General features: G+C 70.2%; 57 protein-coding genes (1 of these 57 running past the window's edge). 14 read left to right on the forward strand and 43 right to left on the reverse strand.

All coding sequences use genetic code 11. The features are described 5' to 3' along the window. Nucleotides 1–90: 90 nt before the first annotated feature. From cysE to AQY21_RS09665, 26 genes are all read right to left on the reverse strand, one after another. On the reverse strand, nt 91–930 hold the full coding sequence (gene cysE / locus AQY21_RS09540; RefSeq protein WP_058097445.1) for a serine O-acetyltransferase: 840 nt from the start codon (nt 928–930) through the stop codon (nt 91–93). 64 nt (nt 931–994) lie between these two features. Further along, nucleotides 995–1,717: a DUF2793 domain-containing protein gene (locus AQY21_RS09545; protein WP_058097446.1), complete on the reverse strand. Its 723-nt coding sequence runs from the start codon at nt 1,715–1,717 to the stop codon at nt 995–997. Continuing rightward, complete coding sequence (locus AQY21_RS09550; protein WP_058097447.1) at nt 1,710–5,600, reverse strand: glycoside hydrolase/phage tail family protein; 3,891 nt, start codon at nt 5,598–5,600, stop codon at nt 1,710–1,712. The genes AQY21_RS09545 and AQY21_RS09550 overlap by 8 nt, the downstream gene beginning before the upstream one ends. A gap of 18 nt (nt 5,601–5,618) precedes the next feature. Next, nucleotides 5,619–6,044, reverse strand: a complete 426-nt coding sequence (locus tag AQY21_RS09555; RefSeq protein ID WP_058097448.1) for an NlpC/P60 family protein — start codon at nt 6,042–6,044, stop codon at nt 5,619–5,621. Continuing rightward, complete coding sequence (locus AQY21_RS09560; RefSeq protein ID WP_058097449.1) at nt 6,041–6,859, reverse strand: DUF2163 domain-containing protein; 819 nt, start codon at nt 6,857–6,859, stop codon at nt 6,041–6,043. The genes AQY21_RS09555 and AQY21_RS09560 overlap by 4 nt, the downstream gene beginning before the upstream one ends. Continuing rightward, on the reverse strand, nt 6,856–7,488 hold the full coding sequence (locus tag AQY21_RS09565; RefSeq protein WP_058097450.1) for a DUF2460 domain-containing protein: 633 nt from the start codon (nt 7,486–7,488) through the stop codon (nt 6,856–6,858). The genes AQY21_RS09560 and AQY21_RS09565 overlap by 4 nt, the downstream gene beginning before the upstream one ends. A gap of 3 nt (nt 7,489–7,491) precedes the next feature. Then, nucleotides 7,492–8,160 carry a phage tail tape measure protein gene (locus AQY21_RS09570; RefSeq protein WP_058097451.1) on the reverse strand — a complete coding sequence of 223 codons (669 nt, stop codon included), beginning with the start codon at nt 8,158–8,160 and terminating at the stop codon, nt 7,492–7,494. Between the two features lie 23 nt (nt 8,161–8,183). Beyond that, nucleotides 8,184–8,393, reverse strand: coding sequence for a phage tail assembly chaperone (locus AQY21_RS09575; protein ID WP_058097452.1), 210 nt, complete (start codon nt 8,391–8,393; stop codon nt 8,184–8,186). Continuing rightward, on the reverse strand, nt 8,390–8,707 hold the full coding sequence (locus AQY21_RS09580) for a gene transfer agent family protein (protein ID WP_058097453.1): 318 nt from the start codon (nt 8,705–8,707) through the stop codon (nt 8,390–8,392). Before AQY21_RS09580 ends, AQY21_RS09575 begins: the two co-directional genes overlap by 4 nt. 1 nt (nt 8,708) lies before the next feature. Then, entirely contained in the window at nt 8,709–9,122 is a 414-nt protein-coding gene (locus tag AQY21_RS09585; protein WP_058097454.1) for a phage major tail protein, TP901-1 family, read from the reverse strand. 12 nt (nt 9,123–9,134) lie between these two features. Continuing rightward, a complete protein-coding gene (locus tag AQY21_RS09590; protein WP_058097455.1) occupies nt 9,135–9,554 on the reverse strand; it encodes a DUF3168 domain-containing protein in 420 nt (139 codons plus the stop codon). Further along, the gene (locus AQY21_RS09595; RefSeq protein ID WP_058097456.1) at nt 9,551–9,901 is read right to left on the reverse strand and encodes a head-tail adaptor protein; all 351 of its coding nucleotides are present in this window, start codon (nt 9,899–9,901) and stop codon (nt 9,551–9,553) included. Before AQY21_RS09595 ends, AQY21_RS09590 begins: the two co-directional genes overlap by 4 nt. Next, nucleotides 9,898–10,515, reverse strand: coding sequence for a hypothetical protein (locus tag AQY21_RS09600; protein ID WP_058097457.1), 618 nt, complete (start codon nt 10,513–10,515; stop codon nt 9,898–9,900). Before AQY21_RS09600 ends, AQY21_RS09595 begins: the two co-directional genes overlap by 4 nt. A 136-nt stretch (nt 10,516–10,651) precedes the next feature. Beyond that, on the reverse strand, nt 10,652–11,818 hold the full coding sequence (locus AQY21_RS09605) for a phage major capsid protein (RefSeq protein ID WP_058097458.1): 1,167 nt from the start codon (nt 11,816–11,818) through the stop codon (nt 10,652–10,654). Nucleotides 11,819–11,841: 23 nt separating this feature from the next. Beyond that, nucleotides 11,842–12,399 (reverse strand): HK97 family phage prohead protease, encoded by a 558-nt coding sequence (locus AQY21_RS09610; protein ID WP_058097459.1) that lies wholly within the window; start codon nt 12,397–12,399, stop codon nt 11,842–11,844. After that, a complete protein-coding gene (locus AQY21_RS09615; RefSeq protein WP_058097460.1) occupies nt 12,380–12,613 on the reverse strand; it encodes a hypothetical protein in 234 nt (77 codons plus the stop codon). Before AQY21_RS09615 ends, AQY21_RS09610 begins: the two co-directional genes overlap by 20 nt. A gap of 1 nt (nt 12,614) precedes the next feature. Beyond that, nucleotides 12,615–13,811, reverse strand: coding sequence for a phage portal protein (locus AQY21_RS09620; protein WP_058097461.1), 1,197 nt, complete (start codon nt 13,809–13,811; stop codon nt 12,615–12,617). A 149-nt stretch (nt 13,812–13,960) separates the two neighbouring features. Continuing rightward, entirely contained in the window at nt 13,961–15,352 is a 1,392-nt protein-coding gene (locus AQY21_RS09625; RefSeq protein WP_203416476.1) for a DNA-packaging protein, read from the reverse strand. Then, nucleotides 15,252–15,614 carry a hypothetical protein gene (locus tag AQY21_RS09630; protein ID WP_058097462.1) on the reverse strand — a complete coding sequence of 121 codons (363 nt, stop codon included), beginning with the start codon at nt 15,612–15,614 and terminating at the stop codon, nt 15,252–15,254. The genes AQY21_RS09625 and AQY21_RS09630 overlap by 101 nt, the downstream gene beginning before the upstream one ends. Nucleotides 15,615–15,951: 337 nt before the next feature. After that, nucleotides 15,952–17,130 carry an endolytic transglycosylase MltG gene (gene mltG, locus AQY21_RS09635; RefSeq protein ID WP_058097463.1) on the reverse strand — a complete coding sequence of 393 codons (1,179 nt, stop codon included), beginning with the start codon at nt 17,128–17,130 and terminating at the stop codon, nt 15,952–15,954. Beyond that, the gene (fabF, locus tag AQY21_RS09640) at nt 17,127–18,389 is read right to left on the reverse strand and encodes a beta-ketoacyl-ACP synthase II (protein WP_058097464.1); all 1,263 of its coding nucleotides are present in this window, start codon (nt 18,387–18,389) and stop codon (nt 17,127–17,129) included. Before fabF ends, mltG begins: the two co-directional genes overlap by 4 nt. 107 nt (nt 18,390–18,496) lie before the next feature. Next, on the reverse strand, nt 18,497–19,267 hold the full coding sequence (locus tag AQY21_RS09645; RefSeq protein ID WP_058097465.1) for an enoyl-CoA hydratase-related protein: 771 nt from the start codon (nt 19,265–19,267) through the stop codon (nt 18,497–18,499). 9 nt (nt 19,268–19,276) lie between these two features. Continuing rightward, nucleotides 19,277–20,404, reverse strand: coding sequence for an acyl-CoA dehydrogenase family protein (locus tag AQY21_RS09650; RefSeq protein WP_058097466.1), 1,128 nt, complete (start codon nt 20,402–20,404; stop codon nt 19,277–19,279). Continuing rightward, nucleotides 20,401–21,582: an acetyl-CoA C-acyltransferase gene (locus tag AQY21_RS09655; RefSeq protein WP_058097467.1), complete on the reverse strand. Its 1,182-nt coding sequence runs from the start codon at nt 21,580–21,582 to the stop codon at nt 20,401–20,403. Before AQY21_RS09655 ends, AQY21_RS09650 begins: the two co-directional genes overlap by 4 nt. A gap of 12 nt (nt 21,583–21,594) precedes the next feature. Beyond that, complete coding sequence (locus tag AQY21_RS09660) at nt 21,595–22,362, reverse strand: SDR family NAD(P)-dependent oxidoreductase (protein WP_058097468.1); 768 nt, start codon at nt 22,360–22,362, stop codon at nt 21,595–21,597. Between the two features lie 7 nt (nt 22,363–22,369). Beyond that, nucleotides 22,370–24,028, reverse strand: coding sequence for an acyl-CoA synthetase (locus AQY21_RS09665; protein WP_058097469.1), 1,659 nt, complete (start codon nt 24,026–24,028; stop codon nt 22,370–22,372). Nucleotides 24,029–24,155: 127 nt separating this feature from the next. Here AQY21_RS09665 and AQY21_RS09670 point away from each other — a divergent pair, with 127 nt between their 5' ends. Beyond that, nucleotides 24,156–25,178 (forward strand): AraC family transcriptional regulator, encoded by a 1,023-nt coding sequence (locus AQY21_RS09670; RefSeq protein WP_058097470.1) that lies wholly within the window; start codon nt 24,156–24,158, stop codon nt 25,176–25,178. On the opposite strand, the gene AQY21_RS09675 is transcribed toward AQY21_RS09670, so the two are convergent. From AQY21_RS09675 to AQY21_RS09685, 3 genes are all read right to left on the reverse strand, one after another. Beyond that, entirely contained in the window at nt 25,135–26,118 is a 984-nt protein-coding gene (locus AQY21_RS09675) for a helix-turn-helix domain-containing protein (protein WP_058097471.1), read from the reverse strand. The genes AQY21_RS09670 and AQY21_RS09675 overlap by 44 nt on opposite strands. A gap of 156 nt (nt 26,119–26,274) precedes the next feature. Then, nucleotides 26,275–27,378 (reverse strand): ParB N-terminal domain-containing protein, encoded by a 1,104-nt coding sequence (locus tag AQY21_RS09680; protein ID WP_058097472.1) that lies wholly within the window; start codon nt 27,376–27,378, stop codon nt 26,275–26,277. Continuing rightward, nucleotides 27,375–28,679, reverse strand: a complete 1,305-nt coding sequence (locus AQY21_RS09685) for an AAA family ATPase (RefSeq protein ID WP_058097473.1) — start codon at nt 28,677–28,679, stop codon at nt 27,375–27,377. Before AQY21_RS09685 ends, AQY21_RS09680 begins: the two co-directional genes overlap by 4 nt. Before the next feature lie 483 nt (nt 28,680–29,162). Here AQY21_RS09685 and AQY21_RS09690 point away from each other — a divergent pair, with 483 nt between their 5' ends. The 8 genes from AQY21_RS09690 (at nt 29,163) to AQY21_RS09725 (ending at nt 35,638) form a co-directional block, all read left to right on the forward strand. Continuing rightward, a complete protein-coding gene (locus tag AQY21_RS09690) occupies nt 29,163–29,837 on the forward strand; it encodes a DnaA N-terminal domain-containing protein (protein WP_058097474.1) in 675 nt (224 codons plus the stop codon). A 90-nt stretch (nt 29,838–29,927) separates the two neighbouring features. Further along, on the forward strand, nt 29,928–30,185 hold the full coding sequence (locus AQY21_RS09695; RefSeq protein ID WP_058097475.1) for a PepSY domain-containing protein: 258 nt from the start codon (nt 29,928–29,930) through the stop codon (nt 30,183–30,185). Nucleotides 30,186–30,324: 139 nt separating this feature from the next. After that, complete coding sequence (gene bioB / locus AQY21_RS09700) at nt 30,325–31,287, forward strand: biotin synthase BioB (RefSeq protein WP_203416471.1); 963 nt, start codon at nt 30,325–30,327, stop codon at nt 31,285–31,287. Then, the gene (locus AQY21_RS09705; RefSeq protein ID WP_058097477.1) at nt 31,284–32,399 is read left to right on the forward strand and encodes an aminotransferase class I/II-fold pyridoxal phosphate-dependent enzyme; all 1,116 of its coding nucleotides are present in this window, start codon (nt 31,284–31,286) and stop codon (nt 32,397–32,399) included. Before bioB ends, AQY21_RS09705 begins: the two co-directional genes overlap by 4 nt. Further along, a complete protein-coding gene (gene bioD / locus AQY21_RS09710) occupies nt 32,387–33,007 on the forward strand; it encodes a dethiobiotin synthase (RefSeq protein WP_058097478.1) in 621 nt (206 codons plus the stop codon). The genes AQY21_RS09705 and bioD overlap by 13 nt, the downstream gene beginning before the upstream one ends. Continuing rightward, a complete protein-coding gene (gene bioA, locus AQY21_RS09715) occupies nt 33,007–34,293 on the forward strand; it encodes an adenosylmethionine--8-amino-7-oxononanoate transaminase (protein ID WP_058097479.1) in 1,287 nt (428 codons plus the stop codon). Before bioD ends, bioA begins: the two co-directional genes overlap by 1 nt. Next, entirely contained in the window at nt 34,290–34,898 is a 609-nt protein-coding gene (locus tag AQY21_RS09720) for a pimeloyl-ACP methyl esterase BioG family protein (protein ID WP_058097511.1), read from the forward strand. Before bioA ends, AQY21_RS09720 begins: the two co-directional genes overlap by 4 nt. Continuing rightward, the gene (locus tag AQY21_RS09725) at nt 34,895–35,638 is read left to right on the forward strand and encodes a methyltransferase domain-containing protein (protein WP_058097480.1); all 744 of its coding nucleotides are present in this window, start codon (nt 34,895–34,897) and stop codon (nt 35,636–35,638) included. The genes AQY21_RS09720 and AQY21_RS09725 overlap by 4 nt, the downstream gene beginning before the upstream one ends. Here the strand turns inward: AQY21_RS09725 and AQY21_RS09730 are convergent. From AQY21_RS09730 to dld, 7 genes are all read right to left on the reverse strand, one after another. Further along, complete coding sequence (locus AQY21_RS09730; protein WP_058097481.1) at nt 35,635–36,300, reverse strand: GntR family transcriptional regulator; 666 nt, start codon at nt 36,298–36,300, stop codon at nt 35,635–35,637. The two genes, AQY21_RS09725 and AQY21_RS09730, sit on opposite strands and share 4 nt — an antisense overlap. Before the next feature lie 43 nt (nt 36,301–36,343). Beyond that, the gene (locus AQY21_RS09735; protein ID WP_058097482.1) at nt 36,344–36,913 is read right to left on the reverse strand and encodes a 2'-5' RNA ligase family protein; all 570 of its coding nucleotides are present in this window, start codon (nt 36,911–36,913) and stop codon (nt 36,344–36,346) included. A 48-nt stretch (nt 36,914–36,961) separates the two neighbouring features. Continuing rightward, on the reverse strand, nt 36,962–37,606 hold the full coding sequence (locus AQY21_RS09740; protein ID WP_058097483.1) for a lactate utilization protein: 645 nt from the start codon (nt 37,604–37,606) through the stop codon (nt 36,962–36,964). Beyond that, nucleotides 37,603–39,012 carry a LutB/LldF family L-lactate oxidation iron-sulfur protein gene (locus AQY21_RS09745; RefSeq protein ID WP_058097484.1) on the reverse strand — a complete coding sequence of 470 codons (1,410 nt, stop codon included), beginning with the start codon at nt 39,010–39,012 and terminating at the stop codon, nt 37,603–37,605. Before AQY21_RS09745 ends, AQY21_RS09740 begins: the two co-directional genes overlap by 4 nt. Continuing rightward, nucleotides 39,009–39,779 carry a (Fe-S)-binding protein gene (locus AQY21_RS09750; RefSeq protein ID WP_058097485.1) on the reverse strand — a complete coding sequence of 257 codons (771 nt, stop codon included), beginning with the start codon at nt 39,777–39,779 and terminating at the stop codon, nt 39,009–39,011. The genes AQY21_RS09745 and AQY21_RS09750 overlap by 4 nt, the downstream gene beginning before the upstream one ends. 82 nt (nt 39,780–39,861) lie before the next feature. Beyond that, the gene (locus AQY21_RS09755) at nt 39,862–41,553 is read right to left on the reverse strand and encodes an L-lactate permease (RefSeq protein ID WP_058097486.1); all 1,692 of its coding nucleotides are present in this window, start codon (nt 41,551–41,553) and stop codon (nt 39,862–39,864) included. Nucleotides 41,554–41,734: 181 nt separating this feature from the next. After that, on the reverse strand, nt 41,735–43,444 hold the full coding sequence (dld, locus tag AQY21_RS09760; protein WP_058097487.1) for a D-lactate dehydrogenase: 1,710 nt from the start codon (nt 43,442–43,444) through the stop codon (nt 41,735–41,737). 215 nt (nt 43,445–43,659) lie between these two features. Here dld and AQY21_RS09765 point away from each other — a divergent pair, with 215 nt between their 5' ends. From AQY21_RS09765 to AQY21_RS09785, 5 genes are all read left to right on the forward strand, one after another. Further along, nucleotides 43,660–44,433, forward strand: coding sequence for an FCD domain-containing protein (locus tag AQY21_RS09765; protein WP_058097488.1), 774 nt, complete (start codon nt 43,660–43,662; stop codon nt 44,431–44,433). A gap of 63 nt (nt 44,434–44,496) precedes the next feature. Continuing rightward, a complete protein-coding gene (locus AQY21_RS09770) occupies nt 44,497–44,763 on the forward strand; it encodes a hypothetical protein (RefSeq protein WP_058097489.1) in 267 nt (88 codons plus the stop codon). A gap of 131 nt (nt 44,764–44,894) precedes the next feature. After that, nucleotides 44,895–46,271, forward strand: a complete 1,377-nt coding sequence (locus AQY21_RS09775; protein WP_058097490.1) for a GntP family permease — start codon at nt 44,895–44,897, stop codon at nt 46,269–46,271. Then, nucleotides 46,268–46,783, forward strand: coding sequence for a gluconokinase (locus AQY21_RS09780; protein ID WP_238986735.1), 516 nt, complete (start codon nt 46,268–46,270; stop codon nt 46,781–46,783). Before AQY21_RS09775 ends, AQY21_RS09780 begins: the two co-directional genes overlap by 4 nt. A 27-nt stretch (nt 46,784–46,810) precedes the next feature. Continuing rightward, nucleotides 46,811–47,743, forward strand: a complete 933-nt coding sequence (locus AQY21_RS09785; protein WP_058097491.1) for a pirin family protein — start codon at nt 46,811–46,813, stop codon at nt 47,741–47,743. Here AQY21_RS09785 and AQY21_RS09790 read toward each other — a convergent pair. The 7 genes from AQY21_RS09790 to AQY21_RS09815 all read right to left on the reverse strand — a co-directional run. After that, nucleotides 47,725–49,155 (reverse strand): deoxyribodipyrimidine photo-lyase, encoded by a 1,431-nt coding sequence (locus AQY21_RS09790; protein ID WP_058097492.1) that lies wholly within the window; start codon nt 49,153–49,155, stop codon nt 47,725–47,727. The two genes, AQY21_RS09785 and AQY21_RS09790, sit on opposite strands and share 19 nt — an antisense overlap. A gap of 151 nt (nt 49,156–49,306) precedes the next feature. Next, entirely contained in the window at nt 49,307–51,145 is a 1,839-nt protein-coding gene (ilvD, locus tag AQY21_RS09795) for a dihydroxy-acid dehydratase (RefSeq protein ID WP_058097493.1), read from the reverse strand. Between the two features lie 105 nt (nt 51,146–51,250). Continuing rightward, entirely contained in the window at nt 51,251–51,898 is a 648-nt protein-coding gene (locus AQY21_RS09800; RefSeq protein WP_058097513.1) for a CDP-alcohol phosphatidyltransferase family protein, read from the reverse strand. Then, entirely contained in the window at nt 51,895–52,833 is a 939-nt protein-coding gene (locus AQY21_RS09805; RefSeq protein WP_058097494.1) for a phosphatidate cytidylyltransferase, read from the reverse strand. The genes AQY21_RS09800 and AQY21_RS09805 overlap by 4 nt, the downstream gene beginning before the upstream one ends. A 3-nt stretch (nt 52,834–52,836) precedes the next feature. After that, complete coding sequence (locus tag AQY21_RS09810; protein WP_082658060.1) at nt 52,837–53,469, reverse strand: lysophospholipid acyltransferase family protein; 633 nt, start codon at nt 53,467–53,469, stop codon at nt 52,837–52,839. A 135-nt stretch (nt 53,470–53,604) separates the two neighbouring features. Then, a complete protein-coding gene (locus AQY21_RS29345) occupies nt 53,605–53,781 on the reverse strand; it encodes a hypothetical protein (protein ID WP_203416472.1) in 177 nt (58 codons plus the stop codon). 135 nt (nt 53,782–53,916) lie between these two features. After that, on the reverse strand, nt 53,917–54,533 hold the end of the coding sequence (locus tag AQY21_RS09815; RefSeq protein ID WP_058097495.1) for a MacB family efflux pump subunit. It continues 1,324 nt past the right edge of the window; 617 of the gene's 1,941 nt are visible here — the last part of the coding sequence; its start codon lies off the right edge, out of view — the gene reads right to left on this strand; the stop codon is at nt 53,917–53,919.

Raw genomic sequence — 54,533 nt, forward strand, 5'->3', positions numbered from 1 at the left:
CGCGCGGATCGCCCACGACCTCGACGAACGGCTCGCGCGCGAGAATGTCACGCTGGCCGAACTCACCGGCAGCGGCAACGCGGACTGGCTCTAGAACAGGTCTTCGTGACCCAGAAGCTGGTTCATGGTGTTCGACGGGTCCGCGCAGCCGGCATCGCCCACGATCCGCGCCGGCACCCCGGCCACGGTCTTGCAGGGCGGCACCTCGGCCAAGACGACCGAGCCGGCGGCGATGCGCGAATGATGCCCCACGCGGATATTGCCCAGCACCTTGGCGCCGGCGCCGATCATCACGCCATTGCCGATCTTGGGATGGCGGTCGCCATCCTCCTTGCCGGTGCCGCCCAGCGTTACCGAATGCAGCATCGACACGTCGTTGCCCACCACCGCTGTCTCGCCGATGACGATGGAATGGGCATGGTCGATCATCACGCCCGTGCCGATCTTCGCCGCCGGGTGAATATCGACGCCGAACACTTCCGAGCAGCGCATCTGCACGAAATAGGCCATGTCGCGGCGGCCCTGCCGCCACAGCCAATGCCCGATGCGATAGGCTTGCAGCGCCTGATAGCCCTTGAAGAACAGGATCGGCTGCATCAGCCGATGCGTCGCCGGGTCGCGGTCATAGACCGCCAGCAGGTCGGCCTGCGCCGCCGCCGACAGTTCCGGCGCGCGGGCCAAAGCATCGTCGGCGATCTCGCGCAGGATCTGCTCGCTCATCTCGCGCGAGGCGAGCTTCAGCGAAAAGCGATAGGCCAGCGCCGCCTCGAAGGTGGCATGATGCAGCAGCCCGGCATGGATCAGCGCGCCCAGCAAGGGCTCGTCGCGCACGGCGACCCGCGCCTCGCGCTGGATGCGGCCCCAGACCGAATCGCGCGGGGCGTCCCGAGCGTCGGAAAGCGGCTCGATCATGTCTTTCTGCAAGTTCATTCAGGCGCGCCCGTCAGTTTCATCTTTCAAGTCTAGCGGAAACCGGCGGGCGCGAAAAGTCCGCTCAATCCGGCAGCCGCAATTCCCACCAATGCAACACGACGCGCACCTTGCCGCCGGCGAATTGCCCGCCCGCCGCAGTCAGCCGCAAGGGCACAGGCTCCCAGAATACCATGGGCGGCGACAACACGCCCCGCGCCCAGGAACCCTGCGCCTTGCCCAGCCCCTGCCCAAAGCGCGAAAGGCTGCCGGCATCGCCCGCTGTGCCCAGAGACCACGACGTCGCGCTGCCGGTGATCGCCTCTTGTACCCGCGCCGCAGCCCCGATGACCAAAGCGCCGGGCGGAATGGCCATCGCGGTCTCGAACCAGTCTCCCGCGCCCAGCGTGACATCCTCGGAGAGCTGCCGCGCCAGCAGGCCCGAGCCGTGCTGGCCCAGTGTGACGGCGCCCGCCACCCAGCCCGAACCGTCATGGATGGCCGTCACCCCTTGATCGGCGATGACCGCGCGCCGGCCAAAGCCCGGCTGGACAAAGATCCAGCCACCGTTCGCGCCGATGGCGACCTTGCCGCCCTGCCCCTCCCAGGCATTGACCGCGCCCTGCGGCACACCCCAGCACATGCCATCCACCACGCTCGCGGGCGGAGTGATGCGAGTCAGGCTTTGCAGCACCAAATCGACCTGCCCATCCAGTCGGAGCAGCGCCTCGTTCACCGTGACATGCTTCTGCGCCTGCGCCGGCATCAGCAGCGGCAGGTCGCAATTGGCGGTCGTGTTCTCAGACATGGATCATTCTCCTTGCATAGGGACCTGCGCCGAACGTGTCGGAAAGCTGGGCGACCTCGACGGCAAAGCCGCCACCGGCCGTGGCTTGAGACCAGGTGGTGTCCGGCACCACCCAGCGCGGTTCCGCGACCACGGCCTGCGCCAGCACCTGCCCGTCTCGGACCAGCCGGGCCGAATAACGCTCCTGCGCCTCGCCCAGCGGCACATCCGGCCCGTCCCAGCCGTCGCCCTGCACCCGCGTACGCCGGATCCAGGTCGCGATCCGGCCCTGGACCTCCAAATGACAGGGCGACAGCGGCCGCAGCCCGGCGCCGCGGAATGCGACGGCGACATGGCGATAGCTCGGATCGTCCGGGCTGCGCGTCGCCGGGCCGATGCGCCAATGCCGCAGCTGGTTGCGGGCCGAAGGCGCCAGGTCCACCTGCCGCGCCGCCCCGTCCAGCAGCACCACCACGCTGCCCACGGGCCAGACCGCCGGCATGAAGGCATCCGTCCCCGCCTGCCCGCGCAGCCGGGTCGAGATCTCCCACAGCCCGGTCGAGATCAGCCGCGCCTCGGCGAATTGCAGCAATTCCCAGCCCTCGGCCGAACCGTCGCCGATCGCCAGCAGGTTCGCGCCCGCCATCAGCGCCTCGGGCGTCGCGGATTCCAGGTTACCGCCCTTGACCCGGACCCGCAGCGGCGGGCCGCGATCCCAGACCCCGGGCCGCGCCGCCGAAAGCGGGCCTTCGGTCCGGCCCATGATTGCCGGCTCGGCCAGCGTCATGTTCAACCCATAGCCGCCCGCCCGCGCGGTCGAGGCCCAGACCGCCGCCGCCCCCGGCCAGGGCGTCGCCGTTACTGCCAGATGCGGCGCATGCGCCACTTCGTCGCCGCGCAAGAGCGGCAGGTCCAGGAAGACCGGCCAGACCGGGATCGGCGGCACGAATGGCCGCAGCGCCGCCTCGCCCTCGACCACGCGGGCCGGGCGATAGACCCCCGGCTCGACCCGCACCGCATCCACCGTGATCGCGCCGGCCCGCTCGATGCGGTCGATGCGCCAGCGTTTCGCTTCGACACCCGGCTCGGCCAGCCGCACCACATCCCCCGGTCCCAGGTGCCCCAGCGAGGGCGGCAGGGCAAAGCGCACCGCATCCCGCGCCACCGCCGCTTCCGACAGCCAGCGTTCCGCCAGCGCCCGCCCCTCGCCGCGGGTCAGCGCCATCGCCAGCTCGCTGTCCGAGACCGCCAGGAACTCCGCCCCCGGCATCATCGTCTCGGCCGTGCGCGCGGCATAGTCGCCACCCGCCTCGACATGGGTCAGCCGGATGCGCCCGACCATCTCGGCATCGGCTGCGCGCGAAACCTCGACCGCCTCGACCTCATCGGCCAGCGCCATGTCGTCGGGGCCCAGCTCCGCATCGACCCGCGCGCCGCGCATGACGAAGCGCAAGACGCCGTCGCGCTCGACCGCATCGAAACCATGCGCCAGCATCAGCGGTTGCAAGGCCGCGCGACCGCTCTCGGCCCCCGACAGCACATAGCCGCGCACCAGACCGCGCAGCCCCTCGGCATCAAAGGCGCGCACCCCCGCCTCGCGGCAGATCTCGGCCACCACATCGGCCAGCGGCACGGCGCCCGCCCGGCCGTTCAGCCAATGTCCGCGCTCCCATGCCGGGCCGTCCGACCACAGGTCGGTGCGCGCCGGGAATGCCGGATAGGGCCGCGCATCCCAGCACCAGACATGCGCGCGGCCCATATCGATCATCCGCCCCGCCCCGGTCCTGCCGAACGCGGCACGGGCCGGGTTGTTCGCCGGGTCCGACCAGAACTCGGTCATCGCCCGTACATAGGCAGCCTGGATCACGTCGTCCCGCCGCCCGTCCGAGAACCAGGGCAGCATGGATTCCGAGCTCATCGCGTCCAGGAACTTGTTCGGCTGGTTGGTGCCCTTGTCCAGCGCCGCACAGCCCATCTCGGTGAACCAGACAGGTTTCGAACGCGGCACCCAAGCTGTCGGCTGCCCCTGCCGCACCCCGCCGATGCGGTCGTGATGCCGGTTCTGCCACCAGCCCCGGATATCCTTGTAGCGCCAGATCCAATGCTCGTGATGCGCGCCGTCGCGGATTTCCGTGCGGCGCTGCCCCTGCCGGTCGGCCTCGCTGGCGTAATACCAGTGGTAGCCCTCGCCGCCCGCGACATTGGCCAGCAGATAGGCCGGATCGTCGATCCGCCCCCAAGGCGCGTCCAGATGCTCGTCGCCCTCGCGCCAGTCGGACAGCGGCATGTAGTTGTCGATGCCGATGAAGTCGATGTTCTCGTCCGCCCAAAGCGGGTCGAGATGGAAATGCACGTCGCCATTGCCGGGGTGATAACCGAAATACTCCGACCAGTCGGCAGCATAGCCGATCCTGACCCCCTCACCCAGAATGCCGCGCACATCCGCCGCCAGCCGCCGCAACTGCGCGACCGCCGGGAACGAATGGCCGGCCGCCATGATCGTCGTCAGCCCGACCATCTCCGAGCCGATCAGGAAGGCGTCGATCCCGCCCGCCGCCGCGCAAAGATGCGCATAATGCAGGATGAAGCGGCGATAGGACCACTCGTCCGGCCCGTCATAGCGGATCGTCAGTCCATCGCGCGAGAAATCTCCCGCCTCGGCCGCGCCGAAGAACCGCGCCACCTCCGCCTCGGCCGCAGCGGTGCCCGCAGGACTGCCCTCGCGCCCCGGGGCGATGCTGGTGGTGATGCGCCCGCGCCAGGGCATGACCGGCTGATGCGCCGCGCCGCTCCAGGGATCTGGCCTACCGTTGCCCGCGAGCTGCTCCATCAGGATGAAGGGATAGAACACCGCCTTGCGCCCGCTCTCGGCGATCGCCCGCAGCGCCTCGATCACCGAGCCGTCCGCCGGCGTGCCGCCATAGATCGGCCGCCCGTCCACCCGCGCCACTTCGGCCGCGCCGTCGCGCCCGATGCCGCCCGCGCGCCAAGCCATCCCCTGCCCGTCGCGCGACAGGTCCTCGACCTTGGGCCGCACCGTGCATTCGCCGACCCGCAGGTCGTCGCCGAACCAGGACACCACCAGCGAGACCGAGCCGACATGCGGCAATTCCCGCCCCAGGATCCGCATCGAGGCCTGGAAATCGGTCGGCGCCAGCGCCGTGTTGCGGTTGGCCACCTGCATCTCGCCCAGGCCCAGGTCATAGCTGACCGCCGTGGTCGCCAGCGAATATTCCCCGGTGCCGGGGATCATCGCCACCGCCTGCACCTCGCGCGACAGGCCCCGGCCGTTCCTGGCCGCCCGTGTCACCTCGAAGGACAGCTGCGGCACCCGGTTGCCCCATCTCTCCAGCGCCAGGTCCTCGAAGACGACATAGGCGATGCCGCGATAGGCCGGGGCCGCGTCGCCCTCCTGCGCGGCGATGGCCGGGTCGGGCAGCTGCGCCTCGTCGCCCGGATAGACGCGCATGTTCAGGTCGTCGGGCGCGATCTCCTCTCCATCCGCCCAGATCCGGCCCACGCCCAGGATCGGCCCTTCGCACAGCGCCAGCGCAAAGCTCAACCGATAGCCGATCTCGGTCACGCGCGGCCCCGACCCCTTGCCGCCGCCATGGCTGCGCCGCGTCTCGTCCAGCGGCCCGGCCCAGATCGCATGGCCCGGCACCCGCATCTGCCCCCAGAGCCGCGGGATCGCCGTGCCCTCGCCCGCAGTCTGGATGCGCATCCGGTCCACGCGCCCGGTCTCGACCGCCTTCGAGCCGCCGCCCAGCAGGCGCTGGTCGATGACCCGCCCCAACGTCGCGCCCACGGCCCGGCCGATGACGGCACCCGAAAGCCCCAGAACCGTGCCGCCAAAGCCCGCACCCAGCGATGCCCCGACCGCCGACAGCAGTATCGTCGCCATTGCGCCCTTCCCTTTCCCTCAAACCGGCGGAAACCGGAACCGCCCCGCGATCCGCGCCCGCCATGGCGCCGAAAGCGGGCTTTCCACCACGCCATGCCGGTCATAGGCATGCACGAAGCTGGCCCGCTCGCCGGTTTCCGCCACTATTCCCATATGCTTGGCGATTGCCCCGGCCCGCATGCGAAAGACCAGCACATCGCCCGGCCGCTCGTCCGGCGCGGGCAGCAGCAGCCGCCCCGCCCCGCCCAGCAGCAACTCGGCCCCGCCGACCTCGCCCCAATCCGGGGTATAGGCCGGCATGGCCTCGGGCTCGGCGCCGAAGAGCTCGCGCCAGATGCCGCGCACCAGCCCCAGGCAATCCGTCCCCGCCCCCCGGACCGAGCCCTGATGCACATAGGGCGTGCCGATCCAGGCCCGCGCCGCCCGAACGACGGCCGCGCTCATCGGTTCACCTTGGGCGCGATCAGCCAGTCCTCGGGCGGCAAATGCGGAAAGCCGCGAAAGTTCAGGTGGTTCAGGAACTTCATCCGGCAGGTCTCGGCCCGCTTGTCGCAGCCGGCCAGCAGCCGCACCCGGTCGCCCGGGGCCGGGCGAATACCCAGCGCCGTCCAAAGCTCGACCTCGCGCCGGCCGCCGGGCAGCGCGGCATCCGCCTTGACCAGCCCCGACAGCCCCTCGGCCGCGCCCGACAGCACCACCAGCTGGCCATGCTCGAACCAGCCCGCGTCATGCCCGGCCAGGCCCGACAGCTCCAGCCGATCCCCCTCGTCAAAGACAACCACCCCCTCGGCCGAATAGCCGGCGCGCGCCAGGTCGAACCGGCACTGTCCATCGCCCAGCGCCGCCGAGCAGCGCGGGTGATAGACCCGCCCCTGCGCCTTGTTCAGGGGCTCGGACAGCCCGCGCAGCTCGGCTCGGAAGGCCGCGCCGCTGCGCACCACCTCGCCCAGATGACCGCGAAACACCAGCCGCCGGTTCGCGGTATCAGCCCAGTCCACCTCCCACAGCCGCACATCGGCCGCGTCCCAGCGCCCGGCCATCAGGTCGCGCTCGGTGATCGCCGCATCCGACAGCGCGCCCACCGCCTCGCTGTTGTCCACCGACAGGCCCAGGCCCTGCACCACCGCCCGCGCGCTCAGCCCGCTGTCGGGGCGAAAGGCGATGCCCTCGAAGGACAGCGCCCGGTCGTGATCGGTAAAACCCAGCACCAGCCCGTCGCGCCGCCGGACCGCCCAGGCCCTCGCAATCGTCTCGGTCATAGCCGCACCTCCACCACCGGCACCTGCGGCAGGTCCCCGGCCTGGAACGAGGCGACCGAAACGGCGATGCGATCCGTGTCGAAGCGCACCGGCACGTCGAATTCGAACCCCGCCGTGACCACGGCCCCCGCCTCGGGCGGCGCGGCAAAGCTGACCATGCCCGTGACCGTATCGACCACGAAATCCACGCCCGCGCGCAACTCGACATTGCCGGCCCCGGCCAGCACCGTACCCTCGACCGGCTTCGTCACCGGCCGCCAATAACGCGCCGGCCCCGAGGCATAGGCCTTGCGCAGCGCAAATTCCCGCCGCACCCCGTTGCCCATGCCGATCTCCTGGTCCTGGAAACTCACCGCTGCGCTCGGGGCGCAGGACTTGCAATCCGCCCAGTCCTTCCAGCGAAACCCGTGCATCTGCCCGGCCCGCGCCTCGAAAAAGGCGATCAGCGCCGCCACGTCGTCCAGCGAGCGCAGCCCCAGCCCGGCATCATAGCGCCGCCGCGAATGCGCCCAAGGCGTGCGCCGTTCCTCATGCCCGTTGGTCAGCGCGACGATCTCGGTCCGCCGCTCCGGCCCGCCGACCGAGCCGAAGGACAGGTTCGCCGGAAACCTGATCTCGTGAAATGCCATGGATCACCCGTTCCTTTCCCCGCGCGCCAGCAGCCGCCCCATCTGCGCGGCGATCTGGCTCTGGCTGCGCTGGAACCCCCTCACGTCGGGGGTCGAGACGTTGAAGGTCACGTTCACCGGCCGCGCAGCCCCGCCCGAGGCCGCCACGCCCAGCCGGCCGTCGGCACCGCGGCGCAGCGGCATGATCGCCTCGGCCCCGGCCTCGCCCATCAGTCCCGTCGCGCCGCGCATCGGGAAATAGGTCGGCTGGCTGACCACGCCGCCCTTGGCAAAGGGCATCACCCGCCCCTGCGCGAAAGCCGCGCCATCCGCAAAGGGCAGCGCCGCCGAGACCATGCCGTTCACCCCCTGCGCGATGGCCCCGGCCAGCGCCTGCTCGACCGGCTTCATCGCCACGGCGAAGGCGCTGTCTGCCATGCTGCGGGCGATGCCCTTCAGCGCGTCCGACAGCTTCATGCCGTCGAAGACCAGCCCCGAGAACGCCCGCCGCAGCCCGCTGCCGATCCCCGATGTCAGCGTGCCGACCTCGCGATTGGTATAGATCATCGACGCCCGCAGCCGCGCCAGCTCGGCGTCGAACTCCGCCGCCAGCCGGGCGCTCTGCTCCAGCCCCTTGCCCAGCGCGGCCGGGCCGTCCTCCTCCAGCCGGTCGAATCCGTCCTTGTTCGCCATGACGGCGCCTCCTTTCCCTCATGCTAACCGGCGGGCCGGTCGGGATAGCGCGCGGCCAGCTCCGCCAGTCGCTCGCGGGTCATCGCCGCGCCCCGCGCCTCGACGCCCAGCATCAGCGCCAGCTCAGCCGGGGTCAGCGCCCAGAACTGCGCGGGCGTCAGCCCCAGCCCGCCCAGCCGCACCGGCCCCAGGCCGGCACGCATCAGCCCCGGCCAGTCCAGCCCGCCGCTCATGTGCCCTCGATGCGGAAAGCCCGCGCCAGCAGCGCCGCCGCCGCATGCGCCGCCGCCACCGGCCCGCCGCGCAGCTCGGCCGCGGCCAGCTCCTCCATGCCGCCCGGCCAGCCGCCCGCCCGCAAGCCCGCGACCAGCACCGCCATCACGTCGCGGCTGGAAAACCGCCCGCCCTCGAAGCGTTCGACCAGCGCGACCATGCTCTCGGCGCCCAGTTCCGACTCAAGCCCGGCCAGGGCGCCCAGCGTCAGCCTGGCCACATGCGCCCGGCCATCGAGAAAAATCTCGACCTCGCCCGCCAACGGATTGGTCATCTCAGAACGCGACGAAGCTGATCGCGCCCGCACTCGCCATGGAAATCTCATAGGTCGCCTCGCCATTGTAACTGCCCGCATATTCCAGCGACGTGATCTGGAACGGCCCTTCGACGGTGCCGAAATCCGGGATCACCACCTGGAAGCGCGGCACCTCGCCGTCGAAGAACACCTGCCGCGCGCGTTCGTCCGTCGTCCCGTCCCGAAACACCCCGGACCCCGAGATGCTGGCCGAGCGCACCCCGGCGCCCGCCAGCAGCTCGCGCCAGCGCCCCTCGCTCTCCAGGCTCGTCACGTCCACCGTCTCGGCATTGAAGCCCAGCCGGGTGGCCCGCAGCCCCGCCACGGTCTCGAAATGGCCGTCGCCGGTCATGTCCATCTTGATCAGCAGGTCGCGTCCGTTCTGCACTGCCATCTTCGTCTCTCCTCAACCCAGGTCGATGCGCGCGCGAAAGGTCAGGTCGACCCGCCGCCCCGCGCCGTTTTCCGCGCGCCGCGCCCGGGCGCGCAGGAACCACAGCCCCACCAGATGCCCGCGATCCAGCGCCATGTCGGCCGTCTCCAGCGCCTCGCTGACCGCGACCGCCACCGCCTTGACGGCGCCGAAGCCGTTCGCCGCCTCGGCCCCCGACAACACCGAGACGACGAAGTCATGCACCGCCCCCGCCGCCGTCATGTCGCCGGCGTCGCGCACCTCCTCGGGACCCAGCGCGACATAGGGGCCCGCCGGCGCCGCCACCGGCATCGCGTCATAGATCGCGTCGCCCACCAGCCCCTCCAGCGCCGCATCCTCGCGCAGCACCCGATAGACCGCCGCCTGAAGCGCGGCCGTTCCCCGATAGCTCATGCCGGCACCTCCTCCCTTGCCACGCAGACCAGCCAGCGCCCGCCGGGATCGCTCTCGGCCACCGCCTCGATGCGAAAGCGCCGGGCATGCGCGCCCTCGCCCAGCCGCAGACGCTGCTCGGGGCGCGGGCGGCACGGGTCGCCGACAGGCGCCGCCCTGACGGTGATCCGCCAGGTCACGACGCTCTGCGCCCCCACCTCGGCGATGCGCTCGCCGCCCGCGCCCGACCGCATCTCGGCCCAGATCCGCCCGACCTCCTGCCAGGACAGCTGAAAGCCCCCCATCCCGTCGGGCTCGCGGACCGGAGATTCCACGACCAGCGGCACCGTCAGCCGCGGCACGCTCATGCCCGGCCGCGCGAAGCACCGCGCCCTCCCAGCACCCGCACCGAGCGCCAGCGTTCGATCAGCGCGCTGACGCCGAAAGGCATCGCGCCCCGGGTGCCCTCGAAGCTGCGATCCTCGTGATAGCGCGCGGCCAGCAGCAGCACCGCCTGCGCCAGATCGGCCGGCACCCGCGACCATGCCGTGCCGAACCCGGCCTGAAAGGTGATGCCGACGAACCCGCCCGAGGGCACCGCCGGCAGCAGCGCCCCCATCGGTTTCAGCATCGGCCGCTGCATGTCCGGCACCAGCCGGTAGCGTGCCGGATCGACCAGCACCACCGCGCCCGCCGCATCGATGATCTCGACCCGCTCCACCGCCTCGACCGGCGCCAGCGGCAGCGGCTGGCCCGATGGGTCGCGCCAGTCCTCCAGCCGCAGCCGGAACTGCCGGGCCAGCAGAACCTTGCCGGTGCGCGCCTCGATGGTGGCGATGGCCGCGCGCAGGAACCCCGCCAGCGCCGCGGTCTCGGCCGCGTCCTCCGCCAGGCCGAACCCCGTTCCCAGCCGCAGATGGTCGCGCAACCCCGCGACGGGCAGCGCCTCGGTCGCGGGCGCCGTCACTTCCACAAGCATCATCTTCGTCTCTCCCACTCGCAGGGCTGCCGCATCCTCTGGACGAAAAGGGGGCCGCGCATGTCCGCCCTCGCGCGCGCGGACAGTGGCTTGCCGGTCAGGCGGACATGGCCCGCGCGGCCCCCGCTTCGGCCTTGGATCAGCCGAAGACCATCAGCTTGACGGCGCGGGCATCGGTGACGCCGCCGCCGACGCGCTTGGTGGCATAGAACAGCACATGCGGCTTGGCCGAGAAGGGATCGCGCAGCACCCGCAGGTCCGGCCGCTCGACGATGGTATAGGCCGAGCGGAAATCGCCGAAGGCGATGGAATGCGAGCCCTGCGCGATGTCGGGCATGTCCTCGCAGACCAGCACCGGATAGCCCAGAAGCTGCGCCGGCTGCCCCATGGCCAGGCTGTCTGCCCAGAGAAAGCGGCCATCCGCGTCGCGCATCTTGCGCACCGCCGCGGCGGTCTTGGAATTCATCACGAAGCTCGCATTGGCGCGGTATTGCGCGCCCAGCGCATAGACCAGGTCGATCAGCGCATTCGCGGGGTTGGTGGCGGCGAAATCGCCGTTCCCGCCCGAGGGGATGGTGCCGATCTGCACATTGGTCGCGGTGCCGTTCGGCGCCTTGGCATGGGTCAGGAAGCCCTTGGGCTTGTTCACGCCGTCGCCGTTGACAAAGGCCGTGGCCTCGGCGCGGGCGAATTTCTCGGCGATGCGCCCGGCCAGCCAGGTCTCGACGTCGAAGGCCGCATCGTCCAGCAGGCGCTGGCTGGCCTTGGGCATGGCGGAAAGCTCATGCACCGGGATCACCACCCGCTGCACGGTGGGGGTGCCGGTCTCGGCCTGGGCGGTGGCCTCGCTGGCCCAGCCATGGGCGATGTCGCCCATATCGACCAGCACCTCGTAGCTCGCGGATTCCACCGTCACGACATTGGCGACGCGGCGCAGCGAGGCGGTGACGTTCAGCGCCTCCTGCACCTGCATGGCCACCGTCGGCGCCACCAGGAAGCCGCCGTCCGAGCCGGTGGTCATCGCCTTGCCCTCCAGCGGCAGGCCGCGCAGCGCGCCGTCGTCGCCATGGCGGATATAGGCGTCGAAGGCCTTCTGATGCGGCGCGCCCTGGTCGGCCTCGACCGACAGAGGGGCGCGGGCGCGGGAAATCGTCTTGCGGTCCAGCATGGTCATGCGTTCTTCCTGTGCTTCCAATCGGTTCTGAATCTCGCTGCGGAATGCCTTCAATTCCTGGACAAAGCCCAGCATCTCGGCCCCCAGGTCGCCGGGCACATCCGCCCCGGCCGCGGCTTTCACCTCGGTCATGATCCCCTCCGTTTCGGTGAAACTCACTTGGCGCGCAGCGCCAGCGTCGCGGCCCGGAAGGCCGCCGCCATCTCGTGGCCGGCATCGGATTTCGTGCCGACCTTGGCCTCGGCCAGCATCGGGAAGGTGACCAAGGACACCTCCCACAGTTCGACCTCGGACAGCAGGCGCCGGCCCTTGCCGTCGCGCTCGGCGGCAATGGTGCGATAGCCGATCGACAGCCCGTCGATGGCGCCCGCCGCGACCAGCGCCGCCGCTTCGCGGGCCTGGGCGATCTCGGGCAACAGCCGCCCCTTGACCCACAGCCCCTTCTCGTCCTCGCGGATCTCCTCCCAGACGCCGATGGGCCGGGCGGGATCGTGCTGCCACAGCATCCGCGCCCGATCGCCCCGCGCCGCCAGCCGCTTCAGGCTCGCGGCATAGGCGCCCCGGACCACGACGTCGCCGCCCTGGTCGGCCAGGCCGAACAGGCTGGCATAGCCCTCGATGCGCGTGCCCTCGGCCAGCAGCGACCCGCCGGCGGCATATTTCAGCTCCAGCCCGTAATCTTTCGAACTCACCTCACCCTCCTTTCGGGGCATATTCCAGGATCGACTGCACCGCCTGGGTCAGGATCACCGCCACGACGCCATAGACGGTCATCCACAGCCGCCGCTCCAGCCCCTCGATCAGCGCCTCGATCCGCTCCAGCCGGCGCTCGACCTGGCCGAATTGCAGCGCCATGATGCGCTCCTGCGTCTCAAGGCGCTGGTCGTGCCAGTCGAAGGGCTCCTTGACGAAACGCGAGCCCTCCATCTCATCCCTCCGCCAGCGGCGGCAGCCCCAGCACCGCGCGCTTCTCGGCCTCGGTCAGGAAAACCGCCTCGCCCACGCGCTTCCATTGCTGGTCGCGCTCCTCGGCCAGCGCCGGCACCTGGTCGGGGTCGGCGCGCAGGTCGATCTCGGCCCCCAGATGCTCGCTCAGCCACCAGGCCACGGCACTGGCCACGCGCGAGACCAGCGGCAGCACCGTCAGCCGGTAGAAGGCCCGGTGCGCCTCGGCGTAATTGGCATAGGTCGCCTCGCCGGGAATCCCGATCAGCATCGGCGGCACGCCGAAGGCCTGGGCGATCTCGCGCGCCGCCGCCAGCTTGGTCTGGTGAAACTCCATGTCGGAGGGCGAGAACCCCATCGGCTTCCAGTCGAGCCCGCCCTCCAGCAGCATCGGCCGCCCGGCATTGCGCGCGCCCTGATGATGCATCTCCATCTCGGTCACCAGCCGGTCATACTGGTCCGGCGACAGGCTGCCCTGCCCGTCCGCCCCCTTGTAGACGATGGCGCCCGAGGGCCGCGCCGCGTTGTCCAGCAGCGCCTTGGACCAGCCCGAGGCGCTGTTGTGCACATCCACCGCCACCGCCGCCGCCTGCATCGGCGACAGCCCGTAATGGTCGTCCAGCGGATGAAAGCTGCGGATATGGCAGATCGGATCGGGACTGCCGGCCATGTCGAAGCGCATCTTGCGCCCGCCCACGCCATATTCATAGGCGACCGGCCAGCCGTCCGGCCCCGGCACCACCGCCATCCGGTCCGAGCGCAGGACGTGCAGCTCGGCCGGCAGACCCCTGGCACCCTCGCCCACCGCCTCCAGATAGGCGTCGCCGCTCAGCAGGATCTGCCCGAACAGCGCCTCGAACAGCTCGGCCCGGCCCTGGCCCGGATTGGGCCGGCGCAAGAGGTCCAGCACCGGATGCACCTCATAGCGCCGCTCGCGGTCCCGGCAGATCAGCGGCACGGCCGCCGCCGCCTCGGCAATCAGCCGTACGGCGCGAAACCCCACCGGATTGCCGACGAAACCCGAGCGCGTCAGGCTGACCAAATCGCGCGGCGACCAGACCACGCGCCCCGATCCCGCCGCCAGCGCCACCAGCTTGCCGGCGGCGCTGGCCTTCGTCTCGCCCGGGGCGGCGGACGCGCCCGCCGGCACCCGCTTCCGCCCGAACCAGGAAAATGCCATGGTTTCCTCCTGAAATCCCAAGAAAAAAGGGCCGCCGACGGCGACCCTTCGCTAAGCCCAAGGCCCATTCTTCCGTGTCCAAATATCCCGGGGGGAGCGCCTGCCGCCCCCCGTCGAGGGGGGCGGCAGGCGCGGGGGGCGGAGCCCCCCTAAAGCCCCCGCACCGCCGGACGCAGATGATGCGCCCCCGGCGCGATCATCAGCTCGTGGATCGCCCAGACCAGCGCATCCAGCCGGTCGGGCGAGCCGCGCCCGTCATAGCCCGCCACCGTCATGCGGCACATCTGCTCCTCCAGCGGCCCCAGCCCGCGCAGGTGATGCACCCGCCCCTGCTCGTAAAGCGCCGCCACCGGCTCGGCCCGCAGCCCCTTGCCGCGCCCGGCCCGCAGGGCGCGGAACGGCACCAGCGGGTCGACCTGCCGGATCACGCTCTCGACCAGGTCGCCGCCCTGGTTGACCTCGGCCACCAGCCGCTCGGCGCCATGGCGCTGCATCGCCGCAATGGCGGCCCGCGCCCAATCCAGCGGCCCGCCCCGGACCGAGGCATCCTCCAGAACATAGGCCCGCCAATCCGTCACCGGCCCCTCGCTGACCACGCCCGCCACCACGATGCCGCATTCGTCCGCAGCCGCGCCCGCCGTCACCGCCGGATCGACGGCGACGACGATGCGCGACAGCCGGGGCACCGCCTCGACGCGGCACCGCTCCAGAGCCGCCGCATTCCACAGCGCCCCCTCGACATCCTCCAGAAGCAGCCCCTCCAGCTCCTGCCGGCCCAGCCGCGTGCCGCCATAGCGCGCCTGCACCTCGGCCAGGAAGCTCTCGGCCAGATAGGCGCGGTTGGCATCGGTCGGCGCATGGGTGGTCACGGTCGAGGACTGGCGCAACAGCCGCTTCAGCACCGCCACGTTCTTCGGCGTGGTGGTGACCACCTGCTGCGGATGCGCGCCCAGCCGCAGCGCGAATTGCAGCATGTCCCAGCATTCCTCGGCCTTCTTCCACTTGGCCAGCTCATCGACCCAGGCGGCGTCGAATTGCGGCCCGCGCAGCGCCTCGGGCTCATGGGCCGAGAACAGCTGCGCCGTGGCCCCGTTCGGCCAGACCAGCCGCCGCCGCCCCGCCTCCCAGACCGGGCGCCGGTCGGGCGGCGACGAGGCCAGGATGCCCGATTCCCCGAACACCATCACGTCGCGCGCCTGGTCCAGCGTCTCGCTGACCAGCGCCACCCGATGCGCCCGGCCCGGCGCCTCGGGCGTCGCGCCCTCGACCTGGGCGCGGACCCATTCGGCGCCGGCGCGGGTCTTGCCCGCGCCGCGCCCGCCCATGATGATCCAGGTCTTCCAGTCGCCCTCGGGCGGCAGCTGATGCGGCAGCGCCCAGAACTCGAACAGCCAGGGCAGCGCCGCCAGCGCGTTGTCGCTGAGCCCGCCCAGGAAATCGTCAACCTCCTCCTGCGCGGCGCAGGCAAGCCAGGCGGCGCCCGATCTCGTCTCGCGCCGCGACAAGGTCGAGTGCGCCTGCACCGACCTGTCCGGCAGCATCCTTGCGAAGCTTGTCAACCTTGCTCCTTTCCTCCAGCACCATCTGGGTCGCGGCCCGCAGGTCGCGCACCAGCCGGGCGGATTCCTTCAATTCACCCGTCTCGCCCGCCTCGATCTTCTCCCGCAGCCGGTTCAGCTCCGCCGCATAAGAGCGGAACAGCCCGTCCGCGATCTCCAGCACGTCGATGTCCGGCGCCGCCGCGGCGCCGGACATGAAAGGCCCTTCCGGCGCCAGCGGCCCCGGATCGAAACTCTTGGTCATTCTTGATCGCCCTGCCCTCGTGTGCCTGTCCGCACGAGCGAGACATGAAAAAAGCGGCCTCGGGTCGCCCGACCCGGCCGCTTGCCCATTTCTCCCAGCATGGGTAATTTCTACTTCAGGGCGTTCGCAGAGTCAACGCAAAACCCCAGGTTGACCAGCGCCGCGCCAATTCCATCTGCAATAACAACTCCTTGGCCCACGCAACACCGCAGCGCACGCCCAAGGCAACACCCGCCACCAGCAGGTCCGGGGCGCAAGCATGCGCCTTTCTCCGTTGCCCAAATACCCAAAAAATCGACCACCCCGCCGGCCCGCCAGACCGGGGCCGGCGGCCGATTCAATCGCCCTGCACCGGCGACAGCGGCTGGCCGCGCTGGCGCTCGATCTCGCGCCAGCGGGCGACGTTGCGGTTGTGCTCCTCCAGCGTGCGGGCGAAGGCGTGGCCGCCCGAGCCGTCGGCGACGAAGAACACGTAATCGGTCTCCTCCGGGTCCAGCGCCGCGGCGATGGCGGCCCGGCCGGGATTGGCGATCGGCGTCGGCGGCAGCCCGTCGATCTGATAGGTGTTGTAGGGCGTGCGCCGCCGCAACTCCGAAGCGCGGATGCCGCGATCCAGCACTCCCTTGCCCTCGGTGATGCCATAGATCACCGTCGGGTCGGTCTCCAGCCGCATGCCCAGCCGCATCCGGTTGACGAAGACGCTGGCCACCATGCGGCGCTCGTCGGGAATGCCGGTCTCCTTCTCGACGATCGAGGCCATGATCAGCGCCTCCTCCGGCGTCGCATAGGGCAGGTCGGGCTCGCGCGCCTCCCAGGCCGCGGCCAGGATCGCCGCCTGCCGCCGCTCCATCTCGGCCAGCAGCGCGGCGCGGTCGGCACCCTTCTCGACATCATAGGTGTCGGGCGCGAGACTCCCCTCCTCCGGCACTTTCGCGACCTCGCCGCCCAGGAAGCCGGCCTGTTTCAGCCCCTCGGCCACCTGCCAGCTCGTCACCCCCTCGGCGACCGAGATGCGCAGCCGCGCATCCGGCTTCGCTTCGGCGGCGGCGATGACCTCGGGCGCCGGCTCGCTGGCGGGGTTGTATTTCGCCTGCTCGGCAAACACCCCGGTCTCGGCATCCATGTCGCGCAGGATCACCGTGTTCTCGCGCACGCCGATGCGGAACAGGACTTCGGTGCCGCAGGTGCTGGGACCGCCGGCGGTGATGACCCGGACGATCTCCTCCATGCTGGATTGCGGCGGCATCAGGTAGGAGCCATATTTCAGATCGCGCGATTTCCCGGCATAATCGGCGCCCGCCCGGAAGATATAGGCATTGGACACCACGCCCTGCTCGGCCAGCTGCTGGCTGACCGCGTTCAGGCTGGCGCCCGGGGCGACGCGCACGCAGGCGGCCACGGCGCTGGGGCCGGGCCGGGTGTATTCGTGCTTGCCCCAGGCCACCGCCGCCGCGACCGCGATCAGGATCACGATCAGCAGCGTCAGGAAATTCGACGCGATGTGGCGCCAGATCATTCCTTGACCCGTCCCATCACCAGGCTGGCATTGGTGCCGCCGAAACCGAAGCTGTTCGACAGCACGTGATCCACCTTGCGCCGCACCGCGGCATTGGCGGCCAGGTCGATGGGGGTCTCGCGCGCCTGGTGGTCCAGGTTGATGGTCGGCGGGCAGATCTGGTCGCGGATGGCGAGGATGCAGAAGATCGCCTCGACCGCGCCCGCCGCGCCCAGCAGGTGCCCGATGCTCGACTTGGTCGAGGACATCACCACATTGCCCGCCGCATCGCCCATCAGCCGCTCGACCGCGCCCAGCTCGATCACGTCGGCCATGGTCGAGGTGCCATGCGCGTTGATATAATCCAGCTCGCCCGGCGCCAGGTTCGCACGCTTGAGCGCATTGGTCATGCTGCGGAAACCGCCGTCGCCATCCTCGCTGGGCGCGGTGATGTGATAGGCGTCGCCCGACATGCCGTAACCCAGGATCTCGGCATAGATCTTCGCGCCGCGCGCCTTGGCGTGCTCGTATTCCTCCAGCACCACGACGCCGGCGCCCTCGCCCATGACGAAGCCGTCGCGATCCTCGTCCCAGGGACGGCTGGCGGCCTTGGGATCGTCCTCGCGCTTGGTTGACAGCGCCTTGCAGGCGTTGAAGCCGGCGATGCCGATCTCGCAGATCGGGCTTTCGGTGCCGCCCGCGACCATCACATCCGCGTCGCCCAGCGCGATCAGCCGCGCCGCGTCGCCGATGGCATGCGCCCCGGTCGAGCAGGCGGTGACCACCGCGTGGTTCGGCCCCTTGAAGCCGAAGCGGATCGAGACCTGGCCCGAGACCAGATTGATCAGCGCCCCCGGAATGAAGAACGGGCTGACCCGCTTCGGCCCGCGCTCCTTGATCAGCACCGCCGTCTCGGCGATCGAGCGCAGCCCGCCGATGCCCGAACCGATCATGACCCCGGTGCGCTCGCGCTCGTCCTCGTTCGCCGGCTCCCAGCCGGAATCCCTCACCGCCTGCTCGGCGGCGGCCATGCCGTAAAGGATGAAGTCATCGACCTTGCGCCGGTCCTTGGGCTCCATCCAGTCGTCGGGGTTGAACGTCCCGTCCTTGCCGTCGCCCAAGGGGATCTCGCAGGCATATTTCGTCGCCACGTCCTTGGTGTCGAACCGGGTGATCGGTCCGGCGCCGGATTCCCCGGCCAGAAGCTTCGACCAGGTCTCCTCGACCCCCGAGGCCAGCGGCGTGACCATCCCCAGTCCGGTGACGACAACTCTGCGCATGCACGGGCTCCCTTCGCAACGCTCAATCGGGCAGGTTCTACACGCCGCCCGCCCGCCGCGCAACGCAAAGCGCCGCCCGGCCGGCGGGCCGCCGCCCCCGGCTCCGGTCAGTCGCGATGGAACTCCGGCGTGCGCTTTTCCAGAAAGGCCCGCATGCCCTCGCGCTGGCCCTCGGAGCCGAACAGCCGGTGGAACAGCCGCCGCTCCCAGGCGACGCCCTCGGCCAGCGACAGCTCCTCGGCCCGCATCACCGCCTCGCGCGCCAGCCGCGTCGCCGGCCGCGAATAGCCGGCGATCTGCTTGGCCGCCGCCATCGCCTCGGCCACGACCTGATCGTCGGGCACCACCCGCGCCACCAGCCCGGCGCGCAGCGCCTCGGCCGCGTCCATCATCCGCCCGGTCAGGTGCAGGTCCATCGACAGCGCCCGGCCGATCAGTTTCGTCATGCGCTGCGTGCCGCCCATGCCGGCGATCACGCCCAGCTTGACCTCGGGCTGGCCGAATTTCGCGCCCTCGCCGGCAATGGCGAAATCGCACATCATCACCAGCTCGCAGCCGCCGCCCAGCGCATAGCCGTTCACCGCCGCGATCTTCGGCGTGCGCGTCGCCGCGAAGCGGTCCCAGATGGCAAAGAAATCCGCCTCGACCATCTCCTCGGCGCTCTTCTCGGCCATTTCCGAAATATCCGCCCCCGCCGCAAAGGCGCGGTCCGAGCCGGTGACGACGATGGCCCCCACGCCCTTGTCGGCATCCAGCGCCTCGGCCGCCGCCGTCAACTCCTCGGCCAGGGCCGAGTTCAGCGCGTTCAGCGCCTCGGGCCGGTTCAGCCGGATCAGCGCCACGCGGCCCTCCCGCGTGATCTCGATCAGTTCAGCCATGCTCCCCCCTCACAGGTTGCGGGCGATGACGAGGCGCTGCACCTCGCTCGTGCCCTCATAGATCTGACAGACGCGCACGTCGCGATAGATGCGCTCGACCGGGTAATCGGCCAGGTAGCCATAGCCGCCATGCAGCTGGATCGCCGCCGAACAGACTTTTTCCGCCATTTCCGAGGCGAAAAGCTTGGCCATGCTGGCCTCGGTCAGGCAGGGCTTGCCGGCCTCGCGCAGCTGCGCCGCGCGCAGCACCATCAGCCACGCCGCGTCGATCTGCGTCGCCATGTCGGCGAGCTTGAAGGCCACCGCCTGATGCTCAATGATCGGCCGGCCGAAGGTGATCCGCTCGCGCGCATAGGCCAGCGCCGCCTCATAGGCGCCGCGCGCCATGCCGACCGCCTGGGCGGCGATGCCGATGCGCCCGCCCTCCAGGTTCGACAGCGCGATCTTGTAGCCCTCGCCCTCCTCGCCCAGCCGGTTCTCGACCGGAACGCGCATCCCGGTGAAGGCCAGCGCACAGGTGTCCGACGAATGCTGCCCCAGCTTGTGCTCGACCGAGACGACCTCGTAGCCCGGCGTATCCGTCGGCACGATGAAGGCGGAAATCCCCTTCTTGCCCGCCGCCGCATCCGTCACCGCAAAGACGATCACCACCTTGCCGTTCTTGCCCGAGGTGATGAACTGCTTGGCCCCGTCGATGACGTAATGGTCGCCCTCGCGCCGCGCCTTGGTGCGCAGGTTCGCGGCGTCCGAGCCGGCATGCGGCTCGGTCAGCGCGAAACCCCCGATCCATTCGCCGCTGGCCATCCTGGGCAGGAAGCGCGCCTTCTGCTCGTCGGTGCCAAAGCGCAGGATCGGCACGCAGCCGACCGAGCTGTGCACCGACATGATGGTCGAGCACGCCCCGTCCGCCGCCGCGATCTCCTCCAGCGCCAGCGCATAGGCGACCGCGCCGGTTTCCGAGCCGCCATGCTCCTCGGGCACCAGCATGCCCAGGAAGCCCAGCTCCCCCATCTCGGTCAGTTCGGCGCGCGGAAAGGCGTGCTCGCGGTCGCGCTGCGCCGCCCCCGGCGCCAGCCGTTCGCGCGCAAAGTCGCGGGCGGCGTCGCGGATCTGTTCCTGTTCCTCGGTCAGCATCATTGCATCCTCTCGATGGCCACCGCCGTCGCCTCGCCACCGCCGATGCAGAGCGACGCGATGCCGCGCTGGCCGCCATGCGTCTCCAGCGCCGCCAGCAGCGTCACCAGCACCCGCGCGCCGGATGCGCCGATGGGATGGCCCAGCGCGCAGGCGCCGCCATGCACGTTGACCACCTCATGCGACAGGCCAAGGTCGCGCATCGCCGCCATGGCGACCACGGCGAAAGCCTCGTTCACCTCGAAGAGGTCGTAATCCGAAAGCGCCGTCACCGTCCGCTCCAGCAAGCGCCGGACCGAGCCGATGGGCGCGGTCGGAAACAGGCTGGGCTTGTCGGCGAAGGTCGCGTGCCCAAGGATCCGCGCCCGCGGAGTCAGCCCGCGCCGCTCGGCCTCGGATGCCCGCATCAAGACCAGCGCCGCCGCCCCGTCCGAGATCGAGGAGGAATTCGCCGCCGTCACCGTGCCCCCCGGCCGGAAGGCGGGCTTCAGCGTCGGGATCTTGTCCAGCCGCGCCTTGCCCGGCTGCTCGTCGGTATCCACCACCACCTCGCCACCGCGGCCCCTGACCGTCACCGGCGCGATCTCGCCCGCGAAATGCCCGGCGGCAATCGCCTTCTGCGCGCGGGTCAGCGAGGAAATCGCGAATTCGTCCTGCGCCTCGCGGGTGAACTGATAGGCTTCCGCGCAATCCTCGGCGAATGTCCCCATCAGCCGGCCCTTGTCATAGGCATCCTCCAGCCCATCCAGGAACATGTGGTCCATCACCTGCCCATGGCCCATGCGATAGCCGCCGCGCGCTTTGGGCAGCAGATAGGGCGCGTTCGACATGCTCTCCATGCCGCCCGCCACCACCACATCGGCGGAACCGGCCAGGATCAGGTCATGGCCCAGCATCGCTGCCTTCATGCCCGATCCGCACATCTTGTTGACGGTCGTGGCCCCCGCGCCCAGAGGCAGGCCCGCGCCCAGCGCCGCCTGCCGCGCCGGGGCCTGGCCCTGGCCGGCGGGCAGCACGCAGCCCATGATGATCTCGTCCACCGCCTGCGGGTCCAGGCCCCCCAGCGCCGCCTTGATCGCGGTCGCGCCCAGCGCCGCGGCCTCGACCCCGGCGAAATCGCCCTGGAAGCCGCCCATCGGCGTGCGGGCCGCGCCCACGATGACAATCGGATCGGTGCTCATGATGGATCTCCCCTATTTCGGTGCCATGCGCAGCGCGCCGTCCAGCCGGATGACCTCGCCGTTCAGCATCTGGTTTTCGACGATATGGCGCACCAGCGCCGCATATTCCGCCGGATTGCCCAGCCGCGGCGGAAACGGCACGTTGGCGCCCAGGCTGTCCTGCACCTCCTGCGGCAGCCCGGCCATCATCGGCGTGGCAAAGATGCCCGGCGCGATGGTCATCACCCGGACGCCGTGCCGCGCCAGTTCCCGCGCCGCCGGCAGGGTCAGCGCCGCGACGCCGCCCTTGGAGGCCGCATAGGCCGCCTGCCCGATCTGCCCGTCATAGGCCGCGATCGAGGCGGTGTTGACGATCACCCCGCGCTCGCCGCCCTCGCCGGGCGCATTCTTCGCCATGGCATCGGCGGCCAGCCGCAGCATGTTGAAGGTGCCGATCAGGTTGATCTGGATGGCGCGGGCGAAACTCTCCAGCCCGTGCGGACCCTCGCGCCCGACGATCTTCTCGCCCGGCGCCACGCCGGCGCAGTTCACCGCGACGTCGATCCGGCCGAAGGCCTCCAGCGCCGCGGCCACCGCCGCCTCGCCCTCCGGGCCGCTGGTCACGTCGGTCCTGACGAAACGCACCGCCTCGCCCAGTTCCGCTGCCATGGCCGCGCCAGCCTCGGCGTTGACGTCCAGCAACACCGCCCGCGCGCCGGCGCCGGCGGCCATGCGCGCCACCGCCGCGCCCAGGCCCGAGCCGGCGCCTGTGATCACAAAAACCCTGTTCTCGATCTGCATGATGTCCTTACTCCCGGGCCAGTTTCTCGACTTCCGCCTTGCGCAGGATGAAGCGCTGGATCTTGCCGCTCGGCGTCTTGGGCAGGTCGGCGACGAAATCGATCATCCGGGGATAGGCATGGGCCGACAAGCGTTTCTTGACATGCTGCGCCAGTTCCTCGCGCAGCGCCTCGCTGCCCTCGGCCCCCTTGGCCAGCACGACGAAGGCTTTCACGATCTCGGTCCGCTCGGGGTCCGGCACGCCGACCACCGCCGCCTCGACCACCGCGGGATGCTCGATCAGCGCGCTTTCCACGTCGAAGGGCCCGATGCGATAGCCCGAGGAGGTGATGACGTCGTCCGACCGCCCGATGAAGCTGATCGACCCGTCCGGCTCGAACTCCACCGAATCGCCGGTGCGGTAATAGCCCCCCGCCAGGGCCGGCGTCGCCTGGTTCAGATAGCCCGAGAACCACATCAACGGCGAGCGCTTCATGTCGATGGCCAGCACGCCCGGCTGGTTCGGCCCCAATTCGTTGCCCTCATCGTCCAGCACCACGACGCGATAGCCCGGCATCGCCAGCCCGGCCGAGCCCGGACGCACCGGATGCTCCAGCCCGTGATGGTTGTTCACGCACATGCCCATCTCGGTCTGGCCGTAATGGTCATGGATCGGCACCGCCAGATGCTCGCCGAACCAGCGGATGATCTCGGGGTTCAGCGGCTCGCCGGCGGAACTGACCACCCGCAGCTGCCCCTTGACCGCCGCGGCCGCCTCCGGCCCCGCCGCGATCAGCAGCCGGTAGGCGGTGGGCGAGCCGGCAAGGCTCGTCACCCCCATGCGCTCGATGATGCGATAGGTGGTCTCGGCGGTAAAACCGCCCTCGTAGAAGATCGTCGGCTGGCCCAGCAGCAAGGGGCCGGTCAGCGCATAGTAAAGCCCGTAGGCCCAGCCCGGATCGGCGATGTTCCAGAACACGTCCGTCTCGCGCAGGTCCACCGCGTCGCGCATATAGGCGCCGAAGGCCAGCAGCGCCCGCAGCGGCACCGGCACCCCCTTGGGCAGGCCGGTGGTGCCCGAGGTGGACATCATCATGAACAGATCCTCGCCGCGCCGCATCACCGGCTCGAACTGGTCCGAGGCCATGGCCAGCGCCGCGCGGAAATCGACATCGCCCGGCGCCAGCGGCGCCTCGCCGCGCAGCACGGCGACCAGCGGGCAGTCCTCGACCTCGTCCAGCTTGGGCCGCTGCGCGGCATTCGTCACCACCAGCTTGGCGCCGCTGGTCTTCAGCCGGTGCTCGATGGCCTTGGGGCCAAAGGCGGTGAACAGCGGCTGATAGACCGCGCCCAGCCGCCAGGCGCCCAGCACCACGGCGACCAGCTCGACCGTGCGCGGCAACAGCCCCGCCACCACGTCGCCCGGCCGGATGCCCTTGTCGCGCATCAGGTTCGCCGCCCGCGCCGACAGCGCGCGCAGATCCTCGAATGTGTATTCCGTCAGCGCCTCGTCCGCCGACAGGCAGCGCAGCGCCACCCGGTCCGCGCCGCAATGGCGGTCGCAGCATTCGACGCAGGCGTTCAGCCCGGTCTCCAGGTCGCCGCGCAGCCCGGCGATGGCGTCCTCGATGCGGAAGCGCGCCACGGCCTCGTCATAGCGCGTCCGGGACAGGATGGTCGCAGACATGTCTCTCCTCCTCAACTCTCCCGCATCCTGCGGGCTCCGCGAGTTCGGCGGCAGCTTAGCGCCGGCGACATTGCAAACAATGCCATTCGCGGCCAGAATATCTGATCGTTTTTGCAATACGGCCGCCATGGAACGCCGCACCATCTCTCCCGGCTTCGTCGAGGACGCGCTGGACTGCCTTCACCGCCGCGGCATCGACCCGGCGCCGCTCTTGGCCCAGGCCGGCATCGCGGCCTTGGGCGAGCCGGTCTCGAACCTGCAATACGGCAAGCTCTGGCTCGCCATCGCCGACCTGATCCGCGACGAGTTCTTCGACGAGGCCGCCCGCCCCATGCGCCCCGGCAGCTTCCAGCTGCTCTGCCATGCGGTCCTGCATGCCGGCACGCTGGAACGCGCCCTGCGCCGGGCGCTGCTGTTTCTCTCCGTGACCCTCGACGACCCGACCGGCACGCTGCGCCTGCGCGACGGCCAGGCCGAGATCGTGCTGCGGGACGCCGGCCCGCCGCGCCGCGCCTTCGCCTATCGCACCTACTGGCTGGTCCTGCTGGGCGTCATGTGCTGGCTGATCGGCCGCCGCATCCCGCTGATGCAGGTCGATTTCGCCTGCCCGGCGCCGGAAAACCGCCGCGACTACCACCAGTTCTTCGGCGCCCCGGTGCATTTCGACCAGCCGGCCAGCCGGCTGAGCTTTGCCGCCAGCTACCTGTCCCTGCCGACCATCCGCAGCGAAAAGGCGCTTCAGGGCTTCCTGCGCGGCGCCCCCGCCAACATCCTGCTGCGCTATCGCCACGACCAGGGGCTGTCGGCGCGCATCCGCGCCCGGCTGCGCGCCGCCCCGCCCGAGGACTGGCCGGATTTCGACCGCCTCGCCGCCGAGCTGCGCCTGGCCCCCGCCACCCTGCGCCGCCGCCTGCGGGCCGAGGGCCAGGGCTTCGCCGCCATCCGGGCCGAGATCCGGCTGATGCGCGCCCGCCAGCTTCTGCGCGACACCGAGCTCAGCGTGGCCGAGATCGCCGCCCGGCTCGGCTATGGCGAACCCAGCGCCTTCCACCGCGCCTTCCTGAAACTGGCCGGCACCACGCCCGCCGGCTTTCGCCGCGACGCGCTCAGCCCGCCAGCATCCACAGCCGGAACCGCCGCCCGCCGGTGATCTCGCGCGCCAGCCCCAGCGCCTTCATCCGCGCCAGCATCCGCTCGGCGGTGTCGCGGCTGATGCCGGCGCTGTCCTCCAGCATCGCCGCGTTCAACAGCGGATGCGCGGCCAGCGCCCGGATCACCCGGCCCGGATTGTCGCCCTTGACCCCCGCCATGGCCGCCAGCGCCCGGGCCTGCCAGTCGGCGACCCGCGCCAATTCGTGCCGCGCGTCCATGATCGCCGCCGTGACCGCGGCAAGATGCCGCGCCATGCGCTCGGCCGGGGGGCCGGCATCGACCCAGACCGCGCGGCCGTGCCGGCCCAGGGGCACGAAGCGCAACGCCTCGCAGCCCTCGGCCATGTCGCGCGCCGTCCAGGTGGCCGGCTCTGCCAGCACCTCGGGCGCCGACAGCCCGCAAAGCCGCCACAACACCCGCAGCGCCGCCGCCCGCACCAGCGGCGCCAGCCCGGCGACCTGCCCGGCCAGGTCCCGGAACTCGTCCACCGCCGCGTCGAAATCCCGCCCGGTCGGCCGCGTCGCCAGCAGCTCGTCCAGCCCCGAGACCGCGGCCCGGTGCAGCCCCAGAAAGCCGCGCAGGTCGCGCGGATCGCCCTGCCCCTCCAGCCGCCGGATGCCCCAGCGCGCCAGCCGCATCGCCTCCAGGTCGGCGCCGGCCCGCGCTTCCATCAGGTCGCGGCCGATCTCCTCGCGCCGCAGAGGCGTGCCCTGCGCCCACAGCATCGCCTCGACCTCGATCAGCGCCAGCCGCCGGTTGGCGCCGGCCTGGGCCTCGGGCTCCAGCGCCGCGACCGCGCCGTCCAGCCGCCCCAGCGCAAAGGCCGCGCGGGCCAGTTCCGGCGCCAGCCCGGCCTGGGCGGAAAACCAGTCCGAGGCATCAAAAAACTGGTGCGCAGCCGATTTTCCGTGATAGTCTGTGTCCGAAGCGGATGGCATGTTTCCCGACCTGCAAGCAAGCTTATCCGCAGAATAACCCCATTTTGCGGATCACTGGAAGAGGGGCTTTTCCGCCCCCATCCGCAGCGCCGTTTCCCGACCCGAAAGCCCGCCCCGCAGTCCCCGAACGGGGCCGGACCTTCCCCGCGGGGAAGGTCAATCGAGGCTCTCCAGCATCGCCCGCACCGCCGCCTCCAGCTTGCGCCGGTCCACCGCCGAGAAGTCGCGCGGCAGGCGGATTTCCAGCCGCCCGTTCGAGGCCGTGCACTTGGCGCTGCCCTGCGGCCGCTGGATCTGGAAGCTGATGCGCGCCTTGCCGGCGGGCACGGCCGGCGTCGCGCTGCGCGGCGCGGCGGCGGCGGATTCCGTGTCGCCCCCCTGCCCCGCATAGCGGCGCAGCACGTCCAGCTCGTCCTTGACCGAGCGCGAGTCCCAGTCCTTCAGCTCGGCCCGGATCGCCGCCGCCGCGCCCGGCACCTCGTCCAGCCGTTGCGCCAGCGCCAGCCCCAGCGCACGCGGGATCTCGGGCGCGTAAAGCAGCACCTCGCCCAGGGCCTCGATCAGCCGGATGAAGCTGCGGATATAGCTGCGCTTCTGGTAGCCGGCCGATTTGAACAGGATCGCCACCGCCTTCTCGGGGTCGTTCTCCTCGGTCGCCGGGTCCATGGCGTAATGCAGCGCCAGCTGCGCCATCTCGGCAAAGGAGATGTCCTTGCGCACCATGTTCTCATCGACCATGCGCCGGTAAAGCCGCTCCAGCTCGTCGCCGCGCGCCGCGATGCCGGCCGGGATGCGGCCCCATTTCTCGGCATCGCCCGTCTCCTCCAGCAGCTGGCGATAGGCCGAAAGCCGGCGCCAGCCCTGGATCAGCTCATAGCGGCCGTCCTCGGCCGGCTCGACCCGGATCGGGTTCGACAGGCCGATGTCGCGGATCGACTCGACCAGTTCGGTCAGTTCGTAATCCGGCCCCGGCGCGCGGTCGCGGATCAGCTTCTGCGCGTCGATGGCGTCCAGCGGGATCATGTCGGTGATCAGCCCGGCGCGCTTCAGCCGCACATGTTCCTGGGCCAGCGCGTCGTTCTCGGCGCGGATCTGCGCCTCCAGCCGGGCGCGGTCGCGGGTGGATTCGGCGGTCTCGGTGATGGCGGTCGCCATCGGGCCGCGGCGATGCTCCTTTTCCTCCTTCCCCGCGGGGAAGGTTTCCGGCGCGGCCTCGGCATCCGGCATCTCGATCTCGAACATGCGGCGCTTGCGGCTCATGCCTCGCCCTCCAGCTTGCCCCAGGCCGCGACGACATGGGACTTGAACTCCTCATAGGCCTGGTCGAAGGTCGCCCGCGCCCGGCGCCAGGTGCCGCGCGTCATCTCGCGATAGTCGATCTCGTAGATCGAGCTGAGGAACCGGCCCGATTGCTCGACCGCGCGGGTCAGCTCGATCGGGTGCTGGGCCATGTGCTGGCCGAAGACCTGCTGGAAGGCGCCATACATCGCCTGGTGCAGCTCGTTCGAGGGCTCGTAGCGCGTCATCAGGAAGCGGATGTCGGCAAAGGCCTTGGGCAGCTTGATCTTCCCCGTGGGGAAGTTTTCGAAGCCATGCGACAGATCCTCCAGCGCCTCGGACAGCTGGCCGATGAAGCTGGTGGTCGAGTCGTATTCCCAATAGCCGGGACCCGAGGGGATATAGAGCATGTCGGCGGCAAAGACCGCGTTCATCGACTGGTAGCCGATGGCCGGCGGGCAATCGAACAGGATCAGGTCATAGGCATCGTCCGCCAGGCTGTCGAGAAAGCGCGACACGGCGCCGAAGAAGGTCCATTCCGGGTTCAGATGCCGGTACTGGGCGCTGGCGAACTCGACGAAGGCGGCATTGGCGCAGCTCGGGATGATGTCGATGGTCGGCCAGGCGGTCGGCTTGATGAAGTCCGCCGGGCGCAGCATGCCGAGCCCCATGTCGCGGATCGAGGCCGGCAGTTTGCGCTGGGGCAGGGCGGTGCCGCTCTCGGCGCCGCGGGCGGCGGCGTTCATGCGGTCGGTCTCGCGCTCCAGGTCGCGGGCCATGATGCCCCAGACGGTATGGTCCTCGCCGACATCGGTCAGGCCCATGGAATGGCTCAGCGTGGCCTGCGGGTCGAAATCCACCAGCAGCACCCGATAGCCGTCCAGCGCCGCGGCATGGGCGAAATGCAGCGCCACAGTGGACTTGCCGGCGCCGCCCTTGAAATTGGCGATGGCGGCGCGGAAGGCGCGCTTGCCCTCGGGCCGCCAGGGCATCAGCGTCTTGCGGTTGATGCGGATGCGGCGGCGCAGCTCGTTGATCTCGTCGAGCGAGAACCAGCGCTGGCGGCCGTCCTCCTCGACTTCCCCGAGGGGAAGGTTCGGCTCGGCCGCGAGCTTGCCGCGGAAGGTGGACTGGTTGATGCGAAAGATCAGCTCGGACACCTCCCAGCTGGAGAAGCGGCGCAGCGTCTTCTCGTTGGCCGGGCTGAAGGTCTGGCGCCGGATCCAGCCCTGCATCTTCAGCGATTGCGCCTGTAGCTTGGCGAGGTCTTCATGCGTGTACATAGGATGCCTGTATTTTTAGGACGCAGATTTTCTTCCGTTTCGCTTTTACGCCGGATTTGCACTTTTGGCAAAAGGCGTTTTAATGGAACGGCCAGGATATGGGAATTCAGGCATTTCCCGGCGCCTCCCGGCGAATCGGCCAGCGAATCCCCGGCCGCCGGGACCGGGACGCAGATGCCGGAAATGGGGGACGCGAGATCGCGTTGCGCGCCGGAATAGGGGACAAAACGGCGCGAATGGGTGACGCCATGAATGTCCCCCTATACCATTTGATACCGATTTTCTTTGATGATTTGGTCCGGAAATCCGGGCCGGCGGGGAATCGCTTGACAGAATCGGAATTCAGGACGCAAATACGAAACAGATGGCGAAAAGCGTTTCGAACGGCATGAGACCGACGCCGCCATCCGGGTCTTTGCCCCCAAGGGCAGGGCTCAGCGGGCAGATGAGGGCAGCCGGACAAGTCCGGGCGCAGGAGCAGACATGCAGGTGATCCGTGCCGTCGGCCGAGAGGCCGCGGCCAAGAAATACGATTTGCTCTCGGCCATGATGGCGCATGGGCTGGCCGGCGACAAGCATCGCCAGCGCCTGGTGCTGCGGCTGATGGCGCTGATCACCACGCGCTACAACTGGCAACGCGACGAACTGACCATCGGCCAGCGCGAGATCGCCCGGCTGTGGTGCGTCGATGAGCGCACCGTCAAGCGCGAGATGGCCAAGCTGCGCGCCCTCGGCTGGATCGAGATCAAGCAGCAGGGCGCGCGGGGGCGGGTGTCGGTGCTGGGGCTGAACCTGGAGCGTATCCTGTTGGATACAAAGGCGGAATGGCCGAATATCGGCCCGGATTTCGTCGAGCGCGTCGGCGGCAGGCGGGCCGAGCCGGCCAGCAATGTCGTGCCGCTGCACCGGCCCGAGCCGATGCCGGCGGAGGGGCTGTGGGCCGAGGCGCGGGCCCGGCTGGCCGAGGAGGACCCGGCGCTGTTCGACGCCTGGTTCGCCGGGCTGATCGAGGCCGAGCGGAGCGAGTCCTGCCTGACCCTGTTCGCGCCCAGCCGCTTTCATGCCAATTACGTCCAGACCCATCTGATCGAGCGGCTGCGCATCGCCGTGCAACGCTGCGACGGGCGCGTCGGCAAGCTGCGGATCCTTGGTCCCTGAGCGAGCTGCGAATCGGCCCGGCTGTAAGCGGGCTGTAAGCCTGACCCTGCTATCCCGGTTGCGCAGAACGCAAATGCAGGAGATGGAATCATGCGTCTTGTTCCGTTGATATCCGCCATTCTGGTGACGGCGACCCCGGCCGTCGCCTCGGATCGCTGCCAGGTGCCGCCGGACCAGCGGCGCCCGGCCAACGAGCTGCGGGCCGAACTGACCGCCAAGGGCTGGACCGTCGGCAAGATCGAGCTGGAGGAGGGCTGCTATGAGGTTCGCGGCCAGGACCAGACCGGCCTGTCGGTCGAAGTGCTGTTCGATCCGGCCAGTTTCCAGGACATGGGCCGCGACGATTGAACGGGCGGCGCGCCTCTTGCGGCGGGGGCGCGCCAGCAGCCGGTGATGGTTCCCGAAAATAATAGATAATATATATGGATTAACAAAGCGGCCGCGACGGTTTTATAGATACTCCCACATGAGGCTCAGGGAGGTATCCATGCCCCAGCAATCGCGCCGCGCCGCCGAGATCTATCACCAGCCGCTGATGGACCTGCTGTTCCAGGCCCAGACCGTCCATCGCGCGCATTTCGACCCGAACGCCGTGCAATGTTCCAAGCTCCTGTCGATCAAGACCGGCGGCTGCCCCGAGGATTGCGCCTATTGCTCGCAATCGGCGCGCAACGGCTCGGACCTGTCGGCCTCGAAACTGATGGAGGTGCAGCGCGTGCTGGCCGAGGCCAGGCGCGCCAAGGAGGCGGGGGCGACGCGCTATTGCATGGGCGCCGCCTGGCGCTCGCCCAAGGAGCGCGACATGCCGGCGGTGCTGGCGATGATCCGCGGCGTCAAGGCGATGGGGATGGAGACCTGCATGACGCTGGGCATGCTGGACGCGGACCAGGCGCTGCGGCTGAAGGACGCGGGGCTGGACTATTACAACCACAATATCGACACCTCGGAACGCTATTATTCCGAGATCATCACCACGCGGACCTTCCAGGACCGGATCGAGACGCTGGAGCGGGTGCAGGCGGCGGGCATCAATGTCTGCGCCGGCGGCATCGTCGGCATGGGCGAGACGGCCGAGGATCGCATCTCGATGCTGGAGACGCTGGCCGGGCTGGAGGTGCCGCCGCAATCGGTGCCGATCAACATGCTGATGCCGATGGCGGGCACGCCCTTGGCCGATGTGCCGAAGCTGGACCCGATCGAGATGGTGCGCACCATCGCCACGGCGCGCATCCTGATGCCGGCCTCCTATGTGCGGCTGTCGGCCGGGCGGTCCGAGATGAGCGACGAGATGCAGGCCATGTGCTTCTTTGCCGGGGCCAATTCGATCTTCGTCGGCGACACGCTGCTGACCGCCGGCAACCCGGACGAGGACAAGGACGCGCTGCTGTTCGCCAGGCTGGGGCTGCGGGCCGAGGTGCTGGAGGCGTCGCAGGAGGGCTGCGCGGCATGAGCTTTTCCCGGCACGGGGCGGCGCTGGAGGCGCTGGCGCGGCGCGGACGGCTGCGCCGGGTGGCGCCGGCGGCGGGGGCGGATTTCGCCTCGAACGACTATCTGGGGCTGGCGGGGTCGGAACTGCTGGCCCGGGCGGCGCGGGATGCGCTGGCGCGCGGCGTGCCGGTGGGCGCCGGGGGGTCGCGGCTGTTGCGCGGCAACCATCCCGAGCATCAGGCGCTGGAGGCCGAGGCGGCGGCGTTCTTCGGCGTCGAGGCCGCCTTGTATATGGGCGGCGGGTTCCAGGCCAACCAGGCGATCTTTTCGGCGCTGCCGATGCAGGGCGATCTGGTGGTTCATGATGCGCTGGTCCATGCCAGCGCGCATGAGGGGATGCGGCTGGGCCGTGCCGAATGCCGCGGCTTTGCCCATAACGATGCCGGCGACGCGGCGCGGGTGATCGCCGAGTGGCGCGATGCGGGCGGGCGCGGCCGGGTCTGGATCGCGGTCGAGAGCGTCTATTCCATGGAGGGCGATCTGGCGCCCTTGCCCGCGCTGGCGGCGCTGGCGGCGCGCGAGGACGCGGTGCTGGTGGTGGACGAGGCGCATGCGACCGGGGTTTTCGGCCCGCAGGGCAGGGGGCTGGCGCATGGGCTGGGCTGTCCCGTGGTGAGCCTGCATACCGGGGGCAAGGGGCTGGGCGGCTCGGGCGCGCTGGTCTGCGCCGACCGGGTGCTGGTCGAGACGCTGGTGAACAAGGCGCGGCCGTTCATCTATGCCACGGCGCCGCCGCCCCTGTCGGCGGCGGTGCTGCGCGGCGCCTTGCGGGCGCTGGAGGATCAGCCGGCGCTGGTCGAGGGCGCGCGGGCGCGCATGGCGCAGGCGGCGGAGGCCGCGCGGCGTTGCGGCATCGCGGCGCAGAGCCAGATCGTGCCGGTGATTCTGGGCGAGGATCATCGGGCGCTGGCCATGGCGGCGGATTTGCAGGCGCAGGGCTTCGACATCCGTGCCATCCGGCCGCCGACGGTGCCGAAGGGGACGGCGCGGCTGCGGGTCTCGGTCACCGGCAATGTCGGGGCGGGCGAGATCGCGGCGCTGTTCGCCGCGCTGGAGGCAGCATGGCTGCGGTGATCGTGGCGGGCACCGATACCGGCATCGGCAAGACGGTGTTCAGCGCCGGGCTGACCCGCGCGCTGGGGGCGACCTATTGGAAGCCGGTGCAGGCGGGGCTGGAGGAGGAGACCGACAGCGAAATCGTGGCGCGGCTTTCGGGGCGGCCGGTGCTCGCCGAGGCTTACCGGCTGCGGCTGCCGGCCTCGCCGCATCTGGCGGCCGAGCGCGAGGGGGTGGAGATCGATCCGGCGCGGCTGGTGCTGCCAAGCGTCGATGGCCCGCTGGTGGTCGAAGGGGCGGGCGGGCTGATGGTGCCGCTGACCCGGCGGCTGCTTTATTTGCAGGTGATCGCGGGCTGGGGGGCGCCGGTGGTGCTGTGCTGCCGCACCGCGCTTGGCACCATCAACCATTCGCTGCTGTCGCTGGTGGCGCTGCGCGCCGCTGGTTGCCGGGTGGCGGGCGTGGCCTTCATCGGCGAGGAGAGGGCGGACAGCCGCCGGGTGATCTGCGAGGTCGGCGCGGTGCGCGACCTGGGCCGGCTGCCGGTGCTGGAGCGGGTGACGGCCGGGGCGCTGGAGGCGGCATTCGCCGGCATCGAGGTCGATGCGATCCGAGAGGTGCTGTGATGCGGGATCTGGCGTTCGACCGGCGGCACCTGTGGCATCCCTACAGCGCGATGCGCGAGCCGGGGCCGGTGCATGAGGTCGCGGCGGCCGAGGGGGTCTGGCTCACGCTGGCGGACGGGGTGCGGATGATCGACGCCATGTCCTCGTGGTGGGCGGCGGCGCATGGGCATCGCCATCCCCGGCTGGTCGCGGCGATGCAGGCGCAGCTGGCCCGGCTGCCGCATGTGATGTTCGGCGGGCTGACGCATGGGCCGGCGGTGGGTCTGGCGCGGCGGCTGGTCGCGATGCTGCCCAAGGGGCTGGATCGGATCTTCTACTCGGACAGCGGCTCGGTCGCGGTCGAGGTGGCGCTGAAGATGGCGGTGCAGGCGCAGCTGGGGCTGGGCCATCCCGGGCGGGTGGCTTTCGCCTCGGCCCGCGGCGGCTATTACGGCGATACCTGGAAGGCGATGAGCCTCTGCGATCCGCAGACCGGCATGCACAGCCATTTCGGCGCCGCCTTGCAGGTCCAGCATTTCGTGCCGCGCCCGCCCATTCCCTTCGGCGCGGAATGGGACGAGGATCCGGCGCGGAACGGGCTGGGCGCAGTCGAAGCGCTGTTTGCCGAGAAAGCGCATGACATCGCGGGCTTCATCGTCGAGCCGGTGGTGCAGGGCGCGGGCGGCATGTGGTTCTATCATCCGCACTGGCTGGCCGGGCTGCGCGCGCTGTGCGACCGGCATGGCGTGCTGCTGATCCTGGACGAGATCGCCACCGGCTTCGGCCGCACCGGCACGCTGTTCGCCATGGAGCGGGCGGGGGTGGTGCCGGATATCCTGTGCCTGGGCAAGGCGCTGACCGGGGGCATGATGAGCTTTGCCGCCACCGTCGCGTCGGGGCAGGTGGCCGAGGCGATCTCGGACGGGCCGGCGCCGGTGCTGATGCACGGGCCGACCTTCATGGGCAATCCGCTGGCCTGCGCGGTGGCCTGCGCCAGCCTGGACCTGCTGGCGGAAGGCGGCTGGCAGGCGCAGGTCGCGGGGATCGAGGCGGGGTTGCGCCACGGGCTTGCCCCGGCGCGCGGCCTGCCCGGCGTGCGGGACGTGCGCGTGCTGGGCGCCATCGGAGTGATCGAGACGCAGGCGCCGGTGGACATGGGCCGCGTGCATGGGTTCTGCCGCGACAGCGGGGTGTGGCTGCGGCCCTTCGGGCGGCTGCTTTACTGCATGCCGCCCTTTGTCGCCGCGCCGGACGAGGTCGCGCGCATCTGCGCCGCCATGGTCGAGATCGCGGGGTGGCCGGCATGAGGGCGGAATGGCTGCGCCGCGAGGGTGCCGACGAGTTGATCGTGGTGCTGACCGGCTGGGCGGTGGGGGTGGAGCCGATCCGGCATCTGGCCGGGCCGGCGGATGTGCTGGTGCTGTCGGATTACCGCGACCTGTCCGCGCCGGACTGGCCCGAGGGCTATGCGGCGATGGATCTGGTCGCCTATTCCTTCGGCGTGGCGGCGGCCTGCCAATTGCCGGAGCTGGGGGGCTTTCGCCACAAGGTGGCGGTCTGCGGGTCCTGGGTGCCCTGCGACGACGATCTGGGGGTTCCGCGCGAGCTGATGCGGGCCACGGCGGCGAACCTGTCCGACCTGTCGCTGCGGCGCTTCGCGCGGCGGGCGGGATGCCCTGCGGCCGCCGGCGCCGATCTGGCCGATCTGGGCGAGGAGTTGCAGGCGGTGATGGGCTGGGAGGCCGGGCAGGTCCCGGGTTTCGACCGCATCCTGCTGGGCGCCGCCGACCGCATCTTTCCGCTGAAGAACCTGATCCGCGCCTGGCAGGGCTGGCCGGTCGAGACCCGGGTGCTGGATTGCGGGCACAATCCCTTCGCCCTGTGGCGCGACTGGTCCGAGGTGCTGGCATGAACGCGCTGGCCGGGCGGGTGGCGCGGTCCTTCGCGCGCGGCATGCGGACCTATGACGGGGCGGCGCTGGCGCAGCGGCAAATCGCGGCGCGGCTGTTCGCGGCCTATCGCCGGGCAGCGCCGGGGCATCGCCCGGAACGGGTGCTGGAGGCGGGTTATGGCTCGGGCCACCTGACCCGGCAGCTGCTGGGGTTGCGGCCGGCGCGGCTGTGGCTGAACGATCTGGCGGCGCCGGAACTGCCGGGGGTCGCGGCGGAATACCGGCCGGGCGACGTGGCCGAGGTGGCGCTGCCCGAAGGGGTGGAGCTGGCGGCCTCGGCCTCGATGATCCAATGGGTCGAGGATCCGGCGCGGGTCGTCGGCCGGCTGTGCGATGCGGTCGCGCCGGGGGGCTGGCTGGCGCTCTCGGGCTTCGCGCCCGGGCATTTTCCCGAGTTGCGGGCCTTGGGCAGCCGGGCGGCGGCGCCGTCCTATCTGACCGGGGCCGGGATGGCGGCGCTGCTGCCGCCGGGCTGGCGGGTCCGGGGTGCCGGGGAATGGCGGATCGCGCTGCATTTTCCCGGCGCGCTGGAGGTCTTGCGCCATCTGCGCGCCACCGGGGTCAATGGCTGCGCCGGGCAGTTCCGTTCGCCGGGCGCGCTGCGCGATTTCATGGCGCGCTACGAGGCGCGGCATGGCGGGGCGCGGGGCGTCGCCCTGACCTATGTCGCCAGCTGGCTGGTGGCTGAGCGGTGCGCCTAGCCGTGGATGGCGAAGGCGTCGGGCTTGCCGCTGGTCGAGGGCGCCGGGCGGCGGCCGATCCAGCGCACATGGCGGGCGAGCGTGGCGCAGGCGGTGTCCACCTCGCCCTTGCGCAGGGCGGCCAGGATGGCGCGGTGGTCGTGATCGGTGCGCGTTTCCCAGTTCGATTGCCAGGCGGCGAAGAGGAAACGGGCGCTGGCCGCGTGCAGGTCGTCGATGGCGGCCAGCAGGCGCGGCATGGCGCAGGGGGTCAGGATCAGCTTGTGGAAACGGCGGTTCGCCGCCTCCCACGAACGCACGTCGCGCGAGGCGTCGCCGGCCTTGGTCGCCTCTTCCGCGGCATTGAGGATCGCCGGGGTCAGGTGCGGCGCGGCGTGGCGCAGCGCGAGTTCCTCGAGCGCGGCGCGCATCTCGGCCACTTCCTTGACCTCGGGCAGGTCGAAGGCGGCGACGCGCACGCCGCGGCGCGGTTCGCTGATCGCCAGGCCCTGGGCCTCGAGCCGGCGGAAGGCTTCGCGCACCGGGACGTGGCTGGCGCCGAATTCCTCGGCGATGCGGTCCTGGCGCAGGCGCTCGCCGGGGCCGATCTCGCCCGATACGATCCGGTCGGCCAGCACGCGGCTGATGCGGACGGCCAAGGTTTCTTCCGATCCTGCGCTCATGGCGGCATGGATAAGCCGCGGGGCGGGGATTGTCGATAAGGCTTCAGGGCAGGGGCCAACGCGCCAGGGGGACATGCCGGCCCAGGCCTTGCAGGCTGTCGATCAGCACCAGCTCGTCCACCCGCCAATGCACCGGCGGCACGGCGATGCCTTCGGGCGGCAGGGGCTTGCCATAGGCCAGCGTCACATGCGGCGTGACCCGGTGGCGGGCGACGGCCAGCCCGGCTTCGGCAAGGCGCTGCCAGAGCGTCTGGCACAGCGCGTCGGGGGCGGGGCTTTCCTGCCGGCCGACCAGCACCAGCGGCCGGTCGCGGCGGCGCGGCGGGCCGAAGGTGGTCAGCCGGTCCAGCACCAGCTCGAAAGCCGGGAAATCCAGCCCGTCCAGCGGCCGGCCAAGCGCCTCGGCCATCCATGGCTGGAGCTGCGGGGTGCGGATCACCGGCAGGATGGTCATGTGCAGGGTGGCGCGGCGAAAGCGGTCGCGGCGGTTCGCGATCTGCCAGGCCGCCTCGATCTGCGTCACCACCTCGGGCGGCGGGATGGCGACGAAAAGCAGGAAATGCTCGCGCGGCGTTTCCTGCGGTATGTCCTGCGCTTGCGTGGCGTCGGGCATCGCGGCCTCCCATGGCTGCCGCCATGCTAGGGCAAATCGCGGCGGCGGTCAGCCCGGCTCGGCGATGAGGATGACATGCAGGAAGCCGGGGCCGTGCGCGCCGCGCACATAGCTGCCCTCGATATCGGTGGTGCCGCTGGGGCCGGTGATGAGGATGGCGTTGCGCGGGATCGCCTGGGCGGACAGGCGGGCGGCGTAATCCTCGAGATGCGGCAGCAGCGTCGCCTCGCGCAGCACCACGACGTGATGCAGCGGCAGGAAGGCCATGAGGATCGGGTTTTCGGGCCCGGAATGGACGACCAGAGAGCCGCTTTCGGCGATGCCGTAAAGCGCCAGGCCAAGCGCCGCGGGCTCGTCCGCGGCGACGCCCGGATGCGGGGCGAGGCCCTGCCAGTCCAGCGCCGCCAGCTCCGGCGCGGGCTGCATGGCGAAGCTTGGCGGCAGGCCATGGGCGGAAAGATAGCGGGCCATGGCCTGCGGCAGCTCGGCCATGCCGGCCACGCGGTCGATGCTGGTGCCGAGCGCCGTGGCCTTCAGCGCGAAGGCATCGGGCAGCGCCGGCGCAGCCAGGCGCGGGCGGGCGGTGTCGGCGGGGTCGAGCAGCGCGACGGCCTCGGCCGCGATCTGCGCCGGCGGCTTGCCGGGGCCGAGGGTGGCGCGGATGGCCGAGAGGATGCGGTCGCGGGCGGTCATTTGCGGCCTTTCTGCTGGGCACGGTATTGGTCCATGAAGCTTTGCGCCGCCGGGCGGGGCAGGTCGCGATGGTCGGTCCAGCCCCCGGCCAGCGGCAGGCGCGAGATCCAGCCGCCCCTGCCGAACAGCCGCAGAAGCGGCAAGCCGATGCGGGTGGCGAGGCGATAGAGCCGGGGGCGGCGGGCCAGTTGCGCCCAGAGGCCGATGCCGGCGCGGACCGAACCGGGCTCCAGCCCCTCGCGCCAGCTGCGGCGGCGCCAGGCGCGCAACAGCGTCGGCAGCGGGATGCCGACCGGGCAGACCTCGGCGCAGCGGCCGTTCATGGTGCAGGCATTGGGCAGGTCGCGGGACGCCGCCAGCCCGTCCAGCACCGGCGTCAGGACCGAGCCCATCGGGCCGGGATAGGTGCCGCCATAGGCATGGCCGCCGATCTGGCGATAGACGACGCAATGGTTCATGCAGGCGCCGCAGCGGATGCAGCGCAGCATCTCGCGGAACTCGTTCGCCAGCATTGTCGCGCGGCCGTTGTCGACCAGCACGATATGCATCTCTTCGGGCCCGTCGGCATCGCCGGGGCGCCTGGGGCCGGCATGGAAGGTGGTGTATTGCGTCATCTCGCCGCCCGTCGCGGACCGCACCAGCAGGCGCAGCAGCGCGAAGGCATGGGCGGTCGAGGGCACCAGCTTCTCGATCCCCGCGGTGACGATATGGATGCGCGGCGGCGTGGTGGTCAGTTCGGCATTGCCCTCGTTGGTAACGGTGCAGGTGGCGCCGGTATCGGCGACCAGGAAATTCGCGCCCGAGATGCCGATATCGGCGGACAGGAATTTCTCGCGCAGCACCCGGCGGGCGCTTTGCACCATGGTCGCCGGATCCTCGGCGGCGGGGGGCGGCTGGTGGCCGGCCTTGAAAAGCTCGGCCACCTGTTCGCGGGTGCGGTGCATGGCGGGCCAGATGATATGCGAGGGCGCCTCGCCGGCCAGCTGGATGATGTGCTCGGCCAGATCGGTCTCGACCCGCTCGATGCCGGCATCGGCCAAGGCATGCGGCAGGCCGATCTCCTCGCCCAGCATGGATTTGGCGCGGGTCACCAGCTTGGCCTCGGCGGCCAGGCAGATGCGGGTGACGATGGCGCGGGCCTCGGCATCGTCGGCGGCCCAGTGGACCTGCGCGCCGCGGGCGGTGGCGTTTCGCTCGAACTGTTCCAGGTAATGGTCGAGATGGGCGGTGACATGGTCCTTGATCGCCTTGCCGCGGGCGCGGGCGGCCTCGAATTCCGGGAAGGCGGCGAGGGCCGCGGCGCGCTTCCTTTCGGCATTGCCGGTGGTGCGGTCGATGGCGGTTTTCAGCACCGGATCGGCCAGGGCCGCCTTGGCGCGGTCCTTGAAATCGGGCAGGGCGCTCATGATGCCTCCTCGCCGATGGCGGGGCCATCCGCTTGGCCGGCCAGCACCTCGACGGTGTGGAAGCAGCGGGTCTTTGCGCCGCGGCGATGCAGTTTGCCGGCCATGTTCATCAGGCAGCCCAGATCGCCGGCCAGCAGGATCTCGGCGCCAGTCTCCTCGATGGCCTCGGCCTTTTCGGTGACGATGGCGTTGGAGATGTCGGAATATTTCACGCAGAAGGTGCCGCCGAAGCCGCAGCAGACATCGTTGCCGGGCAGGCCGCGCATTTCCAGCCCTTCGACATGGGACAGCAGCGCGCGCGGCTGGGCGGCGATGCCAAGCTCGCGCAGGCCCGAGCAGCTGTCGTGATAGGTGGCGGAAGCATTGAGCCTCCGCCCCGCGGGCGCATAGCCCATGACATCGGCCAGGAAACTGGTGATCTCATGGGTTTTTGCGGCCATGGCCCTGGCGCGGGCGGCCCAGTCCGGGTCGCCCGCCAGCAGGTCCGGATAGCCATGCACTATGGTTGCCGCGCAGGAGCCCGAGGGCAGGACGACATGGTCGTAACCCTCGAAGGCCGCGATGGTCTGGCGGGCCAGATGCGCCGCATCGCGGTCGTCGCCGCTGTTCAGCGCCGGCTGGCCGCAGCAGGTCTGGGCCTGCGGCACCTCGACCACGCAGCCCGCTTCCTCAAGAAGCTGGAGGGTTGCGAAGCCGATCTGCGGGCGGATGGCATCGACAAGGCAGGTCACGAACAGACCGACCCTGGGACGTGGCTGTGCGGACATGGCTGCATCCTCCTGTTCTTTCGTGGATAAATATCCTGGGGGTCCGGGGGCAGCGCCCCCGGTCCGTTTGGCGGAGCCCGGCCTATTGGGCCGGGGCGACGATGGGCGGGGCCTCGGGCACCATTGCGGTAAAGGGCGGCAGATAGGCCTGGGCCATGACGAGCACGCCGACCAGCGCCGCCAGCGCCACCGAATGGAAGAACACGAAGCGCAGGATCGAACCCTCGTGCCCATAGCATTTGGTCGCGGTCGAGGCGACGACGATGGATTGCGCGTCGATCATCTTGCCCATGACCCCGCCCGAGGAGTTGGCCGCGGCCATCAGCACCGGGTTCAGGTTCAGCTGCTGCGCCGTGACCTTCTGCAAGCCGCCGAACAGCACGTTCGAGGCGGTGTCCGAGCCGGTGACGGCGACGCCGAGCCAGCCCAGCAGCGTGCCGAAGAACGGATAGAGCCAGCCGGTATTGGCGAAGGCCAGGCCCATGGTCGCGTCCAGCCCCGAATAGCGGGTGACGTAACCCAGCGCCAGCATGCAGGCGATGGTGATCAGCGAGAAGCGGATCATCCAGAAGGTCCTGCCATACATGCGCAGCAGGCCCATCGGGCTGTAGCCCAGCATCAGCCCCGAGACCAGCGCCGACAGCAGGATGCCGGTGCCGGTCATCGACAGGATGTTGAAGTTGAAGATCGCGGCCTCGGCATGCGCCTCGGGGGCGACCGGGGGCACCTTCTGGACCAGCCCGTCCAGGCCCGCGACCGGGATCTTGGCGCTGAAGACGCCGTCGAGCAGCACCTTGATCTGCGGCACGCCCCAAAGGAAGACGAAGACCGACAGGATGACCCAGGGCATCCAGGCCTTCAGCACCGAGCGGCTGGCGACGGGCTTGCCCGCGGCGCCCTCATGCACCTCGTCCTTGACGTCGTCCGAGGACCAGTCGCGCGGCGCCTCGGTGATCGGGTTCTTCGGCCGCCAGATGCGCAGGAAGCCGGCGAGGCAGAGCATCGAGCTGATCGCGGCGACGATGTCCACCAGCCAGGGGCCGTGGAAATTCGAGACCAGGTATTGCGGGATGGCGAAGGAGGCGCCCGCCACCAGCAGCGCCGGCCAGACCTCGATCATGCGGCGGAAGCCGACGAAGGCCCAGATCAGCCAGAAGGGCACGATGACCGAGAAGAAGGGCAGCTGGCGGCCGATCATGGCCGAAAGCTCCATCAGGTCGAGCCCGGTCACGGCGGAAAGCGCGATCACCGGCGTCCCCAGCGCGCCATAGGCCACCGGCGCCGTGTTGGCGATCAGCGACAGGCCCGCGGCCGAGAGCGGCGAGAAGCCCAGCCCCATCAGCATGGCGGCGGTCACGGCGACCGGGGTGCCGAAGCCCGCCGCGCCCTCGAAGAAGGCGCCGAAGCTGAAGGCGATGAACAGGAGCTGCATGCGCCTGTCGTCGGAGATGTTGCGGATCGAGTGCCGCAACACGTCGAACTCGCCCTTTTCGTTCGTCAGCTGGTAGAGGAAGATGACGTTCAGGATGATCCAGCCGATCGGCATCAGGCCGAAGGCGGCGCCATAGACGGCGGACATGCCGGCAAGGCCGACCGGCATGCCGAAGCCGATGATCGCCACGGCCAGCGCGGCGATCAGGCCCAGCATGGCGGCGATATGGGCGCGGATCTCGAAAATGCCGATGGCGCCCAGAAGGACCAGCACCGGGATGGCGGCGACGATGGTCGACAGGACCATGTTGCCGAAGGGGTCGTATATCTGTGACCAGATCATGGAATATTCCTTGTCATGGCAGGCATGTCAGCGCGACGCGGCCGGGCCGCCGGCATGGCTGTCCTGATGAAGCGATGGATCTGTGGCGCCGGCATGCCGGGCGCGGCGGGATTGCATTCCTCTCCTCCCTGTCTCCTCTGCTGATGCTCCTGGCGGCGCGGGGCCGCGTTCGCGCCGGCGGTCAATGCCAATGCGCGCATTTCGAGGTCTGGCCGATGCCCGGGTTCAGGCTGTTGGTCGGGTCCAGCTGCCGATAGAAGCCGGCCAGTTCCGGCTTGGCGTGGTAAAGGTGACCGACATTGTGCTCGGCCGGGTATTCGGCGCCGCGTTCGTCCAGCAGGCGCCACATCTCGTGCTCGACGGTCAGGCAGTCCTGGCCTTTCTTCACCACGTAGTCCTGATGGAAGACGTGGCAGAAGAAATGGCCGTAATAGAGCTTCTTCTCGATCTTGGCGTCGAGCTCGGGCGGCAGGCGCTCGACCCAGTCGCGGTCGTTGCGGCGCAGCGCGATGTCGAGGGCCACGATGTCCTCGACCTCGCGGGCATGGATGGCGCGGTAGCGCACGGCGGCGCCGGCCACGGCGAAACGGTGCAGGAAGGCGGCCTTGCCCTCGTCGGGGGTGCATTCGAACATGTCGCCCTGCGCCGAGGGGAAGATGCGGCCGAGATGGTCGCGCGCCTCGGCGATGCCGGCGCCGCCCATGCGCAGCAGCAGGTGGTGTTCGTAGCGGTCGCGGAAGGCGTTCATGCGCTTGGGCAGGTGCTGGGGCATCAGCGCCGCGATCCCCTGCGCCAGCCGGTCCGAGAGCGTCGCGCCCAGCCCCAGCCGCTCGGTCAGCGCGTCCATGCGCGCCTTGGCGGCGAACAGGGCCGGCATGCGGTCGGTGCCGGCATGGCGGATGAACAGGAAGGTGTCCTTGCCGTATTGCGCCGCGATGTCATAGGCGTCGCGGTGGATGTATTCGCCGGCGATGGGCAGGCTCTGGAAATGCGCCAGGATGTGGCGGCGGATCTCGGTCAGCTCGTCCGGGTCGTTGCTGCCGATATAGAAGACCGCCGTGTCCGTTTCGGCCTGGAACGTGTCCAGCCGCACGGCGAAGACCGCGAGCTTGCCGGCGCAGCCCGAGGATTCGTGCAGCCGGCGCGGGTCGGCGTTGAAGCGGGCGGGCGTCGCGGCCTCGATGTCGCGGACATGATCGGCATATTCTCGGTCCGAGGCCCAGGCGTCGGTGGGCGCGGGGGCGGGCAATTCGCCCCTTTCGACGCGGGCCAGGATGGTTTCGGGATCGTCGCCGAGGTCGAGGCCCAGGTGGTTGACCAGCGCGACCGAGCCGTCGGCGCGCACCTCGGCGTAGAGGCTCATCTCGGTATAGGCCGGGCCGCGCTGGATCAGCGCGCCGCCGGAATTGTTGCAGATGCCGCCCAGCACCGAGGCGCCGATGCAGCTTGAGCCGATGACCGAATGCGGCTCGCGTCCCAGCGGGCGCAGGCGCTTTTCCAGCGCGTCGAGCGTGGCGCCGGGCAGGCAGAGCACCTGTTCGCCCGCGCCGATGAGGTGGATGCCGCGCAGGCGCATGACCGAGACCAGCACGATCTCGCGGTCGTAATCCTGGCCCCAGGGGGTTGAGCCGCCGGTGAGCCCGGTATTCGCCGCTTGCAGGATCACCGCGCGGCCGGAGGCGACGGCGGCGTTCAGGACCCGCCACATCTCGACCAGCGAGCCGGGGCGGACCACCGCGGCGACCGGCCCCTCGCCATAGCGGAAGCCGCGGCTATAGCGGCGGGTGGCGCGGGGCGCGGTCAGCACATGCGCCGGCCCCACGATCTGGCGCAGCCGGTCCAGCAACTGGGCACGGTCTGCGGCTGGCTCGGCCTGGCCGGGTCGCGTCATGGCTTTCCCCTCCCGTCACATGCGGGGGCCGGTCCCGCGCATGGCGCGGCCTGAGCAGATCGCTTTACCTTCCCCTCTATCTTGGTAAAATAATTTGACCATTTGGGTCAAGCGGGAAATCCATTGCGCCGGATCGCGGGCTTCGGCTAATCTTCAAGGCCGGAGAATGCCGGATAAGTCCCTGAAATTCCGGTATCCCCTTCAAGGAGACGAGCATGGCCAGCGAAGTGAACAAGGGCGCCCCTGCCGCGGAAACCACCGCCCGGCATATCGAGGACCTGATTCTCGAAGGCTCGCTGCGCCCCGGCGATCCCTTGCTGCCCGAACGCGAGATGGCGCTGCGGCTGAACGTCTCGCGCCCGACCTTGCGGCAGGGCATCCGCATGCTGGAGGAGAAGGGGCTGATCGTTGCCGATCCGGGCGGCGGGCGGCGGGTGGCGCAGCTGGCGACCAGCATCACCGATCCGCTGATCGAGCTGATGGCCTCGCGCGGGGAGGTGGTGGACGATTATCTGGAGCTGCGCGGCACGCTGGAGGGCATGGCGGCGAGCCTGGCCGCGACGCGGGCCAATGACGTGGACCGCGCCACGCTGAGCCGCTGCATGGAGCGCATCGACCTGGCCCATGACGAGGCCGACCCCCGCCACGAGGCCGAGGCCGATGTCGATCTGCATATCGCGGTCTATGAGGCCAGCCACAATATCGTGCTGCTTCAGATCATGCGGGCGCTGTCGGGCATGCTGCGCAAGGGCGTGTTCCACAACCGCGAGAAGCTCTATGCCCGGCCCGAGGTGCGCGACGTGCTGCGCGCCCAGCATCGCGCCATCCATGACGCGATCATCGCCCGCGATCCCGAGGCGGCGGCCCGTGCCGCCCAGGACCACATGAGCTATACCAAGCGCGTCCGGGCCGAGATCATCGCCGCCGAGACGCGGCTGGAAATCTCGTTGCGCCGCATCGAGGGCGGCAGCCTGACCGCCCGGAACTGAACGGCTTTGCCGGTCCCGGCAACTGTGCCATCATGATTCCCTGCAACCCCAGGGAGATGGCGCATGGACATGATGGACAGGCTGGCCGCCCGGATCGACGGTCTCGAAGGCCGGATGATCGCGCATCGCCGCACGATTGAGACGCTGCTGGACCTTTCGCCCGAAAGCGTCCGGGCCGCAATGCTGGCATGGCTGGAGGAGCGCGAGGTGATGCTGGACGGGCAGGAGGATCCCGGCGTGGTTGCCGGCCCCGAGGCGGCGCTGGAGCTGGCGCTTTCGGACGAGATGCGCCTGCTGCACGATCACTTGGCCGCCGCGGCGCAACGCTAGCAAACCCTCTTAACCTTTTGCGCAGCACGTGTTAACGCTAACATAGACATTGCCGCTACGCATCCGGGGAGGACGGGGCGGCAGGATCCGATCACAGGCTGACCCAAGACCATTCCGCTGGAGGAGTTTTCATGAATTCTGTCGAGCCCGTTCACAGCACGGCGGTGCTGTTGCTGATCGCCCTGGCGGCGGTCCTTGTCCTGCTGGTGCTCATCATGCGGTTCCGGCTGCATGCCTTTGTCTCGCTGGTTCTGGTCAGCCTGATGACCGCGATGGTCGCCGGCATTCCCATGGCCGATGTGATTCCGGCGCTGATGCAAGGCTTCGGCTCGACCCTGGCCACGGTGGCGCTGCTGGTGGGCTTCGGCGCCATGATCGGGCGGCTTCTGGAGATCACCGGCGGCGCGCAGGTGCTGGCGGACCGGCTGATCGGCCAGTTCGGCGCCGAGCGCGCGCCCTTTGCGCTGGGCGTGGCCTCGCTGCTGTTCGGCTTTCCGATCTTTTTCGATGCCGGGCTGGTGGTGATGCTGCCGATCATCTTCAGCGTGGCCTATCGCTTCGGCGGCTCGGTGCTGCTTTACGCGCTGCCGGCGGCGGGGGCCTTTGCGGCCATGCATGCGCTGTTGCCGCCGCATCCGGGGCCGGTGGCGGCGGGCGACCTGCTGGGGGCCGATATCGGGCTGCTGGTGGTGGTCGGGCTGGTCGTGGCGCTGCCGACCTGGTTCTTCGGCAGCTATCTGTTCGGGCTCTGGGCCGGGCGGCGCTTCGTGCTGCCGATCCCGCAGATCCTGGGCGCGGTCGAGGCCGAGGCGCATGACCGCATCCCGCCGAGCTTTGGCACCGTGATGCTGGTGCTGTTGCTGCCGCTGGGGCTGATCTTCCTGAATACCGGGCTGGGCACGTTGGCAACGGCGGGGTTGGTCGATGCTGGTGCGGGCTGGGTCACGGTGCTGCGGCTGATCGGCCAGACGCCCATCGCGCTGCTCATCACCGTGCTGGTCGCCATGGCGCTGTTGGGCCGGGGCCGCAGCGCGGCCGAGATCGAAAAGATCATGGACGGCGCGCTGGCGCCGATCTGCGCCATCATCCTGGTCACCGGGGCGGGCGGCATGTTCGGCGGCGTGCTGCGCGCCAGCGGCATCGGCGAGGCGCTGGCCTCGAGCCTCGATGCCGTGGGCATGCCGCTGATCGTCGCGGCCTTCGTCATCTCGATGGCGCTGCGGGTGGCGCAGGGCTCGGCCACGGTGGCGCTGACCACCACCGCCGGGCTGATCGCGCCCACGGTGGCCGCGACCACCGGCCTGAGCGAGTTCGACCGCTGCTTCCTGGTGGTGGCCATCGCCGGCGGCGCGACCGTGCTGAGCCATTTCAACGATTCCGGCTTCTGGCTGGTCGGGCGGTTCCTGGAGATGGACGAAAAGACCACGCTGAAGACCTGGACGGTGATGGAGACGCTGCTGGGCAGCATCGCCTTCGGCTTCGCCCTGCTCGGCTGGTGGCTGCTGTGAGCGGCGCGGCGCAGCATATCGTGGTGATGGGCGTCTCGGGCGCCGGGAAAAGCACCACGGGCGAGGCGCTGGCCCGGCACCTGGGCTGGCCCTTCGTCGAGGGCGACAGCTTCCACCCCGAGGCCAATGTCGCCAAGATGCGCGCCGGCATGCCGCTGGACGATGACGACCGCGCGCCCTGGCTGCGGGCGCTGGCCGCCGAGATCGGCCGCCACGAGGCGCGGGGCCAGTCCTCGGTCATCGGCTGCTCGTCGCTGAAGCGGGCCTATCGCGACATCCTGCGCGAGGGCGCGCCGCGGGTCCGCTTCCTGCATGTGCATGGCCCGCGCGACCTGCTGGAAAGCCGGCTCTCGCATCGCGCGGGGCATTTCTTCCCGGCCAAGCTGCTGGATTCGCAGCTGGCGACGCTGGAGCCGCTGGCCGCGGACGAGGACGGCGCGGTTGTGGATATGGCGCTGTCGGTCCAGGATCAGGTTCGGCAGGCGCTGCGCCTGCTGGCGCTGGACGGCTGAAGGCCGGCCGGAAACAGGAGGACCGAGATGAGCTGGAACCCCGCCCTGGCCCCCGGCTGCCCCGATGCGGTCGGCATGGACCAGATCGAGACGCTGATCATTCCCCGCGCCCGCGACATCGGCGGTTTCGAGGTGCGCCGGGCGCTGCCGGCGCCGAGGCGGCAGATGGTGGGGCCGTTCATCTTCTTCGACCAGGCCGGGCCGGCCGAGTTCCTGACCGGGCAGGGCATCGACATCCGCCCGCATCCGCATATCGGGCTGGGCACGGTGACCTATCTCTATCGCGGCGATTTCCACCATCGCGACAGCATCGGCAGCGACCAGGTGATCCTGCCCGGCGCGGTCAACTGGATGGTGGCCGGCCGTGGCGTCACCCATTCCGAGCGCACCTCCGAACAGGCGCGGCGGGGGCCGCACGGGCTGTTCGGCATCCAGACCTGGATCGCCCTGCCCGAGGATCGCGAGGACATGGCGCCGATCTTCGAGCATCACGGCAAGGAGGCGCTGCCCGAGATCGAGGCCGAGGGCGTCCATGCCAGGCTGATCCTGGGAAATGCCTATGGCGAGCGCGCCCCGGCGACGCTGTATTCCGAGACCTTCTATCTGGACGTGACGCTGGCCCCCGGCGCGCGCTTTCCGCTGCCGGACGAGCACGAGGATCGCGGGCTCTATATCACCCAGGGCTCGGTCGGCATTGCCGGGCAGGTGTTCGAGGCCGGGCGGATGATGGTGTTCCGGCCCGGCGACCGCATCACCGTCGCCGCCGGGCCGCAGGGCGCGCGGTTGATGGCGCTGGGGGGCGCGACGCTGAACGGGCCGCGCCATATCTGGTGGAATTTCGTCGCCTCGTCGCGTGAGCGCATCGAGCATGCCAAGGAGCAATGGCGCGCGGCGCATTGGGGTCGGGGGCTGTTCGACCTGCCGCCCACCGACCGCGAGGACTATATCCCGCTGCCCTGAACCCGGTGCCGGAACGCCGCATGGGCGGCCAGCGCCCGGGCCCGGCCGCTGGTCGGATCCGCGCCGTCCTCGGCATAGTGCCGCGAGACCTGCCATGCCGGCGGCAGGCTGTCGAAATACCCGCGCGCCTCCTCGGCCTCGGCGCCCTGCCAGCCCAGCAGCCAGCGCCGGCGATAGCGGCCCTGCGGGTCGAATTGCGCGGCCTGCCTTTCGGGGTTGAAGATGCGGAAGAAGGGTGCCGCATCCGGGCCGCAGCCCGCCACCCATTGCCAGTTCATCGCGTTCGAGGCCGGGTCCCAGTCGGTCAGGCTGTCGGCGAAATGCGCCAGCCCCAGCCGCCAGTCGGTCAGCAGGTGCTTGGTCAGCCAGCTTGCCGCCACCATGCGCACCCGGTTGTGCATCCGCCCCGTCACCCGCATCTCGCGCAGCCCGGCATCGACCAGCGCGATGCCGGTTTCGGCGCGCTGCCAGCGGGTCAGGTCGCCGCTGGCGCCGCGCCAGGGGAAATCCGACCATTCCGGCCGCCAGGGCTGGCGGGCGAGCCGGGGAAACGCGATCAGCAGGTGCCAGGCGAATTCGCGCCAGATCAGCTCGGTCAGGAAGGCGGCGATGCCGGCGCCGGCGGCGGAATCGGCCCTGGCCCGTGCCGTGGCGATGGCCCAGAGGTCGCGCGGGCCGATCTCGCCCACCGCCAGAGACTCGGACAGGCCCGAGGTCGCGTCGCGGTCGGGCCGGTCGCGCTGCGCGGCATAATCGCCGGCGCGGTCGAGGAAATCGCCGAGCCGGGCCAGCGCCGCCGCCTCGCCGGCCGGCAGGGCGTGGCGCTCCAGCACCGCGCGGCCGCGATGCAGGTCCGGCGCCAGGTCCAGCCGGTCGAGCGCCAGCCCCTGCGGCGGATCGGCCAGCGGCGCGAGCCTTGGCGCCTCGCCGCCGGGCCGGTCGGGGCCGATGGCGCGCAGGGTGCGGGCGAAGGGGGTGAAGACACGATAGGCGCCGCCCGAGCCGGTGCGCAGGGCGCGCGGATGCAGAAGCAGATGGCCCGGATGCAGCACCAGCCGCGCCGGCGTGCCGGCCAGCGCCCGGCCCAGCCGCTGCTGCGCGGCGATCGTCCCGGGCTCGGGCCAGTCGTTCATGTGCAGCGCGGCCGCGCCGATGCGGGCGGTCAGATCGGGCAGAAGCGCCTCGGGCTCGCCCTCCAGCACCAGCACGGCCGCGCCATGGCGGCGGCGCAGCTCGGCGTCGAAGGCCCGCAGGGCGCGCTCGATCCGCCAGCGGCTGGCCGCGCCCTGCGCCCGCAAGCCGCGGTCGATCAGAAAGACCGGCAGCACCGGCCCCGCGGCCGCGGCGGCGGCCATGGCGGCATTGTCCCGGAAACGGAAGTCGCGGCAGAGCCAGAGGATGCTGGGCGGCATGGGCAGGGTCCGGCGGCAAGGTCGCGGGCCAGTGAGCAGGGTTTCGCGCGCCGGCGCAAGACCTGCCGGCGACGCTGGTTCGACGGGGCCATGCTGCGCCCGTTGCCGCCGGCGGCCCGCCGCCTTGCGGCTGGGCCGGGGCTTGGCGGGCCTATTCCGGCAGGATGCGCACCGCGCCCTTGTCGGCCGAGGCGGCGAATTGCGCATAGACCTTGAGCGCCGCCGAGACCTGGCGCTGGCGCGGCTGCGCGGGCTTCCAGCCCCTGGCGTCCTGTTCGGCGCGGCGCGCGGCCAGCTCGTCCTCGGGCACCGCCAGCCGGATCGAGCGGTTGGGGATGTCGATCTCGATCAGGTCGCCGTCGCGCACCAGGCCGATGGTGCCGCCGGCCGCCGCCTCGGGGCTGACATGGCCGATGGAAAGGCCCGAGGTGCCGCCCGAGAAGCGCCCGTCGGTGATCAGCGCGCAGGCCTTGCCCAGGCCCTTCGATTTCAGGTAGCTGGTCGGATACAGCATTTCCTGCATGCCCGGCCCGCCCTTGGGGCCTTCGTAGCGGATGACCACCACGTCGCCGGCCTCGACCTTGCCGGTCAGGATGCCGGACACCGCGGCGTCCTGGCTTTCATAGACCTTGGCCTTGCCGGAAAACACCAGAATGGATTCGTCCACGCCGGCGGTCTTCACGATGCAGCCGTCCAGCGCGATGTTGCCCTTCAGCACCGCAAGCCCGCCATCCTTGGAAAACGGCGCCTTGGCCGAGCGGATCACGCCCTTTTCGCGGTCGAGGTCCAGATCGGGCCAGAGCGTCGCCTGGCTGAAGGCCACCTGCGTCGGCACGCCGCCCGGCGCGGCCAGGAACAGCTCGCGCGCAGCTGGATCGTTGCTGCGGGCGATGTCCCATTGGTCGATGGCGGCGCCGATGGTGGGGGCATGCACGGTCGGGCAATCGCGGTCGATCAGCCCGGCGCGGTCCAGTTCCCCAAGGATCGCCATGATGCCGCCGGCGCGGTGGACGTCCTCCATATGCACGTTGGCGGTGTTCGGCGCGACCTTGCACAGGCAGGGCACCCGGCGCGACAGCGCGTCGATGTCGTCCATGGTGAAATCGACCCCGCCTTCCTGGGCGATGGCCAGCAGGTGCAGCACGGTGTTGGTCGAGCCGCCCATGGCGATGTCCAGCGCCATGGCGTTCTGGAACGCCGCCTTGCTGGCGATGGCGCGCGGCAGGACGCTCGCGTCGTCCTGTTCGTAATGGCGGCGCGTCACCTCGACGATGCGGCGGCCGGCCTCGAGGAACAGGTTCTTGCGCAAGGCATGCGTGGCCAGGGTCGAGCCGTTGCCGGGCAGCGACAGGCCCAGGGCTTCGCTGAGGCAGTTCATGGAATTGGCGGTGAACATGCCCGAGCAGGAGCCGCAGGTCGGGCAGGCGGCCTCCTCGATGGCGGCGAGATCGGCGTCCGAGACCTTGTCGTCGGCCGCCGCGACCATGGCGTCAACCAGGTCCAGCGAGACCTTGCGCCCGTCGCCCAGCGTGACCTTGCCCGCCTCCATCGGCCCGCCCGAGACGAAGACGGCGGGGATGTTCAGCCGCATCGCCGCCATCAGCATGCCGGGGGTGATCTTGTCGCAGTTCGAGATGCAGACCATGGCATCGGCGCAATGCGCGTTGACCATGTATTCGACCGAGTCGGCGATCAATTCGCGCGAGGGCAGGGAATAGAGCATCCCGTCATGGCCCATGGCGATGCCGTCGTCGACCGCGATGGTGTTGAATTCCTTGGCGATGCCGCCGGCCGCCTCGACCTCGCGGGCGACCATCTGGCCCAGATCCTTCAGATGCACATGGCCCGGCACGAATTGGGTGAAGCTGTTCACGATGGCGATGATCGGCTTGCCGAAATCGCTGTTCTTCACCCCGGTCGCGCGCCAGAGGCCGCGGGCCCCTGCCATGTTGCGGCCATGGGTGGTGGTGCGGGAACGATATGCGGGCATGGCTGGGTTCTCTGTCGTCTGATGTCCGTGCTGAGCGGCCAGTATCACGAAGGAATTGGCGAAGTTACCCCATATCACGCTGGGCAGCGGCGACTACCCCCGATTTCACGCCCCGCCGGCCAGCCCGTGCAGGAGGCGCCGGCTGCGGCGCAGGATGGTGATCGCGATCAGCGCCAGCACCAGCCACAGCGTCCAGACCAGCACCGGCCAGCCCGCGCCGGCGATCCAGGCGCCGGTCTGCACCAGCGCGCCCAGCGTCACGGCGGCCATGCGGTGCGACTTGGCCCCCGGGCCGCGGAAATCCGAGCCGAGCCCCGAGGCGCGGCCGAATTCGCGCAGATAGGCGGTCAGGATCGCCAGCGCCCCGGCCAGCAGCCCCAGCCCGGGCAGGCCCGCCGCCATGCCGAAGCCGGCCAGGATCAGCAGGTCGGAAAGCCGGTCCGGCACCTCGTTCCAGAAGGCGCCGTCGGGTGTGCCCAGGCCGCCCTCGACCGCGACCAGCCCGTCGAACAGGTTGCAGAGCAGCCGCAACTGGCAGAACAGCGCGCCGAGGACGAGCAGCAGGCCCGAGGCCCAGAGCGCGCCGGCCTGCGCCGAGAGCGCGAAGGCCCCGCCCGAAAGCGCCGCGGCCACCACCGATCCGGCCGAGATGCGGTTCGGCGCGATCCCGCGCGCGACCAGGCGGCGGGTCACATGGGCCGCCCATTTCGTGTTGCGGCTGGCGATCGGGCGCCGGCTGAAATCCTCGGTCACATCCACCCCCATGCCAGGATATGCAGGAAGACCGGCGCCGAGAAGACCAGGCTGTCCAGCCGGTCCAGGATGCCGCCATGGCCCTGGACCAGCGTGCCCCAGTCCTTGACGCCGCGGTCGCGCTTGATCGCCGACATGATGAGCCCGCCGAGCGCGCCGAAGCCGGTGACGGTCAGGGCGATCAGCCCGGCCTCCCACCACAGGAACGGCGTGATCGGCGTCAGCGCCATCCCCAGCGCCGTGGCGCTGAGCATGCCGCCGGCCAGCCCCTCGACCGTCTTGGAGGGCGAGACGCGCGGCGCCAGCAGGTGCCGGCCGATGCTCTTGCCCCAGACATATTGCAGCACGTCCGAGGCCTGCACCACCAGGATCAGCCAGGCGACCAGCGTGAAGGCGCTGTAGCGATAGCCCGGAATGTCCAGCGTCAGGATCGCCGGGATATGCGAGACGCAATAGACGCAGACCATCAGCCCCCATTGCGTCTCCGACACCCGGGTCAGGAAGCCCTGCACCTCGCCCTTGAACACGGTCACGACCGGCAGGAGCAGGAAGCTGTAGACCGGGATCAGCAGCGCGGCAAAGACCGGTACCTCGAAATAGACCAGCAGGTATTGCAGCGGCAGGATCAGGTAGAAGGCGATGGCCAGCCCGTCATGGTCGTCGCGCCGGGTATGGGTGATGGTGGCAAACTCGCGCAGCGCCGCCATCGAGCAGAGCGCGAAGAACAGCGTGATCGCCCCGGCGCCCAGGGTGAAGATCAGCGCCAGCACGCCGATCATCACCCACCAGGCGCGGATGCGGTCGGCGAGGTTCTGCGCCATCGGCCCGCCGACGCGCCCCGAGCGGATCAGCCAGCGCGCGACTAGCGAGGCCAGGATCAGGAAGCCGAAGAGCCCGTAGAACACGAAGGCCGAGGGAGAGTGGAAACGGTCCATGGCCTATGCCTTCGGTTCGGAGAGCGCCAGCATCGCGGCGGCGAGGCGTTGCAGGAAATCCTCGCGGCTCTCGCCGGTCTCGACCCGCATCGGGCTGCCGAAGCGGACGGCGCAGTTCAGCGGCACCGGCAGGAAGGCGCCCTTGGGCAGGATGCGGTCGAGGTTCAGGATCCAGGCCGGCACGATCTCGGCCTCGGGGACGGCGCGGGCCAGGTGATAGATGCCGGATTTCAGCGGCAGGAGCCGGGCGTCGGTCAGGTTGCGCGTGCCTTCGGGAAAGAAGATCACGTCCTCGCCGCCGCGCAGCACCTGGGCCACGGTCTCGACGGGATCGGCACGGCGGCTGGCGGGGTCGCGGTCGATCAGCACGGCGCGGAACACCTGATGGGCGATCCAGCGGCGGATGGCCGAGCGTTCCCAGTAATCGGCGCCGGCGACCGGGCGGGTGCGCAGGCGGTGCGGCTTGGGCAGCGCCGACCAGAGCGCGACGAAATCGGCATGGCTGACATGGTTCGCGACCAGGATGCGCGGCCCGGCGCCGGGCGGCGGCAGGTCGATGGCGCGCAGGCTGATGAGGATGCGCGCCGTCGCAACCAGTCCCGCGCGGGTCAGTCTTGCCGGAATCGTCGCCGTCATCGGGTGCCTTCGCTCAGCCTGTCCTTGCAGGTTCTGGCATGAAACCGCGACCGGACGGAAGGGCGCGGCGCGCGCTTTTTTCCGTCATGCGGTGCTGCGGCGCGGCCGGCACGCCATGGCGCGCGGCGGGCCGCGTCATTCCAGCCAGAGATCGCGCAAGAGCGATTGCGCCAGGTGATCCACCGAGCCGCCGTCGATGCGCACGCATCGCTCATGGCCCGCATAGGACACCCGGATGGTGTCGCCGACGACCTCGTATTCGCCTGAAACGACGGCTCCCTTGCGGCCGGTGAGGGTGACTTTGTCTTTCATTGCCCCTGTTCCTTTCCTCCTTCCATACCAGCAGTTTGGGCGCGCTTCCCGAGTCTGGGAAGTTCAACTTTAGGATAGGTGCGACGACTGTGTGGCTGCTGCCACAGTCGCGCAAGGACGGGGAATCGCCGCGTTTCAGCCCTTGGCCAAGGCGTTGACGGGGTCGAGTTTCGCGGCGTTGACGGCGGGCAGGTATCCGAAGACCAGGCCGATGGCGGAGGAACTGGCCAGCGCCGCCAGCATCGAGAGCGGCGAATAGACCAGGGTGAAATCGCTGCTCAGCCGCTCGAAGGCCAGGCCGAAGCCGAGCGCCGCCAGGATGCCCGCCGCGCCGCCGATGACGCAGACCAGCACCGCCTCGATCAGGAATTGCGCGCGGATGTCGCCGCGCCGGGCGCCCACCGCCATGCGCAGGCCGATCTCGCCGATGCGCTCGGTGACCGAGACCAGCATGATGTTCATCACCCCGATGCCGCCGACCAGCAGCGAGATCACCGCGATGGCGGCGATCAGCAGCGTCAGGGTCTGGGTGGTCGCGGTGATGGTCTGGCGGATCTGGTCGTTGTTGACGATGAAGAAATCCTTGCTGCCGTGGCGCTGGGTCAGCAGCTCGGTGACCATCTGCTCGGCCAGCGCCATGTCCACCTCGTCGGCGACCCGCAGCGTCAGGCCGCTGACGCTGGTCGAGCCCAGGTAGCGCGCCTGCACCGTGGTATAGGGGGCATAGACGGTCAGGCTGGTGGAGCCGCCGG

Source organism: Paracoccus sp. MKU1 (genome assembly GCF_001447385.1).
Classification (GTDB): Bacteria; Pseudomonadota; Alphaproteobacteria; order Rhodobacterales; family Rhodobacteraceae; genus Paracoccus.

Bases quoted from the DNA above. Each gene is read 5' to 3' on its own strand.
- cysE (WP_058097445.1), bottom strand. From the start codon at position 930: ATGAACTTGCAGAAAGACATGATCGAGCCGCTTTCCGACGCTCGGGAC.
- AQY21_RS09545 (WP_058097446.1), bottom strand. From the start codon at position 1,717: ATGTCTGAGAACACGACCGCCAATTGCGACCTGCCGCTGCTGATGCCG.
- AQY21_RS09550 (WP_058097447.1), bottom strand. From the start codon at position 5,600: ATGGCGACGATACTGCTGTCGGCGGTCGGGGCATCGCTGGGTGCGGGC.
- AQY21_RS09555 (WP_058097448.1), bottom strand. From the start codon at position 6,044: ATGAGCGCGGCCGTCGTTCGGGCGGCGCGGGCCTGGATCGGCACGCCC.
- AQY21_RS09560 (WP_058097449.1), bottom strand. From the start codon at position 6,859: ATGACCGAGACGATTGCGAGGGCCTGGGCGGTCCGGCGGCGCGACGGG.
- AQY21_RS09565 (WP_058097450.1), bottom strand. From the start codon at position 7,488: ATGGCATTTCACGAGATCAGGTTTCCGGCGAACCTGTCCTTCGGCTCG.
- AQY21_RS09570 (WP_058097451.1), bottom strand. From the start codon at position 8,160: ATGGCGAACAAGGACGGATTCGACCGGCTGGAGGAGGACGGCCCGGCC.
- AQY21_RS09575 (WP_058097452.1), bottom strand. From the start codon at position 8,393: ATGAGCGGCGGGCTGGACTGGCCGGGGCTGATGCGTGCCGGCCTGGGG.
- AQY21_RS09580 (WP_058097453.1), bottom strand. From the start codon at position 8,707: ATGACCAATCCGTTGGCGGGCGAGGTCGAGATTTTTCTCGATGGCCGG.
- AQY21_RS09585 (WP_058097454.1), bottom strand. From the start codon at position 9,122: ATGGCAGTGCAGAACGGACGCGACCTGCTGATCAAGATGGACATGACC.
- AQY21_RS09590 (WP_058097455.1), bottom strand. From the start codon at position 9,554: ATGAGCTATCGGGGAACGGCCGCGCTTCAGGCGGCGGTCTATCGGGTG.
- AQY21_RS09595 (WP_058097456.1), bottom strand. From the start codon at position 9,901: ATGAGCGTGCCGCGGCTGACGGTGCCGCTGGTCGTGGAATCTCCGGTC.
- AQY21_RS09600 (WP_058097457.1), bottom strand. From the start codon at position 10,515: ATGATGCTTGTGGAAGTGACGGCGCCCGCGACCGAGGCGCTGCCCGTC.
- AQY21_RS09605 (WP_058097458.1), bottom strand. From the start codon at position 11,818: ATGACCGAGGTGAAAGCCGCGGCCGGGGCGGATGTGCCCGGCGACCTG.
- AQY21_RS09610 (WP_058097459.1), bottom strand. From the start codon at position 12,399: ATGCCCCGAAAGGAGGGTGAGGTGAGTTCGAAAGATTACGGGCTGGAG.
- AQY21_RS09615 (WP_058097460.1), bottom strand. From the start codon at position 12,613: ATGGAGGGCTCGCGTTTCGTCAAGGAGCCCTTCGACTGGCACGACCAG.
- AQY21_RS09620 (WP_058097461.1), bottom strand. From the start codon at position 13,811: ATGGCATTTTCCTGGTTCGGGCGGAAGCGGGTGCCGGCGGGCGCGTCC.
- AQY21_RS09625 (WP_203416476.1), bottom strand. From the start codon at position 15,352: ATGCTGCCGGACAGGTCGGTGCAGGCGCACTCGACCTTGTCGCGGCGC.
- AQY21_RS09630 (WP_058097462.1), bottom strand. From the start codon at position 15,614: ATGACCAAGAGTTTCGATCCGGGGCCGCTGGCGCCGGAAGGGCCTTTC.
- mltG (WP_058097463.1), bottom strand. From the start codon at position 17,130: ATGATCTGGCGCCACATCGCGTCGAATTTCCTGACGCTGCTGATCGTG.
- fabF (WP_058097464.1), bottom strand. From the start codon at position 18,389: ATGCGCAGAGTTGTCGTCACCGGACTGGGGATGGTCACGCCGCTGGCC.
- AQY21_RS09645 (WP_058097465.1), bottom strand. From the start codon at position 19,267: ATGGCTGAACTGATCGAGATCACGCGGGAGGGCCGCGTGGCGCTGATC.
- AQY21_RS09650 (WP_058097466.1), bottom strand. From the start codon at position 20,404: ATGATGCTGACCGAGGAACAGGAACAGATCCGCGACGCCGCCCGCGAC.
- AQY21_RS09655 (WP_058097467.1), bottom strand. From the start codon at position 21,582: ATGAGCACCGATCCGATTGTCATCGTGGGCGCGGCCCGCACGCCGATG.
- AQY21_RS09660 (WP_058097468.1), bottom strand. From the start codon at position 22,362: ATGCAGATCGAGAACAGGGTTTTTGTGATCACAGGCGCCGGCTCGGGC.
- AQY21_RS09665 (WP_058097469.1), bottom strand. From the start codon at position 24,028: ATGTCTGCGACCATCCTGTCCCGGACGCGCTATGACGAGGCCGTGGCG.
- AQY21_RS09670 (WP_058097470.1), top strand. From the start codon at position 24,156: ATGGAACGCCGCACCATCTCTCCCGGCTTCGTCGAGGACGCGCTGGAC.
- AQY21_RS09675 (WP_058097471.1), bottom strand. From the start codon at position 26,118: ATGCCATCCGCTTCGGACACAGACTATCACGGAAAATCGGCTGCGCAC.
- AQY21_RS09680 (WP_058097472.1), bottom strand. From the start codon at position 27,378: ATGAGCCGCAAGCGCCGCATGTTCGAGATCGAGATGCCGGATGCCGAG.
- AQY21_RS09685 (WP_058097473.1), bottom strand. From the start codon at position 28,679: ATGTACACGCATGAAGACCTCGCCAAGCTACAGGCGCAATCGCTGAAG.
- AQY21_RS09690 (WP_058097474.1), top strand. From the start codon at position 29,163: ATGCAGGTGATCCGTGCCGTCGGCCGAGAGGCCGCGGCCAAGAAATAC.
- AQY21_RS09695 (WP_058097475.1), top strand. From the start codon at position 29,928: ATGCGTCTTGTTCCGTTGATATCCGCCATTCTGGTGACGGCGACCCCG.
- bioB (WP_203416471.1), top strand. From the start codon at position 30,325: ATGCCCCAGCAATCGCGCCGCGCCGCCGAGATCTATCACCAGCCGCTG.
- AQY21_RS09705 (WP_058097477.1), top strand. From the start codon at position 31,284: ATGAGCTTTTCCCGGCACGGGGCGGCGCTGGAGGCGCTGGCGCGGCGC.
- bioD (WP_058097478.1), top strand. From the start codon at position 32,387: ATGGCTGCGGTGATCGTGGCGGGCACCGATACCGGCATCGGCAAGACG.
- bioA (WP_058097479.1), top strand. From the start codon at position 33,007: ATGCGGGATCTGGCGTTCGACCGGCGGCACCTGTGGCATCCCTACAGC.
- AQY21_RS09720 (WP_058097511.1), top strand. From the start codon at position 34,290: ATGAGGGCGGAATGGCTGCGCCGCGAGGGTGCCGACGAGTTGATCGTG.
- AQY21_RS09725 (WP_058097480.1), top strand. From the start codon at position 34,895: ATGAACGCGCTGGCCGGGCGGGTGGCGCGGTCCTTCGCGCGCGGCATG.
- AQY21_RS09730 (WP_058097481.1), bottom strand. From the start codon at position 36,300: ATGAGCGCAGGATCGGAAGAAACCTTGGCCGTCCGCATCAGCCGCGTG.
- AQY21_RS09735 (WP_058097482.1), bottom strand. From the start codon at position 36,913: ATGCCCGACGCCACGCAAGCGCAGGACATACCGCAGGAAACGCCGCGC.
- AQY21_RS09740 (WP_058097483.1), bottom strand. From the start codon at position 37,606: ATGACCGCCCGCGACCGCATCCTCTCGGCCATCCGCGCCACCCTCGGC.
- AQY21_RS09745 (WP_058097484.1), bottom strand. From the start codon at position 39,012: ATGAGCGCCCTGCCCGATTTCAAGGACCGCGCCAAGGCGGCCCTGGCC.
- AQY21_RS09750 (WP_058097485.1), bottom strand. From the start codon at position 39,779: ATGTCCGCACAGCCACGTCCCAGGGTCGGTCTGTTCGTGACCTGCCTT.
- AQY21_RS09755 (WP_058097486.1), bottom strand. From the start codon at position 41,553: ATGATCTGGTCACAGATATACGACCCCTTCGGCAACATGGTCCTGTCG.
- dld (WP_058097487.1), bottom strand. From the start codon at position 43,444: ATGACGCGACCCGGCCAGGCCGAGCCAGCCGCAGACCGTGCCCAGTTG.
- AQY21_RS09765 (WP_058097488.1), top strand. From the start codon at position 43,660: ATGGCCAGCGAAGTGAACAAGGGCGCCCCTGCCGCGGAAACCACCGCC.
- AQY21_RS09770 (WP_058097489.1), top strand. From the start codon at position 44,497: ATGGACATGATGGACAGGCTGGCCGCCCGGATCGACGGTCTCGAAGGC.
- AQY21_RS09775 (WP_058097490.1), top strand. From the start codon at position 44,895: ATGAATTCTGTCGAGCCCGTTCACAGCACGGCGGTGCTGTTGCTGATC.
- AQY21_RS09785 (WP_058097491.1), top strand. From the start codon at position 46,811: ATGAGCTGGAACCCCGCCCTGGCCCCCGGCTGCCCCGATGCGGTCGGC.
- AQY21_RS09790 (WP_058097492.1), bottom strand. From the start codon at position 49,155: ATGCCGCCCAGCATCCTCTGGCTCTGCCGCGACTTCCGTTTCCGGGAC.
- ilvD (WP_058097493.1), bottom strand. From the start codon at position 51,145: ATGCCCGCATATCGTTCCCGCACCACCACCCATGGCCGCAACATGGCA.
- AQY21_RS09805 (WP_058097494.1), bottom strand. From the start codon at position 52,833: ATGGACCGTTTCCACTCTCCCTCGGCCTTCGTGTTCTACGGGCTCTTC.
- AQY21_RS09810 (WP_082658060.1), bottom strand. From the start codon at position 53,469: ATGACGGCGACGATTCCGGCAAGACTGACCCGCGCGGGACTGGTTGCG.
- AQY21_RS29345 (WP_203416472.1), bottom strand. From the start codon at position 53,781: ATGAAAGACAAAGTCACCCTCACCGGCCGCAAGGGAGCCGTCGTTTCA.